The organism is Pedobacter sp. SYP-B3415 (assembly GCF_004138205.1).
GTDB lineage: Bacteria > Bacteroidota > Bacteroidia > Sphingobacteriales > Sphingobacteriaceae > Pedobacter.
In genome coordinates, this window is record NZ_RXNQ01000006.1 from 57672 (window position 1) to 115342 (window position 57671).

Annotated in this window: 50 protein-coding genes (2 of these 50 cut by a window edge); 35 read left to right on the forward strand and 15 right to left on the reverse strand. The window is 48.2% G+C overall.

All coding sequences use genetic code 11. From position 1 onward, the window contains the following. Positions 1-725 carry the 3' portion of a Gfo/Idh/MocA family protein gene (locus EJV45_RS04040; protein ID WP_129714371.1) on the forward strand. Its footprint begins 385 nt before the window's first position, so only the last 725 of its 1110 coding nucleotides appear in the window; its start codon lies beyond the left edge, outside the window; its stop codon occupies positions 723-725. Between the two features lie 3 nt (positions 726-728). Here EJV45_RS04040 and EJV45_RS04045 read toward each other — a convergent pair whose 3' ends face one another. Both EJV45_RS04045 and EJV45_RS04050 read right to left on the reverse strand, forming a co-directional pair. Then, on the reverse strand, positions 729-1139 hold the full coding sequence (locus EJV45_RS04045; RefSeq protein WP_129714372.1) for a DUF1801 domain-containing protein: 411 nt from the start codon (positions 1137-1139) through the stop codon (positions 729-731). A 1-nt stretch (position 1140) separates the two neighbouring features. Further along, positions 1141-1791 (reverse strand): HAD family hydrolase, encoded by a 651-nt coding sequence (locus tag EJV45_RS04050; protein WP_129714373.1) that lies wholly within the window; start codon positions 1789-1791, stop codon positions 1141-1143. A 237-nt stretch (positions 1792-2028) separates the two neighbouring features. Here EJV45_RS04050 and EJV45_RS04055 point away from each other — a divergent pair, with 237 nt between their 5' ends. Next, entirely contained in the window at positions 2029-2256 is a 228-nt protein-coding gene (locus EJV45_RS04055) for a hypothetical protein (protein WP_129714374.1), read from the forward strand. 8 nt (positions 2257-2264) lie between these two features. Here EJV45_RS04055 and EJV45_RS04060 read toward each other — a convergent pair whose 3' ends face one another. Beyond that, positions 2265-2759 carry an SRPBCC domain-containing protein gene (locus EJV45_RS04060; protein WP_129714375.1) on the reverse strand — a complete coding sequence of 165 codons (495 nt, stop codon included), beginning with the start codon at positions 2757-2759 and terminating at the stop codon, positions 2265-2267. Between the two features lie 187 nt (positions 2760-2946). Here EJV45_RS04060 and EJV45_RS04065 point away from each other — a divergent pair, with 187 nt between their 5' ends. The 7 genes from EJV45_RS04065 to EJV45_RS04095 all read left to right on the forward strand — a co-directional run bounded on the left by EJV45_RS04065 (position 2947) and on the right by EJV45_RS04095 (position 9068). Beyond that, a complete protein-coding gene (locus EJV45_RS04065; RefSeq protein WP_129714376.1) occupies positions 2947-3975 on the forward strand; it encodes a LacI family DNA-binding transcriptional regulator in 1029 nt (342 codons plus the stop codon). Positions 3976-4127: 152 nt separating this feature from the next. Continuing rightward, positions 4128-4970: a 5-dehydro-4-deoxy-D-glucuronate isomerase gene (gene kduI / locus EJV45_RS04070; protein WP_129714377.1), complete on the forward strand. Its 843-nt coding sequence runs from the start codon at positions 4128-4130 to the stop codon at positions 4968-4970. A gap of 6 nt (positions 4971-4976) precedes the next feature. Then, the gene (locus EJV45_RS04075) at positions 4977-6101 is read left to right on the forward strand and encodes a DUF4861 family protein (protein ID WP_129714378.1); all 1125 of its coding nucleotides are present in this window, start codon (positions 4977-4979) and stop codon (positions 6099-6101) included. 17 nt (positions 6102-6118) lie between these two features. Then, a complete protein-coding gene (gene kduD, locus EJV45_RS04080) occupies positions 6119-6886 on the forward strand; it encodes a 2-dehydro-3-deoxy-D-gluconate 5-dehydrogenase KduD (protein ID WP_129714379.1) in 768 nt (255 codons plus the stop codon). Between the two features lie 50 nt (positions 6887-6936). Beyond that, the gene (locus EJV45_RS04085) at positions 6937-7809 is read left to right on the forward strand and encodes a pirin family protein (protein ID WP_129714380.1); all 873 of its coding nucleotides are present in this window, start codon (positions 6937-6939) and stop codon (positions 7807-7809) included. A gap of 78 nt (positions 7810-7887) precedes the next feature. Continuing rightward, positions 7888-8757 (forward strand): pirin family protein, encoded by an 870-nt coding sequence (locus tag EJV45_RS04090; RefSeq protein ID WP_129714381.1) that lies wholly within the window; start codon positions 7888-7890, stop codon positions 8755-8757. A gap of 17 nt (positions 8758-8774) precedes the next feature. After that, complete coding sequence (locus EJV45_RS04095) at positions 8775-9068, forward strand: GNAT family N-acetyltransferase (protein WP_129714382.1); 294 nt, start codon at positions 8775-8777, stop codon at positions 9066-9068. A gap of 18 nt (positions 9069-9086) precedes the next feature. Here EJV45_RS04095 and EJV45_RS04100 read toward each other — a convergent pair whose 3' ends face one another. Next, entirely contained in the window at positions 9087-10139 is a 1053-nt protein-coding gene (locus tag EJV45_RS04100) for a ferredoxin--NADP reductase (protein ID WP_129714383.1), read from the reverse strand. Between the two features lie 43 nt (positions 10140-10182). Then, entirely contained in the window at positions 10183-10926 is a 744-nt protein-coding gene (locus EJV45_RS04105; protein WP_129714384.1) for a hypothetical protein, read from the reverse strand. Positions 10927-11038: 112 nt separating this feature from the next. On the opposite strand from EJV45_RS04105, the gene EJV45_RS04110 reads away from it, so the two are divergent. The 5 genes from EJV45_RS04110 (at position 11039) to htpG (ending at position 15824) form a co-directional block, all read left to right on the forward strand. Continuing rightward, positions 11039-11560: a GbsR/MarR family transcriptional regulator gene (locus tag EJV45_RS04110; RefSeq protein ID WP_240755189.1), complete on the forward strand. Its 522-nt coding sequence runs from the start codon at positions 11039-11041 to the stop codon at positions 11558-11560. Positions 11561-11617: 57 nt separating this feature from the next. Further along, positions 11618-12424, forward strand: coding sequence for a DCC1-like thiol-disulfide oxidoreductase family protein (locus tag EJV45_RS04115; RefSeq protein ID WP_129714386.1), 807 nt, complete (start codon positions 11618-11620; stop codon positions 12422-12424). 10 nt (positions 12425-12434) lie between these two features. Further along, positions 12435-13364 (forward strand): TIGR01777 family oxidoreductase, encoded by a 930-nt coding sequence (locus EJV45_RS04120; protein ID WP_129714387.1) that lies wholly within the window; start codon positions 12435-12437, stop codon positions 13362-13364. Then, a complete protein-coding gene (locus EJV45_RS04125) occupies positions 13361-13819 on the forward strand; it encodes an SRPBCC family protein (protein ID WP_129714388.1) in 459 nt (152 codons plus the stop codon). The genes EJV45_RS04120 and EJV45_RS04125 overlap by 4 nt, the downstream gene beginning before the upstream one ends. A 115-nt stretch (positions 13820-13934) precedes the next feature. Then, positions 13935-15824: a molecular chaperone HtpG gene (gene htpG, locus EJV45_RS04130; protein WP_205942321.1), complete on the forward strand. Its 1890-nt coding sequence runs from the start codon at positions 13935-13937 to the stop codon at positions 15822-15824. Positions 15825-15894: 70 nt separating this feature from the next. Here the strand turns inward: htpG and EJV45_RS04135 are convergent, their stop codons facing one another. From EJV45_RS04135 to EJV45_RS04150, 4 genes are read right to left on the reverse strand one after another with little or no spacing between them, the layout of a single operon-like run. After that, positions 15895-16749 (reverse strand): N-acetylglucosamine kinase, encoded by an 855-nt coding sequence (locus EJV45_RS04135; RefSeq protein WP_129714389.1) that lies wholly within the window; start codon positions 16747-16749, stop codon positions 15895-15897. Between the two features lie 21 nt (positions 16750-16770). After that, positions 16771-18081 carry a TolC family protein gene (locus tag EJV45_RS04140; protein ID WP_129714390.1) on the reverse strand — a complete coding sequence of 437 codons (1311 nt, stop codon included), beginning with the start codon at positions 18079-18081 and terminating at the stop codon, positions 16771-16773. 10 nt (positions 18082-18091) lie between these two features. Beyond that, a complete protein-coding gene (locus tag EJV45_RS04145) occupies positions 18092-21238 on the reverse strand; it encodes an efflux RND transporter permease subunit (protein ID WP_129714391.1) in 3147 nt (1048 codons plus the stop codon). Continuing rightward, positions 21235-22353 carry an efflux RND transporter periplasmic adaptor subunit gene (locus EJV45_RS04150; protein ID WP_129714392.1) on the reverse strand — a complete coding sequence of 373 codons (1119 nt, stop codon included), beginning with the start codon at positions 22351-22353 and terminating at the stop codon, positions 21235-21237. The genes EJV45_RS04145 and EJV45_RS04150 overlap by 4 nt, the downstream gene beginning before the upstream one ends. A gap of 320 nt (positions 22354-22673) precedes the next feature. Here EJV45_RS04150 and EJV45_RS04155 point away from each other — a divergent pair, with 320 nt between their 5' ends. Further along, positions 22674-24500, forward strand: a complete 1827-nt coding sequence (locus EJV45_RS04155) for a PDZ domain-containing protein (RefSeq protein ID WP_240755190.1) — start codon at positions 22674-22676, stop codon at positions 24498-24500. A 69-nt stretch (positions 24501-24569) separates the two neighbouring features. Here EJV45_RS04155 and EJV45_RS04160 read toward each other — a convergent pair whose 3' ends face one another. Beyond that, positions 24570-25040, reverse strand: coding sequence for a hypothetical protein (locus tag EJV45_RS04160; RefSeq protein WP_129714393.1), 471 nt, complete (start codon positions 25038-25040; stop codon positions 24570-24572). Positions 25041-25268: 228 nt separating this feature from the next. On the opposite strand from EJV45_RS04160, the gene EJV45_RS04165 reads away from it, so the two are divergent. From EJV45_RS04165 to EJV45_RS04215, 11 genes are all read left to right on the forward strand, one after another. Further along, positions 25269-27041 carry a long-chain fatty acid--CoA ligase gene (locus EJV45_RS04165; protein WP_129714394.1) on the forward strand — a complete coding sequence of 591 codons (1773 nt, stop codon included), beginning with the start codon at positions 25269-25271 and terminating at the stop codon, positions 27039-27041. Next, positions 27007-28728, forward strand: coding sequence for a gamma-glutamyltransferase (gene ggt / locus EJV45_RS04170; protein WP_205942322.1), 1722 nt, complete (start codon positions 27007-27009; stop codon positions 28726-28728). Before EJV45_RS04165 ends, ggt begins: the two co-directional genes overlap by 35 nt. 188 nt (positions 28729-28916) lie before the next feature. Further along, positions 28917-30245 (forward strand): OmpA family protein, encoded by a 1329-nt coding sequence (locus EJV45_RS04175; protein ID WP_129714395.1) that lies wholly within the window; start codon positions 28917-28919, stop codon positions 30243-30245. 361 nt (positions 30246-30606) lie between these two features. Next, positions 30607-31035, forward strand: coding sequence for a MarR family winged helix-turn-helix transcriptional regulator (locus EJV45_RS04180; RefSeq protein WP_129714396.1), 429 nt, complete (start codon positions 30607-30609; stop codon positions 31033-31035). A gap of 42 nt (positions 31036-31077) precedes the next feature. Further along, a complete protein-coding gene (locus EJV45_RS04185) occupies positions 31078-33483 on the forward strand; it encodes a 3-hydroxyacyl-CoA dehydrogenase/enoyl-CoA hydratase family protein (protein WP_205942323.1) in 2406 nt (801 codons plus the stop codon). 72 nt (positions 33484-33555) lie between these two features. Next, the gene (locus EJV45_RS04190) at positions 33556-33921 is read left to right on the forward strand and encodes a four helix bundle protein (protein WP_129714398.1); all 366 of its coding nucleotides are present in this window, start codon (positions 33556-33558) and stop codon (positions 33919-33921) included. 53 nt (positions 33922-33974) lie between these two features. Next, entirely contained in the window at positions 33975-35153 is a 1179-nt protein-coding gene (locus EJV45_RS04195) for an acetyl-CoA C-acyltransferase (protein WP_129714399.1), read from the forward strand. 103 nt (positions 35154-35256) lie between these two features. Further along, positions 35257-35607, forward strand: coding sequence for a four helix bundle protein (locus EJV45_RS04200; RefSeq protein WP_205942324.1), 351 nt, complete (start codon positions 35257-35259; stop codon positions 35605-35607). A 36-nt stretch (positions 35608-35643) separates the two neighbouring features. Continuing rightward, entirely contained in the window at positions 35644-37434 is a 1791-nt protein-coding gene (locus tag EJV45_RS04205) for an acyl-CoA dehydrogenase family protein (RefSeq protein WP_129714400.1), read from the forward strand. Positions 37435-37558: 124 nt separating this feature from the next. Further along, positions 37559-38026, forward strand: a complete 468-nt coding sequence (locus EJV45_RS04210) for an FKBP-type peptidyl-prolyl cis-trans isomerase (protein ID WP_129714401.1) — start codon at positions 37559-37561, stop codon at positions 38024-38026. A 6-nt stretch (positions 38027-38032) separates the two neighbouring features. Further along, positions 38033-38953 carry an FKBP-type peptidyl-prolyl cis-trans isomerase gene (locus tag EJV45_RS04215; protein WP_129714402.1) on the forward strand — a complete coding sequence of 307 codons (921 nt, stop codon included), beginning with the start codon at positions 38033-38035 and terminating at the stop codon, positions 38951-38953. 321 nt (positions 38954-39274) lie between these two features. Here EJV45_RS04215 and EJV45_RS04220 read toward each other — a convergent pair whose 3' ends face one another. Further along, on the reverse strand, positions 39275-40579 hold the full coding sequence (locus EJV45_RS04220) for a deoxyribodipyrimidine photo-lyase (protein WP_129714403.1): 1305 nt from the start codon (positions 40577-40579) through the stop codon (positions 39275-39277). Next, the gene (locus EJV45_RS04225; protein WP_240755191.1) at positions 40579-41553 is read right to left on the reverse strand and encodes a TIGR01777 family oxidoreductase; all 975 of its coding nucleotides are present in this window, start codon (positions 41551-41553) and stop codon (positions 40579-40581) included. Before EJV45_RS04225 ends, EJV45_RS04220 begins: the two co-directional genes overlap by 1 nt. 125 nt (positions 41554-41678) lie before the next feature. Between EJV45_RS04225 and EJV45_RS04230 the strand changes: the two genes are divergently transcribed. The 5 genes from EJV45_RS04230 to EJV45_RS04250 all read left to right on the forward strand — a co-directional run bounded on the left by EJV45_RS04230 (position 41679) and on the right by EJV45_RS04250 (position 48891). Next, positions 41679-42947 (forward strand): DASH family cryptochrome, encoded by a 1269-nt coding sequence (locus tag EJV45_RS04230; protein WP_129714404.1) that lies wholly within the window; start codon positions 41679-41681, stop codon positions 42945-42947. An 88-nt stretch (positions 42948-43035) separates the two neighbouring features. Next, positions 43036-43932: a MerR family transcriptional regulator gene (locus EJV45_RS04235; protein ID WP_129714405.1), complete on the forward strand. Its 897-nt coding sequence runs from the start codon at positions 43036-43038 to the stop codon at positions 43930-43932. A 91-nt stretch (positions 43933-44023) separates the two neighbouring features. Further along, complete coding sequence (locus EJV45_RS04240; RefSeq protein ID WP_129714406.1) at positions 44024-46819, forward strand: 2-oxoglutarate dehydrogenase E1 component; 2796 nt, start codon at positions 44024-44026, stop codon at positions 46817-46819. Between the two features lie 40 nt (positions 46820-46859). After that, on the forward strand, positions 46860-48089 hold the full coding sequence (odhB, locus tag EJV45_RS04245) for a 2-oxoglutarate dehydrogenase complex dihydrolipoyllysine-residue succinyltransferase (RefSeq protein WP_129714407.1): 1230 nt from the start codon (positions 46860-46862) through the stop codon (positions 48087-48089). A gap of 91 nt (positions 48090-48180) precedes the next feature. Then, a complete protein-coding gene (locus tag EJV45_RS04250; RefSeq protein WP_129714408.1) occupies positions 48181-48891 on the forward strand; it encodes a DUF2490 domain-containing protein in 711 nt (236 codons plus the stop codon). 62 nt (positions 48892-48953) lie between these two features. Here the strand turns inward: EJV45_RS04250 and EJV45_RS04255 are convergent, their stop codons facing one another. The 3 genes from EJV45_RS04255 to EJV45_RS04265 all read right to left on the reverse strand — a co-directional run bounded on the left by EJV45_RS04255 (position 48954) and on the right by EJV45_RS04265 (position 53404). Further along, complete coding sequence (locus tag EJV45_RS04255; protein ID WP_129714409.1) at positions 48954-49712, reverse strand: head GIN domain-containing protein; 759 nt, start codon at positions 49710-49712, stop codon at positions 48954-48956. A 147-nt stretch (positions 49713-49859) separates the two neighbouring features. Continuing rightward, positions 49860-51533: a M1 family metallopeptidase gene (locus tag EJV45_RS04260; protein WP_129714410.1), complete on the reverse strand. Its 1674-nt coding sequence runs from the start codon at positions 51531-51533 to the stop codon at positions 49860-49862. 2 nt (positions 51534-51535) lie between these two features. After that, entirely contained in the window at positions 51536-53404 is a 1869-nt protein-coding gene (locus tag EJV45_RS04265) for a CocE/NonD family hydrolase (RefSeq protein WP_129714411.1), read from the reverse strand. A gap of 270 nt (positions 53405-53674) precedes the next feature. On the opposite strand from EJV45_RS04265, the gene lpdA reads away from it, so the two are divergent. The 4 genes from lpdA to EJV45_RS04285 form a co-directional block, all read left to right on the forward strand. After that, the gene (lpdA, locus tag EJV45_RS04270) at positions 53675-55081 is read left to right on the forward strand and encodes a dihydrolipoyl dehydrogenase (protein ID WP_129714412.1); all 1407 of its coding nucleotides are present in this window, start codon (positions 53675-53677) and stop codon (positions 55079-55081) included. Positions 55082-55167: 86 nt separating this feature from the next. Further along, complete coding sequence (locus tag EJV45_RS04275) at positions 55168-56352, forward strand: MFS transporter (RefSeq protein WP_240755192.1); 1185 nt, start codon at positions 55168-55170, stop codon at positions 56350-56352. A gap of 56 nt (positions 56353-56408) precedes the next feature. Continuing rightward, positions 56409-57182 carry a prolipoprotein diacylglyceryl transferase gene (locus tag EJV45_RS04280; RefSeq protein ID WP_129714414.1) on the forward strand — a complete coding sequence of 258 codons (774 nt, stop codon included), beginning with the start codon at positions 56409-56411 and terminating at the stop codon, positions 57180-57182. Further along, positions 57175-57671 carry the start of a radical SAM protein gene (locus EJV45_RS04285; protein ID WP_129714415.1) on the forward strand. Its footprint extends 907 nt past the window's final position, so only the first 497 of its 1404 coding nucleotides appear in the window; its start codon is at positions 57175-57177; its stop codon lies off the right edge, out of view. The genes EJV45_RS04280 and EJV45_RS04285 overlap by 8 nt, the downstream gene beginning before the upstream one ends.

A 57671-nucleotide genomic window follows, 5' to 3' on the forward strand; every position in this document is an offset into this window, starting at 1 on the left:
AACACGTTATTTGCGAAAAGCCGATGGCATTGAACGCGCGCGAAGGTCAGGAAATGGTAGAAGCCTGCAGAAACGCAAAAGTGAAACTGCTGGTTGGCTACCGCATGCATTTCGAAGCAAATACGCTGGAAATTGTAAGAATGAGGCAGGCCGGGGAGCTGGGGCAGATCAGATTTTTTCAGGGCCTAAGCGGATTCCGTATCGGCGATCCCGGACAATGGCGGCTTACAAAAAATCTGGCAGGGGGAGGTGCCCTGATGGATATTGGTGTGTACGCCATAAACGGTTCCAGGTATATGGTTGGCGAGGAGCCTGTCTGGGTTACCGCCCAGGAGACAAAAACAGATCCACAGAAGTTTAAACCGGGTGTAGATGAAACTATTCAGTTTCAACTGGGTTTTCCTGGTGGTGCAGTGGCATCCTGCCTGTCCACTTACAGCATGAATAATCTGGACCGGTTCTTCCTCAATGGCGACAAAGGTTTTGCAGAACTACAGCCTGCCACCGGTTACGGCCCCATCAGGGGGCGTACCAATAAGGGCGAACTGGCATTGCCGCATGTTGTTCATCAGACAAAACAAATGGAAGAAATGGCCGCAATCATTCTCGATAACAAAAAACCGGTCATTCCGGTTGACGGTGAAGAAGGTCTGAAAGACCTGAAGATCATTGATGCCATCTACCAGGCGGTAAAAAGTGGGAAAAAGCTAAGCCTGAACCTCTAGCTTTCATTGTGCTACTTTTTCAATCCACAGCCTGATCAGGTGCTGTAGATCGGGGGCTTTGCCTGCAAGGTCATCGACACTGTAAATCCGTACCATTCTTCGCCCATCGGCATATGCACCTTCAAGCAATCCCGAAACGTCGTTGATCAGGTTGCCCGTGGGGAAGATCAATAAAACGTGACCTTTCTGCCTGAGGTTAAAGACAAGCAGATCGCGTGCATATGTTTTTGCATCGAAAGGCGCCATTTCTCCCGTGAAGAAAAAGGCCGGGGCATTCCACTTGACGTGGATGCCGAGCTGAGGGTGTGCAGCTGCAATCACCCTGATAATTTCCCGGCTTAGGGCGGCAGTGGCTGCCGGCTGCATGGCAAGCAGTTTTTCGACCGCCTCCGGCTGATGACTAACTTTAGGCATTTTATTCAGAATATACCAGATCTTTCAACTCGCTGAACTGTTTGATCCGGTAAGCAGCTTCCGGAACTTTCGCAAATCCATAAGCCGCATGTACGAAGGGAATCTTGTTTGCTGCCGTAGCTTCGTAATCCCAAATGGTATCGCCGACATATACCGGCGCATTCAAATGATTACGTTCAATGATCAGGGCTATATTCGTGCTTTTCGGCTCACCGGTCTTGCCCGGACACTCAAAATCTTCAAAAAAATTACCTAATCCATGGAACTCGAGAAAATTCTCGATATAGCCGGCCAGGCAGTTACTCACAATGAACAAACGAAAACGTTCCTTTAAAGCGGGAAGTGTTTCGCGGACCCCGGGAAATAATTTTCCGCCATGGGCTTTCATAAAAAGTGGTTCGTTTTTTTGATAGATACCAAAGACCTCCGTACGGCGCTCTTCTGGGATAAACGAAAAATACTGGTCAAAAACCTTCTCGATGCGCAGCCCTGACACCGATCTGATCATATCTGCTTCGAGGCTGTGCTGCCCTAACTCAGACTGTCTGAAAGTTTCATTCCAGGCAAGTGTACAGGTTTCTGCTGCATCCCAAAGGGTTCCATCCAGATCAAAAATCAGGCTGTCGGCTGTTAACTCTTGTTGAATCGGCATAAAAAAGGTTTTTGCCAAAGATAACAATGCAGAATTAAGCCGCAAGGCTGCAGATCAACAAGGCATTGACAGCAGCAGGCGGTCAGATTCCGCCCGGCCTGATTTCGCAGCTGCTTTCCGACTGGTCAACCGAACACGGCTGCAGGCTACCCTTGCTGTGTTAAGCATTAACAAACCGGCCGCTTGTTAACAAAATGATAATATCGTGTTACCGGAGCGTTAACTTATTTTTGCCGCATGCCGGTACCTGTGTTTGTTTATCACGAGATCCTGATCAGGATGCAGAATTTTAATCCACAGATAGGCGACTATCTTTCCGCATCTGCACATGGCGACGCCGTCAGCCTGCAAACCACGACAGGTTCGTTAAGCGTGCCTGTTGCATTACTTCAAAGCCAGTTTCGTGATCCTTCAGCCATAGATGATGAGGAGCTGCGTACACTTGCCGGGAATTTCGGCCTGTAGCTGCCGTGCTAGTTGTTGATCATAACACCAAGCCGCGGATCTTTGTTCCGGAGATCAATCCCGCCTTCATACACCGATTTCAGGTTATGGAGATAGAATGCCCAGCCGTTCGAACAGCCGAGTCTGATGTATTGCCGTGAATGATCATCCTGCGGGATGCTGTGGTGACGCAGTTCAATAATTACATATTCATCCTGCGTGCTTAGCCGCACATCGACCACACTCGGCCCTTCAAAGCTGAACTGCAGAAAGTCAGTGCCGTTTGCCGAGATAATTTCTCCTTTCATTGGGTTGTTATCCAAGTACCAATACCACTCGTACCGCATGCCGTCTGCCACACGTTCAAGGGGACCAAGTTGCTCGCCCTGTTCGTTAGTAAATAGTACACGCTCAAGAAACCAGGTTTCAAGGTTAGCCGCGGTGCTCCAGGCCTCATAAATCTTTTGGAGGGTAGATCTAACCGCAATACGTTTTGTAAAGGCGGTCCAGTCGAAATTTTTCATTGCAGGGATTTTAGTGTGGAGCAGACAATGTGCTCCAATGGTGAAGATATGAAGATTTTTCGGCTCATGTAGCCTGTCCGGCATCTGTTTCCACCAACCCTTTCAAAAAAAACAGTTGTCAATTATGAAAACGTTTTCATAAATTGGACAGCCGGCACATGAGAGGAATGTCCCGGTTAGCTGAATTATGTCAAAAACCAGGAAATCTCAGGAAAACACCATACTCGATATTGCAGCTGCACTGAAGCTGTCGCCGGCAACAATTTCACGCGCGCTGAACAATAATCCGAATGTGAGGCCGGCCACCCGTAAAAAAGTGGCCGATATGGCTGGTCAGCTTGGTTACAGGCGCAATAACATGGCCCTTGGCCTGAGGAACAACAAGACACATACAATCGGGCTTATTGTTCCGAGGATTTCGATGTTTTTTCACGCCGAAGCCATTACGACCATGCAAAATGAGCTCTACGAACGGGGTTATAACCTGATCATTTCACAGTCGAATGATTCACCTGAAATGGAACGCCGCCTCGTCGATACAATGTATTCAAGCAGGGTGGATGCGCTCATTGTGTCTTGTACGCTTAACACTGAAGATTTTAGTCATTTTGAAGTTTTTACCAAAAATGGGATACCGCTTATTTTTTATGACCGGGTACCGCCCGCATTCGATGGAGCGTTGATTATTCGCGGCGACGACTTTCAGGGTGGAAACCTCGCCGGCGCGCACCTTGCTGAAACAGGCTGCAGGCGCATCGCATATATTTCGGGGCCGCTTTCTACCAATCTTTATCGCGACCGCTCCCAGGGTTTTTTTAAAGCACTGGAGGTAGCTGGTATCCCCGTAATTGAAAACATGGTTTTTTACCAGGCACTTACTTACGATAATACACGCGAAGCAATGAAAAAGATGTTTGCACAAGACGTTAAACCCGATGGTGTTTTCACCGCCAACGATACAGCGGCAATCGCTGTTCATGAGTTTGCACGCGAAAACGGGATTGCTGTTCCGCAGCAGCTTAAAATTGTCGGTTACTCAAACGATCCCCGTTGTGCCATTATTCGTCCGTCTATTACATCGGTTGAACAGTTTCCGGGTAAAATGGGCAGCCGCGTAATTTCAGAATTGATGCACATACTCGGAGATAGCACCGGCACAGCCCTTAAAAACCCGATTACGATACCTGTTCAGCTCATCAGGCGTATGTCTACATAAATTGTATTTACAACAGCTGATATAACACCCTGTGGTGAACAGCTGTTCAATGGTATAAAGGGCTCAGCTTACCGGGCAGGCAAACGCAACCTATTTACAGGTTTTTGCCCTCCGGGCGATGTCTAATCAAAGTCAGATCAAAACATTAATATATGAAATATACTTTCGAAAGTCGCTGGGCTGTAAGCCCTGCGGAAGCAAAAGCGATGGATACGGCAGCACTGCGCAACAATTTTCTGCTGCCCCGGTTATTTGAGGCCAACCAGGTTTCACTTACACTGAGCCACTTTGACCGTTACATCACAGGCGGCGCGCATCCGGTTGGCGAAACATTGACGTTACCCAATCCGCCCGAACTTAAGGCAGATTTTTTCCTTCAGCGGCGTGAGCTGGGGATTATCAACGTAGGCGGACCTGCAAAGATAACTGCTGATGCAGAAAGCTGGGACCTGGACTTTAAAGAAGCACTTTACATTGGCCAGGGAGCCAGGGAAGTGACATTCACATCTGCAGACGCCGCCAACCCGGCAAAACTGTATCTGAACTCCGCGCCAGCGCACCGCAACTACCCAAATAAAAAAGTGACGCGGCATGAGGCAGAAGTTGTCGAACTGGGCAGTGCTGCCACGGCAAATCACCGGGTTATCAATAAACTCCTTGTTAACAGCGTTGTGGAAACCTGCCAGCTTCAAATGGGTATGACAGAGCTTAAAACGGGCAGTGTATGGAACACCATGCCAGCCCACACACACGATCGCCGTATGGAGGTGTATTTTTATTTTGAAGTTCCTGAAGGTCAGGCTGTCTGCCATTTTATGGGTGAGCCTCAGGAAACACGGCACATCTGGATGCATAATGAACAGGCTGTCATCTCACCAAACTGGTCTGTTCACTCAGGATCAGGCACTTCAAACTACACATTTATCTGGGGTATGGCCGGCGAAAACCTGGACTATGGAGATATGGATCACTGTGCCATTACAGAATTAAGATAAACGCAAATGAAAAAAATCGCAAGTTTTCTGGCGCTTGCCGCGCTTTTATCCGGCGGCGCCTTAGCACAGAAAAGAACGCTGCTCATTCGTAATCCTTCGGCTTTTGACCGGAACGAAGTTGTAGTCTCAGTGCCCTGGTCGCAGGTTGCAGGCGGCAAAAAAACCGATACAGCCAGCATGGTTGTAGTTACAGCAGCCGGCCGGCAGGTGCCACTTCAGTTTGAGCGGCTGGGTTCGGCAGAAGTTAAGAATTTACTGCTGCTGGTAAGCGTAAAGGCGAATGCATCGCTGCCGCTGACAATTACTTCAGGAAAGCGGCAGGCTGAGCCGGTGCGCACATTTGCCAGGTATGTTCCTGAGCGTAAGGACGACTTTGCATGGGAGAACGATCGTATTGCTTTCCGCATGTATGGCAAAGCGCTTGAGGGGACAAATGAAGACGCCCAGGGAATTGACGTTTGGGCCAAACGCACACCAGATCTGATTATCAACAAATGGTACCGTACCGGCGATTATCATGCAGACCATGGCGACGGCCTGGATTATTATTCGGTTGGCATGTCGCTCGGTGCAGGAGACATTGCACCCTTCCCAAATGGAAAAATCAGTTATCCGAAACATTACCGGCACCATGAAGTGCTTGATAACGGACCCATTCGCAGCACTTTCCGCCTTAGTTTCGACAGTTGGGACGTAAACGGAAAACCGGTAACCCTGACAAAAACGATCAGCATTGACGCCGGTTCCCAGCTGAACCGGGTCGAGGCGGATTTTTCGTTTGCCGGAAGCCAGTCTCTTCCTGTTGCGGTGGGTATTGTACAACGCAAAGAGGCAGGTGCTGAGCGCAGCGTGCAGGAAATACCCGGCATTATAGCCTACCGGGAACCAGCGCACGGTGCTGACGGAAATTTGGCTATCGGTATCATCGCGCGGCAGCGTATTGTAAAAACTCTTGATGCTGAAAACCAGATGCTGGTCGTCATGGAAGCGAAGCCCGGCAAACCGGTTGTGTACTACCAGGGGGCAGCCTGGAACAAGGCCGGTAAAATAAAGTCGTTCAGCGACTGGACCACCTATCTGAAAAATTTTAAGACACAGCTTGATCAGCCCTTGCAGGTTACGCTGAAATAGATCCCGATAAAAACAATATGAACAACACACTTTTTGATCTGAACGGCAAAGTTGCGCTGGTTACCGGCTGCAAGCGCGGTATAGGCAAGGCCATGGCCGTTGCACTGGCCGAAGCCGGCGCTGATATTATTGGCATGTCTGCAAGTCTCGAAACCGAAGGCAGCGAGGCCGAACGCGAAGTGCGGGCGCTGGGTCGTAAATTTTATGCCTACCAGTGCGATCTGACAAACCGCGAAACGCTGCTCGCTTTCATCGAACAGGTGACCGCGGCACATCCCGTTATCGATATCCTGGTAAATAATGCCGGGACCATTCTTCGTAAACCCGCCGCAGAACATCCTGATGAATATTGGGACGAGGTGATTGCCGTAAACCAAACCGCACCTTTTATACTGGCACGCGAGCTGGGTAAAAAGATGGTGGAGCGCGGCTCCGGGAAAATCGTTTTCACGGCGTCCTTATTGTCATTTCAGGGTGGAATCAATGTGCCGGGTTATGCTGCAAGTAAAGGTGCTATTGCCCAGTTGACAAAAGCCTTCGCGAACGAGTGGGCTTCAAAGGGCGTAAATGTGAATGCCATTGCACCTGGTTACATTTCGACCGACAATACTTCAGCGCTGAGAGCAGACGAAAACCGAAGCCGTTCTATCCTTGAACGGATACCTGCCGGGCGGTGGGGAACGCCTGAAGATTTTACCGGACCAACCGTATTTCTGTGCTCAAAGGCAGCCGATTACGTTCATGGTACGGTGCTAACAGTTGACGGGGGCTGGATGGGCCGATGATTTTGTTAATACCGGGTGTTTCCTAATTTTGCGTAACAAACAAAGTCAATATGTCAAATATCGGAATGATCATCGAAGAGCGTCCTGCAGATATCGGAAGCTTTATGGTAGGGCGCCTGCTTCCTTTCAGAGGGAAGCGTATGGTTGGTCCATACATTTTTATTGACCATATGGGGCCGGCAGTTCTTTCTGATCATGAAAACCTGGATGTCGGCGTGCATCCGCACATTGGCCTGTCTACGCTCACCTATTTGTTTGAAGGCAGTATCATGCATCGCGACAGCCTGGGAACAGAGATCGAAATTCACCCCGGGGCTGTAAACTGGATGACCGCGGGCCGCGGAATTACGCACAGCGAACGCACCCCCGAACACCTGCGCGGATCAGAGAAGACATTGCATGGGCTGCAGATCTGGGTTGCATTGCCAGCCGGTGAAGAAGATCGCGAACCGTCATTTCAGCACGTCGAAGCAAAAGACATTCCGCACTGGCACATGGGTGATGTTTCTTTCCGCCTGGTTGCCGGAACGGCATTTGGCTACACCTCGCCCGTTCAGGTGTACAGCAGGCAGTTCTTTCTGGAATTGCACAGCGACACCCGGCAGACGCTGAACATTGGCAACGCGCTCTTTGGCGAATCAGGTATGTACATCCTCCAGGGAAGCATCGAAAGTGAAGGCCATGCCTATGGTCCGAAACAGATCCTCGTTGCGAAAAATGCATCGCTATGCAGTTTTACTATGGAAGCCGGTACGACGGTCTATATTTTTGGCGGCGATGCTTTTCCTGAAGAACGCTTCATTTACTGGAATTTTGTTTCTTCCAGCCCCGATAAGATTGAGGCGGCGAAACACAGGTGGGAAAGGCAGCAATTCGACAACGTACCAGGCGAAACGGGTTTTGTTCCCTTGCCGGCATTTTAGTAGGAAGAAGGTCTTTCTTACCATACATCAAGTATCTGCACGCCCTTTTCCGGTAGCTTTGATTCAAAAGAAACAATTATGAAAAGGGCAGTTGAAAGAATTGTACACAAACCGGATCGCCTCGGTATGGTCGGCGATGGTTTCCGCGTTTTTAATTATATACCGGGAAGCAGCATTTCACAGCACCGCATCAGTCCATTCCTGATGCTGGACTTTAACGCCGAGTATGACTTTGGTCCTTCAGACCATATCCGCGGTGTCGATGTGCATCCCCATAAGGGTTTTGAAACCGTAACAATTGCCTATAAAGGCAGTGTGGCGCATCACGACAGCAGCGGCAACAGTGGCGTGATCCATGCCGGCGATGTACAATGGATGACAGCCGGAAAAGGCATCCTCCATAAGGAGTATCATGAAGAAACGTTCTCGCGCAGCGGTGGGCCGTTTGAAATGGTACAGCTCTGGGTCAATCTTCCGAAAAAGGATAAAAACGTTGATCCGCATTATCAGGCCATCACGGCAGAACAAATGGGCCTGCACGTGCTGGCCGACGACGCCGGCGAGGTCAGCGTTATAGCCGGTAACTTTGCGGAAACAATGGGACCTGCAAAAACCTATACACCCATAAACCTCTTCAATTTACGGCTTAAAGCAGGGAAGTCAGTCCACTTCGACTTGCCCGAAAACCATCATGCCGCGTTGCTTGTTATCAATGGCGCCATAACTATACATGCTGACACAGTGAATGAACACGATTTTGTGCTTTTCGGGCACGAGGGAGAGGAGATCTCACTTACGGCCAGTCAGGATAGTCTTGTCCTGGTGATGAGCGGAGAACCGATTTCCGAACCAATTGCCAGCTACGGACCTTTCGTGATGAACACACAGGCTGAGATCCGCGACGCAATCATGGATTTCAATCTTGGTAAATTTGGCGTGCTTGATTAATGTTATAAAAAGGTCTTATGAAACCAGAACTAAAAAAGAGCTTGGTGCGTAATAACGAGGCGGCAGGCCGCTTTGAGCTAGCTGTAGGTGAACAGCTTGCCGTGCTGGAGTACCGGGAAGAAGCCGGCATTATGAATCTGGTGCATACAGAGGTCCCTGAACCGCTGCGCGGACAGGGCATTGCGAATTTTTTGATTGAAAACGTGTTGAGTCAGCTTGAAGATGCTGGTTTCCGCGTCCGGCCACGCTGCCGGGCCGTCAGTGCGTTCATAACAAGGCACCCCGGGTGGAAAAGGATTGTGGCCGAGTAATTCGGATGGACGGCTGCTTCAGGGGTATTCTATTCGCGTTCCCGGCTGCGTAGGATGGGCTGTGCACACCAATACCCTGCCAGCCGCAAGTTCCTGGTCGGTCAAGACCTCATTATAATCCATCCTGACTCCGCCTGCGGTACAGGTCGCTGCGCAGGTACTGCACATTCCGGCCTGGCAGCTATAGGGAAGTGAAATCTGTTGGGCGAGCGCCACTTCGAGTATGCGTTTATGCCAGGGCACTTCGATCTGGTATTCTTTTCCTGCTTTTTTTATCCAGACCGTATACGTGTTTTTATCTTTTATTTCCTTTTCACTGGTATCGTCGTCATCAGCTTCATCCTCGGCAATGAAAAAAGTTTCGCGCTTTATCCGTTGTTTTTCGATACCCATGCCCAGCAGGGTAATGCGACACAGATCCATGTACAGCATGGGGCCGCAGGTGTAAAATAACGTATCCCACTCAGGTTCACTGTAATTTTCGACCACCTGCCTGATCATTGTATTGTTCAGGCGTGCCATAAGCAGATTTTTAGAATGACTGAACAGCCAGATGATCTTCAGCCGGTCGGAATGCTGTGTTTGCAGCTGCTGCAGCTCTTCATAAAAAAGTGTTTCGGCTGCCGAGCGATTGCTGTACACAAGTATCGCTTTGCTTGCTGTCTCGGCTGCGAGCAGCGTCTTCAGGATCGAGAACAGCGGGGTAATGCCTACCCCGGCCGCAAACAAAAATACCAGGCGCTTGCTGCCGGCATCAGGAATATAGGTAAACTGACCATTTGGTAGCAGGGCCTTCAGTACATCACCGGCCTGGGTCTTGTGGTGCAGAAACCGTGATATTTCTCCGTTTTCCACCCGTTTTACCGCTATGCTGAGGGGTTCGTCTAAAACGGGTGAGCTGCAGAGCGAATAGGAACGGCGTAGCTCGCGATTTTTTGATTCAAAGCTAAGCGGCAGAAATTGCCCGGCCAGGTAGGGCGGCCGTTGCCCCTCCACAGGATCAAGTACATATTCGAGAACATCTGATCCGCGGTCAACTATATGACTGATTCTGAAGTGCAAAAAATCCATACTTAGAAAGCGCTAAAATGCTGCCAGATTGGGTTTCGGATGGTTATCTAGCATAAACAAGCTGAAAGTAGTCTTCGAGACTTTTGTCATGGTCATCACGAAATGAACGCAGCATCGCCGGACTGAACCTGGCTGAATCCCTGATTCGGATAATCCTTCCCGGCATCTCGATTTTGGCTGCTAATGTGCTTGGCCTGGGAACACCGGTTGCTTTCTCCGGCGTTTTGCCCTCAAGTAAAGTGATTGTGCCATCAGGTGTAACCATAAAGAAATGATCGCTGCCTGAGAGGAGGCCATGAAACACACGTATGAAGTCCGTTCGTGATGCGCGAACAGTACCACCGATAAGAGGCAGTTCCAAAGACTGATCAGTCACATTTTTTCTGACCGATTCCCATTGAGATAAAAAGAAGCGGGAATATTGCTCGAACACGGGCATGCTGTATCTGGCGGGATCCATGTAGAGCATTGTAGCCCGGCTGGCGGAACTGTTGAATATTGCATTCTGATACCCCGGACGGTATTTTGCGAACCTCGTTTCAGATCCTGAAAAGAGATCGTCACTGTAAGGCATCCCATTCGGGTCTGTAGTCTGCGCGTTTACCGCCACAGGCGGCAGCTCACCGATCTGCAGCTGAGTGAAAGTGTAAGCCGAGGCCGCACCAGGCTCGTTTACAAGGGTTAATTCACATGGCTGATCACCGCAAGTCCCTTTCCACAACGTTTTTTTGCCGCTGCAGCCAATAAGAAAACTCAACAGGAGAATGCATAAACAGGATATTCTCATAGCTCTTTTTTTCAAAATAAATAAATTTATTCGCCTTGCAACAAACCAACCCGTAAATAAAATCATCAATAATTAGATTTAACTTTCAAAAAGTTTTGAAAGTTAAAAACGTTTGCTACTTTTGTTTATGGAACTGGCAGAAGCAAAACAGAAATTTATAGATACCTGGGGGCGGTTGGGTTCTGAGTGGGGTATAAACCGCACCATGGCGCAGGTGCATGCACTGCTGCTGGTATCACCCGATCCGCTCAGTGCAGAGGAAGTCATGAGCCAGCTGAGTATCTCAAGAGGCAATGCCAATATGACGCTGCGCGACCTGATCAGCTGGGGACTGGTAGAGAAGCAACACCGCCCAGGTGAACGCAAGGAATATTTTTTTGCAGACAAGGATGCATGGAACATTGCAAGACAGGTTGCCAAGGAAAGAAAAAAACGTGAGTTGGAGCCCATGTTACGTGTATTGAATGAGCTCGCAGAGGTAGAGGGTGATAGCAAAGACCCGCACTTCAAGACGTTTCAAAGTTCGGTTAAAGATATCCGGGCACTTGCTCAGAATGCAAATAAAACCATTGATACGATGGTCAGGGCCGAAGAGAACTGGTTTTGGAGCACATTTTTTAAGCTGTTTAAATAACAGTTTTTTTTACACTTATAACTTTCAATATTTCCTGAAAATATAATAATTAAAAAAATGAAGACGCTTAATAATCACCTCATTCTGTTTGACGCTGAATGCCCAATGTGCAGAGCGTACACCCGCGCTTTTACCTACAGCGGATTACTTGACAAGGATGGCCGGGCAGCCTACCAGGACCTTTTGCCAGGCGATTGCCCGCTGGTTGACCGGCAGCGTGCCGTCAACGAAATAGCTTTGGTTAATAAAGAAACCGGCGAGGTGACCTATGGTATTAGCAGTTTATTTAAAGTTGCCGGCACAGCGCTGCCCTTCCTGCAGCCACTGTTTGCCTTCAGGCCGTTTCTCTGGCTCGCTGAACGCGCATATGCCTTCGTGTCGTATAATCGTAGGGTGATCGTTCCTGCGGCTGCAAGGGGTGGGATCCAACCTGACTTTATACCAACCTACCGCCTCGCTTATCTGGCGCTCGCATTGATATTAACGGTTGTTCTGCTGAATGCCTACACGCCACTTATGAGTCCGCTGCTGCCTGCCGCCGGTGCTTGGAGAGAGCTGTTCATCTGTTCTTCGCAATTTCTGTTTCAGGCCCTGGTCGTACTGATCTTCGCGCCGGGCCGGGCATGGGATTATCTGGGAAATATGGCAACCGTCTCACTGGCTGGTGCTCTCTTGCTCTGGCTGGTCAGGGCAGCAGGCCAAATGGCGGGCTTTTCTGCAACAACCTACACCCTGGTCTTTATTCTTATTGCAGGCCTCATGTTCCTTGAACACCTGCGCAGGTGTAAATTGCTTGGACTGGGCCTGCTGTTGAGCGTTACCTGGGCGGCGTTTCGTCTTGCTGTACTTTATTTTATTCTTTAAAACCACCGATATGAAAACTTACCGCAAAATTGTACTGGCAGGAGGCAACGGTTACCTGGGCCAGGTGCTGGCATCTTACTACCGCGATAAAGCCGGCGAGGTCGTCGTTTTGTCGCGTAAGCCATCAACATCAGACGGAAATGTGCATACCGTTTTATGGGATGGCCGCCACGAGGGAGACTGGATGGCTTCGCTGGAGGGTGCCGACTTTTTGATTAATCTATGCGGAAAAAATGTAAACTGCCGTTACACCGCGAAAAACAGGGCAGCGATTATCGCTTCGCGCGAGGTGCCGACCAAACTCCTGGGCCGAGCGCTTGCCGGTCTTAAGGAACCGCCCAGGCTTTGGATCAATGTTACTTCTGCCACAATCTACAGGCATGCTGAAGACCGGCCGCAGGATGAAGATACGGGTGAGATTGGCTATGGCTTCTCGGTGGATGTCTGCAAACAATGGGAAGCCGCCTTCTTTGATTGCGATTGTGCGGGGGTGCGTAGGGTTGCCCTGCGTTTAGGTATTGTACTGGGGCGCAGGGATGGGGTATTTCCAAGACTGCTTAACCTTGTCAGACTTGGTATGGGCGGTAAACAGGGTACAGGAACCCAGTACATTTCGTGGATTCACGAGCAGGATGCCGCTCAGATTACCGAGTGGCTTATAAACCGGCCCGATATAGCGGGCATATTGAACGCAACAGCACCTATGCCGGTCATGAACCGGGACTTTATGAACGAACTTCGGCGAAGTGCGGGTGTGAAGATCGGCTTGCCTGCGCCGGCATGGTTGCTTGCTATAGGTGCACGCCTGATCGGCACCGAAACCGAGCTTATTCTGAAAAGCCGCTGGGTGCTGCCTGCCCGTCTGCAAGAAGGTGGTTATCGTTTTCAATACCCAGCAGTAGCTGCAGCCATTCATGACATTCTCAGTATTCGCAGATGATCAGGATCACGTTTAGAAATATGATCGACGCCGAGGTACAGGTCTGTTTCGATATGGCGAGAAACATTGATTTGCATCTTGAGTCGATGCATGATAGCCACGAAACTGCTATTAGAGGTAAAACATCGGGATTGATAGCACTTGGCGAAACGGTGACCTGGCGTGCCCGTCACCTTGGGTTATGGTTTGAGATGACCAGCAAGATTACCGCCATGCAGGCTCCCGGCTATTTCAGGGACGAAATGCAGGACGGACCTTTTGCCAGGTTCAGTCACGCGCATCTTTTTCAGGCTGCCGGCAAGAAAACACTGATGACCGACATTATCGAAATAACTGCGCCGCTCGGCTTCGCCGGAAGGCTGGCCGAACGCTTGTTTCTTGCGCCTTACCTGACCAGGCTGCTGAAAACCAGAAATACCTGTATCTCAGCTGCCGCTGAATCGGCTCGTCACTGAAATTTCTTCATCGCGAAAGTTGCAGGATGCTGCATTCCCTGTCAATTTGGCAAAATGTGGCGCTTGGAATAATCGTTGATAAAGAGCGCTTGAATCATAACCACATTTAAGTACCATGAGTATACAGGAAAAAGGCAATATTTCAATTCACACGGAAAACATCTTTCCGATCATTAAAAAGTTCCTTTATTCAGACAACGAGATCTTTCTGCGCGAACTTGTTTCAAACGCTGTAGATGCAGTTCAAAAGATCAAACGTCTCGCATCCCTTGGCCAGTATCAGGGCGAGGTCGGAAGCCCGCTCGTTGAGGTTAAACTGGACGAAGAGAAAAAGACGATCACCATTAGCGATAATGGACTCGGGATGACCGCTGAAGAGATTAAAAAATACATCAACCAGGTGGCGTTCTCAGGTGCAAGCGAGTTCGTTGAAAAATTTAAGGATGCAAAAGACGCGAATGAGATCATCGGTAAGTTCGGTCTGGGTTTCTATTCTGCATTTATGGTTGCCGACCTTGTTGAAATACAGACCTTGTCTTACCAGGAAGGTGCGGAGCCGGCACGCTGGGTTTGCGATGGCAGCACGGAGTTCGAAATTACACCGGGCGAACGCAGCACCCGTGGTACCGATATCATTCTGCATGTAAACAGCGACTCAGAAGAATTTTTGAGCAAATATAAACTGGAAGAAATCCTTGATAAATACGGCAAATTTCTTCCCGTTCCGATTAAATTTGGCACTAAAACCACGACGGAGCCCGATGGTGAAGACGAAGAAGGCAAGCCAAAGACAAAATCAGTAGAGGTTGATAACATCATCAACACGACCAATCCGATCTGGACAAAAGCGCCTTCAGAGTTGAAAGACGAGGACTACCTCGACTTTTACAAACAGTTGTATCCGTTTTCAGAAGAGCCGCTTTTTTGGATCCACCTTAATGTAGACTATCCGTTCAACCTGACAGGTGTACTTTACTTCCCGAAACTTAAAAACGATTTTGAGGTTCAACGCAATAAGATCAAGTTGTTTTCCCGCCAGGTGTTTATTACTGATGAGGTAAAAGACATTGTGCCCGAGTTTTTGATGCTGCTGCACGGTGTCATTGATTCGCCTGATATTCCGCTGAACGTATCAAGAAGTTTCCTTCAGGCAGACAGCAACGTTAAAAAGATCAACAGTTACATTACAAAAAAAGTAGCTGACAAACTTCAGGAGCTGTTCAATAAGGACCGCAAGTCTTTTGAAGAAAAATGGACAGATATTGGCCTTTTTGTGAAGTACGGTATCATCAGCGAAGAAAAGTTCAATGATAAGGCAAAAGATTTTGTGCTTGTAACCAACACGAACAAAGAAAATTTTACCCTGAACGAATACCGCGAGAAAGTAAAAGATTTACAGACAGATAAGAATGACTCTGTTGTTTACCTGTATACAACAGACGCGGCAAAACAGGATGGCTTTATCCAGTCTGCAGCGAAAAAAGGTTACGATGTTCTCGTGATGGATTCGCCGATAGATAATCATTTTATCAACCATCTCGAGCAGAAGCTTGAAAAGACCGTGTTGAAACGTGTAGATTCAAGTGTCGTTGACCAGCTGATCGAGAAAGATGAGAAGAACGAGCATGTGTTGACTGAAGAGCAAACTGAAAAGGCGAAACAGGTATTTGAGAAAGCCATTTCCAAGCCGGGTTACCAGGTTGAAGTAGTGGCATTGCATCCTGAAGAAATGCCCGTAACGGTAACCATGGATGAGTTTATGCGCCGCATGAAAGACATGGCCAAGATGGGTGGGGGAATGGGCTTCTACGGCCAGATGCCAGACAATTACAAGGTTGCCATTAATGGCAATCACAAATTAATTGGCCGGATACTCGCTGCGGGTTCTGAAGAGGAGCAGGCCAAGCTTGCCAAACAGGCTGTCGATCTCGCACTGCTTTCGCAGGGTATGCTCAGTGGTGCTGACCTGACAGCTTTTGTGAGCAGAAGTGTTGAACTTATCTAGTTAACTTAAGTTCTGAAAATAAAAAAAAGCTCCGCAGCCATGCTGCGGAGCTTTTTTTTATGCATTGCAACTAAACCTGGATAGATTCGCGCTTCAGAATATAGGCAAACAATTCGTTGATTGGTTTTTGGAGGATCTTGCCTACGGTAATGCCGTTCGCATTACATGTTTCAGTAAGCATTTCGCGGTAATAATAAGAAATCGATCCTACAAAATGTACCGGCATGCGGTCATAGCCGTCATAATCACGAATATTCGTGTCGATAAATTCCTGGAAGCCATCACGCAGTGTTTTACGGATAAACGGATGGTCGTAATGTTTTATCATGAACCTGCTGAATCCAGCGAGGTAAGTATTTGGGAAGGGCTTCTGATAAACACTGGTAATCACTTCTTCTTTTTTTATGGCAAAGGTTTCTTCAAAAGCTTTGAGAAGCGGCCCGGGCATGCGCTTATAGAAATAGCCCTGCAGCATCTTTTTGCCGAAATAGGTTCCTGAACCCTCGTCGCCAAGAATGTAGCCTAATCCGTGCCTGCCATCAGATAACCTCGTTCCGTCAAAATAGGTGATGTTTGAGCCCGTTCCAAGAATGCAGGTCAGGCCTTCGCTGTCGCCGCAGGTAGCGTACACAGAGCCCATCAGGTCATGCTCAACTGAAACAAATGCTTTCGTGAAATAGGCAGATAAGCCGTTTGAAACGACCTCGTGTTTGTCTGGCGATGAACAGCCGGCTCCAAAAAAATAAATTTCTTTTACAAGATCGGCATATGGCTCGAATTCCTTGTTGCGGGAAACGATCCTGAAGATGTCCTGCTCGGTTAAAAAATATGGATTAATGCCCTGGGTGCTGAAGTGAAGTGTCTTTTCCGGCGTATAGGCCATCCAGTCTGTTTTGGACGAGCCGCTGTCTGCTACAAGAATCATGTGGTTAAATATAAGGCAATTCTATTGAATGTCAATGCTGCCGCTGATCTCACGAAGGGTGATCTCGGCAATTTTAGCCTGATACTCGATTTCGACAAACCTGGAGACAGCATCGAGTGCATTTTTCTGTGCTTCGCGCAATTCGAGCGGAGGAATGCTTCCCAGCCGGTATTTTTCGAGTGTGATATCGAGATTCTGGCGCGCCAGATCGACGTTTCTACGCTCAAGTTTTACGAGTTCAATGAAATTCTGGTAGTTCTGATATGCGGATAACAGCAAAGATTTCACATCCTGGCGGGTTTTCTCAAGACTGATCTGAGCATTGTTGATATCGAGTTTTGCATTACGCTCATTCTGGCGCTGCAGAAATCCGTTAAATATATTTAAGCCCGCAGTCAGGCCATAAGTAAAGCCGTTGGCCTGAAAGCGCTGGTTAAAACCGGTCGGGCTGGTGCTTCTTGAACGTTCGTAACCGCCGTTCACAGCAATGGTCGGATAACGTTGGCCGCGCACTTCTTTCAGCGTGAGTTCGGCAATGCGCCTGTTGATGAAAGCATTCCTGATATCAGGATTCTGCTGTTCTGTAAGTGATTCAAGCGTAGTATAAACCAGGGTCTGGTCAATCTCTATTTTCTCGTCAACTTCGAACTGCGCCTGAAGATCGCGGGCCAATAGCTGGTTTAGCCGCACCTTTGTATTGGCCAGGGCTGTTTTCTGCTGGAGGTATGCTGAGGTGTCAGCGTTATAATCGACCGAGGCGGTAAGCACATCAAGTTTGGAGCCGCGCCCCAGCTGCAGTTTGTTGTCTGCAATACGCTGCCGCATGCGCGATACATCGAGCGTGCTGTCTGCCGCGCTCAGCAGCTGTTCCTGGCGCACAATATCATAATAGGTCGAAATAACGTCAGCAATGTTCGTGATGACGGTGGCCCGGATATTTACCTGGCCCTGTTTCTCCAGCTCCTTCAGCCGGCCATATGCTGCAAACATACTGAAGCCGTCAAATACGGTCCAGCCAAGGTTGACTCCATAGGCCAGGTTGGTACTTCGTGCCCCGGTAATCACGCGGTCAGGGCCATTGGCCGGCGTCTGCCTTGTGTTCTGGCGCCCCCCGCCCGTACTGAGATCGCCGGTAAGCACCGGAAGCATACCGGCGTTCGCCGGATTCACGTTGTTGCTTGCTATGGCTGCTGTATTGCGGGTTAGTTTGATGTCGTAGTTGTTCTCCAGCGAGATTCGTATTGCTTCCTGCAGGGTGAGCAGTTCCTGTGCCGCAAGGGCCGCCGGAAGACAGAATACTAAGCTGACCAGAAGATATAGATGTTTTTTCATGTGTTTCTCCCTAAACCTGGCCTTGTTCTTCCAGTTGCTTTTCCTGATTGGCACGGGCTTCTTCGGCCAGTGCAGCCTGCAGTTCATTTTTGCGGGCGTCATTATGTTTCAAAGGCTTAGACCAGTATGAGTAGATAGCAGGGATTACGAACAGGGTCAGTACGAGTGAGAACAAAGTTCCACCTACAATCACGGTGCCCATGCTCATCCGGCTTTTTGCAGCAGCACCGAGCGCCATGGCAATGGGAAGTGCGCCGATAGCAATGGCCAGACTTGTCATCAGGATCGGGCGCAGGCGCGAAACGGCCGCCTCGCGGATGGCTTCATGCACAGGTTTTCCTTCTTCTTTCAGCTGATTGGCAAATTCCACAATCAGGATACCGTTCTTTGTAACCAGGCCGATCAGCATGATCGTTCCGATCTGGCTAAAGATGTTCCAGCTTTGCCCGCATAACCACAGCGAAAGGAAGGCTCCCGCAACCGCCATCGGTACCGTCATGATGATGATTACAGGATCTTTAAAGCTTTCGAACTGGGCCGATAGAATCAGATAAACCAGCAGCAGGGCGAGACCGAAGGCAAAAACGGTGTTTGAAGAACTTTCTCTAAAGTCGCGCGATTCGCCGCCCAGATCAGTAGAAAAACTGTCATCGAGCACTTTTTCTGAAATCTGGTCCATCGCATCAATTCCTTCACCAATGCTTACGCCGGGCGCAAGACCGGCAGATACCGTTGCTGAGATAAAGCGGTTGTTCCGGTATAACTGCGGTGGACTACTTTGTTCTTTTGCTGATACAAGATTGTCCAGCTGGATCAGCTGATCCTTATCATTACGCACGTATACAGAGCTCAGGTCGAGTGGATCTTTCCGGTCGGCCAGATCAAACTGCCCGATCACCTGGTATTGTTTTCCGTTCATAAAAAAGTAGGAAAAACGTTGCCCGCTGAGACCAAGCTGCAAGGTCTGCGCAATATCAACTACAGAAACGCCAAGATTCCGGGCTTTGTCCCTGTCTATAGTCAGGTCAATTTCCGGTTTATTGAATTTCAGGTTGACATCTGAAACCGTGAAAATCTGATTTTTTGATACCTCTTCCATAAACTGAGGTACCTTTTCCCGAAGCTTTTCAAAATTCTGCGCCTGGATAATATAACTGATGGGCAGACTTCCGCCGCGGCGACCCACCGAAATGGTTGGTTGCTGGCTAACAATTACTTTACCTTCTGAAAACTTCCGCGTCATGCTGGTCAGCTTGTCTGCAATCTGCTTTTGACTGCGCTCGCGTTTAGACGGCTCTACAAGGCCCATACGTACAAAACCACTGTTCACCGAACCCGAGCCGCCAAAACTGGGCGATGATATCGTAATATTCACGTTTTTCTCCGGAACCGAATCCTCAACCAGTTTGCCGACTTTCATGATAAAGCGGTCTGTGAATGCAAAGGAAGAGCCTTCGGGAGTGGTCACGTTCATGTTTATCGCGCTCCGGTCATCATATGGGGCGGTTTCTTTGGGTAAGAGTTTCCAGAAGAGGAAAATGAGTCCGACGCAAACAAGGATGATCGGAACTGACATCCAGCGCCGGGCAAGAAAGGAATTGAGGTTGGAACGGTACGCTTCGTTCAGCCGAACAAAATACGGTTCGGTAAAATTATAGAACCTGGAAGGCTTATGACCCCCTTTTTTCATCAGGTAGGCGTTCAGCATCGGCGTAAGTGTAAGCGACACGAATGCAGAGATCAAGACTGCAGCGCCGATAACGACACCAAATTCGCGGAACAGCCGCCCAACGAATCCCTGCAGAAAGATAACCGGCAGGAACACCGCCGCCAGCGTAATCGAAATGGAAATCACGGCGAAGAAAATCTCGTTTGAACCTTTGATTGCCGCTTCGAAAGGTGTCATTCCTTCCTCTACCTTTTTGAAAATATTCTCGGTAACCACGATCCCGTCATCGACCACGAGACCTGTTGCCAGTACAATTGCAAGAAGTGAAAGTACATTAATGGAATAACCCATAATGTACATGATGAAAAACGTGAAAATGAGCGATACCGGGATATCAATAAGCGGCCTGAAAGCGATTGCCCAGTCACGGAAAAACAGGTAAATGATCAGGATAACCAGTACGAGCGAAAGCAGGATGGTTTCTGCCACCTCGGTCACTGATTTTTTGATGAATAATGTGTTATCCTGCGAAACCTTCAGCACGATGTCTTTAGGCATATCTGCCTTGAGTTTGTCGAAACGGTTATAGAATTCCTGCGATATTTCAAGGTAATTAGCGCCTGGCTGGGGAATGATGGCAACGGCAACCATCGGTTTGCCCGATTCACGCAGGATCGTTTCTTCATTTTCGGGCCCAAGTACCGCGTAGGCCACATCGCTTAACTTAACTACATTATTTGTTTCACTCTGAATGATCAGGTTGTTGAATTCTTCGGGCGTAGTTAGTTTGCCCATGGTTTTGACCGTCAGCTCGGTCGCCTCACCCGTAATTTTTCCTGACGGAAGTTCCACGTTTTCGCGGTCAAGCGCCGCAACCAGGTCTTGGGAAGTCAGGCCGTAAGCCGCCAGTTTGTTCGGGTCGATCCGGATACGCATGGCATACTTCCGCTGTCCCTGGATCTGCACACTGCTGACCCCTGGTATGGTTTGAATTCGGTCTGCAATTACGTTTTCAGCAAAATCACTCAGCTCAAGCGTGTTTCGCTTTTCGCTCTGGATAGTCATGGAAAGAATTTGATCAGAGTTGGCATCTGCCTTACTCACAACCGGAAGACCATCAATATCACGCGGAAGATAACGGCCGGCCTGCGAAACCTTATCCCGCACGTCATTCGCCGCTTCTTCGATATTCTTTCCAAGTTCAAACTCGATTGAAATATTGCTTGCTCCCTGGTTGCTTGACGATGAAATGTTCCGGATCCCGTCAATGCTGTTGATAGACTTTTCAAGCGGCTCGGTAATCTGAGACTCAATAATGTCAGAGTTCGCACCAGGGTAAGATGTTCGTACAGAGACAACGGTTGGGTCAATAGACGGGTATTCCCGGATGCCAAGGAACGTATAGCCGATAACCCCGAAAAGGATCAGCATCAGGTTCATAACAATGGCCAGAACGGGCCGTTTGATACTGGTGGTCGAAATACTCATTTTCCTGGGCTCTGTTCTTCTTTTTCCTTAGCAACGTTAACCTTTACGGGAGCGCCATCTTTTATAGACATCATACCTGTGGTCAGTACGGTATCTCCGGGCTGAATGCCCGTTGTGACAAGAATATTTGCTGCCGTCCGGGTTCCCGTTTCAACAGGCGTTTCTACAGCCTTGCCGCCTTTTTTGAGAAACACAACTTTTCCTTTCATAACCGGAACGATGGCTTCGGTAGGCACCAGGATTGCATTCGGAATGCGTTCAAGCGTAATCTGAATGCGCGCAAAAGAACCGGGAAGTAATTCATTGCCCGGATTGGCAGCACGCGCCCGGATCTGCAGGGTACGTGTTTGGGTATTGATTCCGGGCTCGATTGCAAAAACGGTCCCTGTATAGTTTTTTTCTGAAGCGTCTGTATGAAAAGAGATCGTTGAGCCGGTACGGATTCGGCCAGTATATTTCTCAGGCACCGAGAAAGTGATTTTGACCGGATCTGTGTTAACAAGGTTTGCGATCACCGTGCCCGGCGTGAGGTACCCGCCCTGCGAAACATTGCGTAAACCGACGCGCCCGTTAAACGGCGCATAGATGCTGGTACGCGCAAGCTGAGTGCGGATCAGTTGTGTTTGTGCCTGCAGTGATCGGAGATCGGCCAGGCTGGTGTCATATTCTTCCTGGCTGATTGCACCCTTGGCAAGCAATTGTTTGGCGCGGTTCTCATTGGTGGCAGAAAGTTTCTGTTTTGTCAGGGCTTCCTGCAGCTGGGCAAGTATATCCCGGTTGTTTATCTGTACCAGCATAGTGCCTTTCTTCACCACGCTGCCCTCCTGGAAGTTTATCTTGGTAATCAGACCCGGAACCTCGCTTTGCAACTGAACGGATTCATTTGCATCAATGGTTCCTGTAACCTCAAGCTGATTATTGAAGTCCTGTCTGCGGGCAACGATGCCGTCAACCCTCATTCCGCCGCCTGCACCTCCCGGTCCCCCCTTGGCACCCGCTGCGCCCCTGCCGCCTGGTCCGCCCTCTGCCTGTTTCCTGTTTTGTCCGATCCTGTAATAAACCAGGTAGGCAAGACCCATGGCCAGTAAAGCATAAAAAATATATCTTTTTTTCATCGTGTATTTCGTTCCTGCAGGACCTGCGTGTATCTATTGGGGAACACTTCGCTGGTTTCAAAGTTTACTCCGGGCGGATTTCCCTGTCCAAAGACAAAAATATTCAATAAAATCAGCCGATTGGGGATGTATTAAGTATGTTACAGCCTGTTTAAGCGGCTATTCTGCCTCTTGAATTGCAATGAAAACGGCCAATTCCGGGTCAGATGCCCCTTTTCAAAGGCGGGGTGTTCCGAACCGTATTCACCTTGTTACAGCAGGGCCGATATTTCTTTTGTAATCAATACCAATCCGCTATTTTTGCGCAAATCACTATTCTTATGGTTCACCCAAAAAAACTTATCGGGGCAGTTCTGCTCCTTTTTGCTGCTATGACTACAACTGCCCAGGTAAAAATTGCATTTGAAGTTAGTTTCCGCGAGCCTCAGGCGCATTATGCGGAAGTCGAAATGTCTTTGTCAGGGCTTTCAAAAAACTTTGTCGACGTAAAAATGCCGGTATGGACGCCGGGCTCATACCTGGTTCGCGAGTTTGAAAAGAGCGTTGAAGGCTTTGCAGCAACAGCATCAGGCAAAAAACTGCGCGTGGAGAAGGTTCGCAAGAATGCCTGGCGAATATTTAACGGGTCAGCAAAAAATGTCAGGATCAGCTACCGGGTCTACGCATTCGAACTGTCGGTACGGACGCCATATATCGACGCGGATCATGCATTTTTGTCTCCAACCGGCATATTTATGCATCCCGACGGCATGATTTCAAGTCCGAGCACAGTAAAGATTGTTCCGTTTAAAACCTGGTCGGCCGTTTCAACCGGTCTTCAGCCTGTTTCCGGACAAAAGTTCACTTATAGCGCGCCGAATTTTGATCTCCTTTACGACAGCCCGATCGAGGTTGGTAACCAGGATGTATTTGAGTTCATGGCAGCCGGTGTAAAGCACGAAGTAGCGATGGTTGGTCAGGGTAACTATGATAAAGCCCGTTTGCAGGCCGATATGCCAAAAATTGTTGAACAGGCAACCGCGCTTTACGGTGAGAATCCTAATAAATATTATGTCTTTATTGTACATAATGTTGAGCGCGGCGGCGGTGGTTTAGAACACCTGAATTCGACTACGCTTGAAGTTACCAGGGATAGTTATGGTACGGCAAAGGGCTACGAAGGATTTCTTGATCTTGTTGCGCATGAATACCATCACTTATGGAACGTAAAACGCCTTCGTCCTGTAGCACTGGGCCCCTTTGATTACGATAACGAAAATTACACGACCAACCTGTGGGTTGCTGAAGGTTTTACATCTTATTACGAGAATAAATTTATGCTGCGGGCAGGTTTCCTTACGCCTGAGCAATTCGTCACGAAACTTGCGGGGGCTGTAGGCACAGTTGTGAACACACCCGGAGCACGTGTGCAGTCTGCAGCAGCGTCCAGTTATGATGCCTGGATTATCGGCTACCGTCCGAACGAAAATTCAAGAAACAATTCAATTTCTTATTACAGCAAGGGTGAGGTAATTGGTCTGCTTATGGATCTTGAGATCATCCGCGCGAGCAAGGGCGCCAAAAGCCTCGATGATGTCATGAAAACCATGTACTGGCAGGTGAAAAAGAATGGCAAAGGCTACACCGATGCTGAATTCAAGGCTTGCGTAGAGCAGACGGCGGGTGTAAGTTTTACCGACTTCTGGACTAAATATGTAAACGGGACCGATGAAGTGGAATACACCAAATACCTGGGTTATGCCGGTATCGAAGCTGTAGACGACAACAAAGGTAAAATTACTGCAACCACCGGTGCCAGCGCCGAAATTGGCAGAGCTTTCACCATTACAGGTGTGAATCGTAATTCAGCAGCCTGGGATGATGGCCTGAACGTAAATGATATCGTGTTAAGTGTAGATGGTCGCGACGTATCAGATATTTTGTCAACCGTGCGCCTTCAGAGCCCGCGTGTTAATCTGGATATCCTGGCTCCTATAGCTGATAAAAAAGTAGGTGATAAAGTTAACCTGCGCATTCTGCGTGCGGGGCTTGAACGCCAGATTACGCTTACGCTGAAAGCAAATCCGGCTGTTCGCGTAAAGGCAACAATAAAAGAGAATGCGAGCGAGGCACAGAAAGCCGTGCTAAGGAAATGGATGGGTATATAGTTAGCCACTAAAAAAGAAAGACCTGTACAGATTTCTGTACAGGTCTTTTTTGTTTCAGTATAGGTGTGTTTAGAATGCGTATCTTAACGAGATCCCAAAACGCGCTGCAGTAAAGTCCGTACCCTGGGTAAGCGTAAACATCGGGCGCCAGTCAAAAGCAAAATCGATGGGAGCACTTGGGATTTTGAAATCAAGACCTGCAACCGGACGGATCTGAACAGCAGTTACGCCGTCGCCAAACAGGAAGTTCGGACCAAGGCCCAGGTACCATTGCAGTCCTGAGGCGCCTGCGATCGGAGCATTGTACTGATACTCAGCACCAAGACCTACTACATTATTGAAGAAAACCAGGTTGGCGTCTACCGCGTCGTGACGGGTGAAAAAGTGTTTAAGATTGAAGCCAACGCCGGTTGCGCCATCACCTGCGTCAATCCGCATACCCAAAGCCGTACGGTACGAGCTTCCTCTTTGTGCGAATGAACTGGTGGTAACAAGCATGAAGGCCAGGCATCCCATGAGCGTAAAAAATACTTTTTTCATAATCAGATAGTTTTTTAAGATGTAATTTCTGTTTTCCATGTTTAACAACTTTTGTGCCGCAGCAGCTTTTGTTGAACATTTTCAGGTTTTTGCTGTTAGAGGGCGGTTTCGACACCAGTGAGAACACAGTTGTACCTGCTAAAAATTTTTATGCATGCATAGAATTTATTAGATTTGGGAAACAGCCTTCCCTGCATGGCTGTTTAGCACTAACCAATATCATTAATTATGGCAACAGCGGTAACCAGGGTTTTCGACCTCCTGCAACACAGCCTGGAGAAATTTCCAAAGAATAATTTTCTTAGCGACAAGATCGGCGGCAAATGGAGAACTTTCAGCACCAGCCAGTTTTGTGAAGCCGTAAATAACCTGAGTAAAGGACTTGTAGCGCAGGGGGTAGGTAAGGGCTCGAAAGTGGCGGTGATGTCTCCCAACCGGATTGAATGGAATATCACTGATTTTGCGATTAACCAGCTGGGCGCCTTTCAGGTACCGCTGTACCCCACGCTGGCTGAACATGATATTAGTTTCATTCTGAAGGATGCAGGGGTATCTGTCGTATTTGTTGCCAACTCAGAACTGTACGAAAAAATTATCAAAGCCGGAGTAGAAGGGTTGAAGATTTACACATTTGATGCCGTTCCCGGTGCCGCCGGCTGGGAAGAACTTGCCAGGAACGGCCGTTCAGCTCAGATTGACCTGGATGCCTACAGGGCTGCCGTCAGACCTGAAGATGTGCTTACGTTGATCTATACCTCCGGCACTACCGGCACACCTAAAGGTGTCATGCTGACGCATGCTAACCTGGTTCAGAACTTCCTGAATTCGGCGATCATTCTTCCCGAAGGGATAGAGACTGCGCTCAGTTTTCTGCCGCTGTCACATATTTTTGAAAGGATGGTTATTTACCTGTATCTGTATTCCGGCGTTTCGATATCATATGCGGAGAGCATGGAAACTATTGTAGCAGATATTCAGCACATTAAACCGCATGTCTTTACCACGGTACCCCGCCTGCTTGAAAAAGTATACGATAAGATTATGGAAAAGGGGAAGGCCCTTACAGGTGCGAAGCGGGGCATATTCTTCTGGTCCCTTAACCTTGCCAATGTTTTTGATATGGATAAGGGCTGGTGGTACCGGACTAAACTTTCGGTTGCCCGGAAGCTGGTATTTAAAAAATGGCAGGAGGCGCTGGGTGGAAACATCCGGGTGATCATTTCCGGCGGAGCCGCCCTGAACCCGAAGCTTGCCCGGATATTCTGGGCTGCCGGCTTGCCTGTATTTGAAGGGTATGGACTTACTGAAACCTCGCCGGTTATCGCTGTGAACCGTTTCGGCGAAACGAAGTTTGGAACGGTTGGTCCGGCGCTGAATGGTGTCGAAATCAGGATCGCTCCGGATGGGGAGATACTGACCCGTGGGCATCACATCATGAAAGGATATTACAATAAACCTGAACTTACTGCAGAAGCTATAGACAGCGAAGGCTGGTTCCATACCGGTGATATCGGTGAGCTTATGGATGGTAAATTCCTCAAAATAACCGACCGCAAGAAAGAAATGTTCAAAACTGCGGGAGGAAAATACGTCGCCCCGCAGATCCTTGAAAATAAGTTTAAGGAGTCCCCGCTTATTGAACAGGTGATGGTTCTCGGGGAAAATCGTAAATTTCCGTCGGCGCTCGTTGTTCCGGCTTTCGAAGCACTGAAAAACTGGTGCGCCAAAAAAGGAATCACATACGTAAGCAGCGACGACATTGTGCAGAACGATCAGGTAAAATCCCGTTATATGGAACTGATCACAGCTTATAACCAGGAGTTCGGACGCTGGGAACAGGTGAAACAGATTATCCTCCTGCCAAAAGAATGGAGCATAGATGGGGGTGAACTGACACCAAAACTCAGTCTGAAGCGTAAAGTGATTCTTGAAAAAAACAAGGAAAAGATAGAGAAACTTTACGAAGATGCTGAACGCAACAAGGCTGCCGCAAATCATTAACAATATACTGCTGTATTTATTTTTTACGCTTGTACTGACTTCCTGCGCAGGCGGGCAGCTAGGCCGTTCTACGCACCAGGAGTACAGGCAGGGTATGGTGGTCAGTGCCAGCCGCTACGCCAGTGAAGCAGGTCTGCAGATTCTGAAAAAGGGTGGCAATGCGGTCGATGCTGCGGTAGCGGTGCAGTTTGCACTGGCGGTTGTTTACCCGAATGCAGGTAATCTTGGCGGCGGCGGATTCATGGTGTACCGTAGTGCGGCCGGCGAAACAGCGGCTTTGGATTTCAGGGAGAAGGCTGCGGCTGCTGCAACACGCGACATGTATCTGGATAGTCTGCAGAATCCGGTTGTAGAAAAAAGCCTTTTCGGGCATCTCGCGGCTGGCGTGCCCGGCTCGGTGGCCGGAATGGAGGCTGCCCACAAACGTTATGGGAAGTTAAGCTGGAAGACGCTGCTTGCGCCCGCAATTGCGCTGGCTGCCGGCGGTTATAAACTTTCGGCACGGGGTGCAGAAGAGCTAAACGGGCAGGCGGCCGGTTTCAGACAATATAACCTGCTTGGAACAGCCCTGGTCAAAGCAGCAGGCACATGGAAAGAAGGAGATTTGCTGGTGCAGCAGGAACTGGCAGCGACCCTGGCCCATATTGCTGAACGCGGCGCCGCAGGATTTTACGACGGACCTGTAGCCCGGCTGATCGTTGAGGAAATGCAGCGCGGCGGAGGTATCATGACTGCGGCAGACCTTCGTGCCTACCGGGCTGTGTGGCGGACGCCGGTAACGGGTATTTACCGCGGACTAAAAATTATTACGATGCCTCCCCCATCAAGCGGTGGCATTGCGCTGATGCAACTGCTTCAGATGGTCGAGCCCTATCCGCTGCGGCGCTGGGGCTTTAACAAAGATTCGACTATACAGCTTATGGTTGAAGCCGAACGCCGAGTCTATGCCGACCGGGCAGCGCATCTCGGCGATCCTGACTTTCATCCGGTCCCGCAACACCAACTTCTCAATGAAAATTACAACACGCAGCGAATGGCGGGATTTACCTGGGAACGTTCCGGTAACAGCGCTCAGATTGCTGCGGGGCTTGCGGCTGCGCCCGAGCATGAAGAGACAACCCATTTCTCTGTTGTAGACAGAAATGGCAATGCCGTCAGCATCACAACGACGCTAAACGGTTCTTATGGCTCGAACGTCGTGGTGAAAGGCGCTGGTTTTTTGTTGAACAACGAAATGGATGACTTTTCTGTAAAACCCGGCTCGCCAAACATGTATGGGCTGGTAGGGGGAAAAGCGAATGCCATTGCGCCCGGCAAACGCATGCTCAGCTCGATGACACCTACGGTAGTTGAAAAAGATGGAAAGCTGTTTATGGTGGTGGGAACGCCCGGCGGATCGACCATCATCACCTCGGTTTTTCAAACGATCGTTAATGTTGTTGATTTCGATATGGGCATGCAGGCTGCAGTTAATGCCCGTAAATTCCATCACCAATGGCTTCCTGATGAGGTATATCTGGAAAAGGAAGCAATCGACAGCCTGACACATAGAAAGCTTACAAACAAGGGGTACCGACTTGTGGAGCGCGGAAATATTGGTCGTGTCGATGCCATTCTGAGAAACAAGTGGGGTTACTACGAGGCTGGGGCAGACCCCCGGGGTGATGACAGTGCAGCCGCGTGGTAGTGCCGCAGGCTGTTACTTGTATACAAAAAAATACACATCGTTGTTACCCTGCCTGCACAGCTGAAAAACATGACAATCGCTAACACGCGGCGGCGCCTTAAGTTTTGTAAAATTTTCATGCATTGGTACGGCAATTGTTTTGGGGAGCTGTATAAGAAACTCAACGCTTACTAACTCAAGTAACAATTATGAAAAACAGTTTATTCAAGTGCCTACCTGTTGCTGTTGCTGCACTATTTGCAGCCTCTGCCGTTCAGGCGCAGCAGACAACATCGGCAAAGTCATCCCCCACTCAGTTCAGAACATGGTCTGTTGGTGCAAACGTAGGTGTCTTGTCGCCAATCTCGCCTCTCGGCGGAAAAAATGATTTCTCTAACTGGAAATCAGATCTTGGTTACGGAATCTATATCAAAAAACAATTCACCAACTATTTCTCCCTGCGTTTGGATGGTGTTGGCGGCAGATTGAAAGGCGACAATTCAGAACCATATGATAGCGGTGTAAGTAACACCAGTGGCGTACGCGAGTTTGATACGAAACTTACCTATTCAGGATCCCTGAATGCTGTAGTAAACATGTTTAACATCGATCTGTTCAGACAGGAAGACGCGCTGCAGCTTTTTGGTTCGGTAGGTGCAGGTCTGGCAGGATATAAGCCATCTATCAACACAGGTTCAGGTATGAGGGAGTATGCTCCGGGAAAAACCATCAGCGAACTGATAATTCCGGTTGGCCTGGGTGCAAAATTCAAGGTTTCTGACGGGGTTAACATTGATCTCGGCTGGACGATCAACTTCGTAGACGGCGATAACCTGGATGGTACCTACATGGGCACAAGCAATGATAAATACAATTACGCCTATGCAGGTCTGGAGTTTGCGCTCGGACAGGGTAAACAATTGGCCTTCCATAATCCGGTTGCCGTAACTTACGATGAGGCTGTGCAGGCAAAACAAACTGCTGCCGCCCTCAAATCTGAACTGGATGCGCAGAAATCTGACAATGCTCGTCTGCGGGCAGAGCTGGCTGATGCCTTTAAGGATACCGATGGAGATGGTGTAGCTGATAAGCTGGATAAATGCCCAGGCACCCCAGCAAATACGGTTGTTGACGGATCAGGCTGTCCGCTTAAAGTACCTGCTCCGGTAGAAAAAGTTGTGATCACTGAGGCTGACCGCAAAGTCGTAGCAGACGCGATCAAAAATCTTGAGTTTGATTTCAATAAAGCTACCATCCGTGCCAGATCTTATCCGACACTGAACCGTGTAGCAGCGCTGCTAATCGAGAAAAATTTCAGTCTGAAACTTGCCGGTCATACCGACAGCAAGGGAAGCGATTCATATAACCTGAAACTTTCAAAAGACCGCGCAGAATCGATCAAAGCTTACCTGGTATCGCAGGGTGCAAATGCTTCAAGGATCGAAGCTACCGGCTATGGTGAGTCTCAGCCAATTGCGACCAACGCTACCGAAGCGGGTCGTCAGAAAAACAGAAGGGTAGAGTTTACCTTGTTTTAAACAATCACACGAATAGAAGAGCCCTGTCGTTTTTACGGCGGGGCTTTTTTTGTTGAACGCCGGTGCTGTTCGTAGGCTGTATACAGCGACGGTCAGATTGCCCGGTTTTATCCGGTTAATTACGCGTATCCTTAAGACACTGACACCCGGTTCAGGAACTGCCATATCTCGCGGCAATCGTCTCTTTATCTTCAGACCTGTGCAGCAACAGGCGCTGTATGCTTCGAAATAATTCACTGCATTACCGTCTGACAGGTCGTCTCGTTGCTGTTTTTTATTCTTTCAAAATTCTGCAACAGGCACTTGCATTATAGATAACCGTTCGTTAACTTTGTTATGCAAGCATAATAATTTCGAAAAAATGAAGCAGCATCAGACCATCGATTACCATATCAAGTTTGCCTGGCAGAACATGTTTAATAAGTACAACCAGATGGCAGCCGGATTTGGTATAACACAGGCTATCGGTTACATGCTGATCAATATTGATGAGCAGGGTAGCGCGGTATCGCAACTGGCAGGACTGCTCGGTGTGAAGGCAACAAGCCTTTCGCGCATGCTGAACAACATGGAAGATCTGAAATTGATTTACCGCGAAACGGCCTTGGGCGACAAGCGTTCGGTGAAGGTTTTTTTAACAGATTTCGGGCGCGAGAAAAGACAGGAAGCTAAAAATGTAGTGCGGCAGTTTAACGAATATCTTGACGGTCATTTTTCAAAAAAAGAAAAAGAACAATTTATCGCCTTGCTTGTAAAACTAAATGAAGTTACGCTGGCCTATCCGGTTTGATCCGGTAAGCCTTTTATACACTCATCATAAAACCAAGTATTGATGAAAAGAACGATTAATAAGGTAGCCGTACTCGGCTCAGGCATTATGGGTTCTCGCATTGCCTGTCATTTTGCGAATATCGGCACCGAAGTCCTTTTGCTTGATATAGCGCCGAAAGAACTCTCTGAAGAAGAGAAGGCCAGGGGATTGGCAATCGATAACCCCAAAGTAAAAAACAGGATTGTTGAAACGGCACTGCAGACAGCCGTGAAAACCAATCCATCGCCTGTCTATTCGAAAAAAGTTCTTAGCCGCATCAAAACCGGAAATTTTGATGACGATATGGCACTTATCGAAAAATGCGATTGGGTAATTGAGGTCGTGGTAGAAAACCTCGATATCAAAAAAAAGGTGTTCGAACAGGTTGAACGTTTTCGCAAACCCGGAACTTTGATTACCTCAAATACATCAGGCATTCCCATTCACCTGATGACTGAGGGGCGAAGCGAAGACTTTAAGGCTCATTTCTGCGGAACCCATTTTTTTAACCCGCCGCGTTACCTGCGCCTGCTCGAGATTATTCCGACTCAATTCACGCGTCCGGACGTCGTTGACTTCCTGATGCACTATGGCGACAAATTCCTCGGGAAAACGACTGTGCGGTGTAAAGATACGCCTGCTTTTATTGCAAACAGGGTGGGCGTGTATTCGATCATGGCTCTGCTGCATCTGGTAGAGAAGCTTGATCTGACCGTTGAGGAAGTGGATAAGTTCACCGGTCCGGCGCTCGGCAGGCCTAAATCTGCTACATTCCGTACATCTGATGTAGTTGGTGTGGATACCATGATCAAGGTAGCCAAAGGTCTCTATGACAATTGTCCGGAAGATAAAGCCCGCGAATTGTTCAAACTTCCTGACTTTGTTCAGAAAATGGAAGCGAATAACTGGCTTGGCGATAAGACCGGCCAGGGATTCTATAAAAAAGTAAAAGGGGAAAGCGGCAAAAGTGAAATCCTGGCGCTCGACCTGAAGACGCTGGACTATAAACCTTCGCAGAAGGTTAAATCAGCTACGCTCGAACAGACCAAACCGGTTGAAAACCTGCGCGAGCGGATGAAAATTTTTGCAGGTGCGAAGGATAAGGCCGGAGAGCTGTTTCGCCATTCTTCGTTCGGTTTGTTTGAATATGTATCTGACCGCATTCCTGAAATATCAGATGAGCTCTACCGCATAGACGATGCCATGCGCGCCGGCTTCGGCTGGGAACTCGGACCTTTTGAACTCTGGGATGCCGTCGGTTTAAAAGCCGCTGTTGAAGGGATGAAACAGTACGGCCATACGCCAGCCGCCTGGGTACAGGAGATGATTGCTCAAGGGCATGAATCCTTTTACAGGATCGAAGGTGGAAGGAAACAGTTCTATGATGTGGGCAGCCGGAGTTATCAACCGGTGCCGGGAACGGACGAATTTGTTATTCTTGACAACCTGCGGGACAGCAAAACGGTTTGGAAAAACTCAGGCGTGTCAGTGATCGACCTTGGTGATGGAATTCTCAATGTTGAGTTTCATACCAAGATGAATACCATTGGTGGTGATGTGATACAGGGAATCAACAAAGCAATTGACCTGGCAGAAAAGGATTTTCGCGGCGTTGTGATCGGAAACGATGGTGCAAACTTTTCAGCGGGAGCGAATGTAGGTATGATCTTCATGATGGCGGTAGAACAGGAATGGGACGAGTTGAATCTGGCCATCCGGATGTTCCAGAATACGTCCATGCGTCTTCGTTACTCTGCTATCCCGGTTGTGGTTGCGCCCCATAACCTCACCCTTGGTGGGGGCTGCGAGTTCAGTATGCATGCAGATCATGTGCAGTTGTCTGCAGAAACCTATATGGGTCTTGTGGAATTTGGCGTAGGCGTTATACCGGGAGGAGGTGGTACCAAGGAATTTGCGCTCAGGGCTTCTGACGAATTGAAAGATGACCAGATTGCGCAGAATACATTGAAGGAACGTTTTCTTACAATCGGAATGGCTAAGGTTTCCACTTCAGGTGAAGAGGCTTTTGAGCTTGGCTATCTTCAAAAAGGCAAGTATAGCATTACCATGAACCGGAGCCGGCTGCTGGCAGATGCGAAGGCTAAGGCTATTGAGCTGGCCGAAGCTGGTTATACCAAACCTGTTCAGCGTACAGACATCCGTGTTCTGGGTAAGCAGGGGCTGGGCATTGTTTACGCCGGGGCAAACAGTATGTTCGCAGGTAATTACATATCTGAACATGATAAAAAAATATCTGAAAAGCTGGGTTATGTGATGTGCGGCGGCGACCTTTCTTCGCCAACCGAAGTGAGCGAGCAGTATCTGCTCGACCTGGAGCGCGAAGCATTTCTGTCGCTGGCTGGCGAACGCAAATCACTCGAACGGATCCAATCGATTATCACGAAGGGAAAGCCGCTTAGAAATTAATTCGAGATTTGAGATATGAGATTTGAGTCTTGAGACTAAAATCCAAATTGAATAAACATAAAATCATCCCCAATGAATAATTTAAAAGATTTAAAAATATGGTCGAAGGCAATTTACCTCACAGTCGATATTTACAAGCTGACCGCAGACTATCCGTTAGCAGAACGTTTTGGGCTGTCTGGTCAGAGTCGAAGGGCAGCTGTATCGATTTCATCAAACATTGCTGAGGGCGCAAGCAGAAATTCAAACAGAGAATTTGTGAACTTTTTAGGAACAGCAAACGGATCTTCATATGAACTGCAAACACAACTTGCTATTGCTTGCCGTTTGGGATTCTTGTCTGCCGAAACCGTAAAGCCGGTTCTCGAAAACATTGATGAGTTACAAAAAATGACCTTTGGTCTGCAGAGGACACTGAATAAACGGGTAAAGAAATGAATCTCAAATCTCACATCTCAAATCTCACATCTCAATTTTAACTTTTAACAATCATGCAAGAAGCGTATATCATAGCTGGTTTAAGAACGGCGGTCGGGAAGGCCCCGAGGGGCGTATTTCGTTTTATGCGGGCTGATGACCTGGCGGCTACCGTGATCCGCGAACTGGTTGGCTCGGTAGAGGGCCTGGATAAGGAACAAATTGACGACGTTATTGTCGGTAATGCTACACCTGAGGCAGAGCAGGGTCTGAACATCGGGCGTATGATCTCGCTCATGGGCCTCGATACGGAAAAAGTTCCGGGGGTAACAGTGAACCGGTATTGTGCTTCCGGACTCGAAACGATTGCGACCGCGGTGGCAAAGATCCGCTCCGGAATGGCAGACTGTATCATTGCAGGCGGAGTGGAGGTCATGTCGGGTATGCCCTTCGGGGGATGGAAACTTGTGCCTAATCCTGAAGTCGCAAAAACACACCCCGACTGGTATTGGGGCATGGGACTGACTGCTGAGGCCGTTGCCCGGGAGTACAAGGTAAGCCGTGAAGATCAGGATGCCTTTGCATTTAATTCCCACCAAAAAGCTGTTGAAGCAACAAAAAACGGAAGGCTTAAAGCAGGTGTGCTGCCCATTACCGTGAACGAAAATTATCTCGACGAAAATATGAAGCGCAAAAGCCGCTCGTACGTTGTCGACACAGATGAGGGGCCCCGCGCTGACACAACGCTCGAAAAGCTTGCCAGGCTTAAACCCGTCTTCGATGCCAGGGGTGTAATAACCGCCGGTAATTCTTCGCAGACCTCAGATGGAGCCGCATTTGTTATTGTTGTTTCTGAGCGAAAGTTAAAGGAGCTTGGTGTTTCGCCCATTGCGCGGCTGGTCAGTTATGGCGTTGCCGGCGTTCCGCCAAGAATCATGGGTATTGGTCCTATTGAGGCCATCCCGAAGGCGCTTAAAATGGCGGGGATGAGCCTGGAGCAGATCGACCTGATCGAGTTGAATGAAGCGTTTGCCTCGCAATCAATAGCAATTGTCCGCGAGCTGGGTATCAATCCTGATATTCTTAATGTAAATGGCGGCGGTATTGCGTTGGGGCATCCGCTGGGCTGCACCGGAGCAAAACTGACCGTGCAGATCATGAACGAACTCCGCGCCCGCAACCAGAAATACGGTATGGTCACAATGTGTGTCGGCACGGGACAGGGAGCTGCTGGCATTTTTGAATTGCTATAATTATTTACTTATAAAGAAAATTAATCGTATATTTAATTACTGACGAACAAGGAAAAAAGATCAAGGAAAAAAGACCAGGATGCGGCTGCAAAATTTCAGAAAGATGCGAATCTGGCAGGACGGAATTACTCTTGCTAATGATGTTTATTTGCTAATGGGTATACTACCGGAATCTGAACGTTTCGGATTAAGAAGCCAAATATCCCGATGTGTCATCTCGGTTCCTTCCAATATTGCTGAAGGATCTTCCAGGGGATCACAAAAGGAATTTGCACATTATCTTTCAATAGCGCTAGGTTCACTATTTGAGTTAGAGACCCAGCTAATGATTTGCGCGAATGCGGGCTTAGTCGATTTGGCTCAAATAGAGCACGTGACGAAGCAAACAATTCAATTACAACGTGCAATCACGGCTTTCAGGAGGCAGGTTGCAGGTAAATCGGCTGGTCTTTAATCTTTTATCTTTCATCCTTTGTCTCATGCGAAGCAAATGGAAACAACAAACAAAAACATTAAAGGAGGTGAATTCCTGATCAGGGAAACTTCCTGGGAAGATGTGTTCATTCCCGAAGAGTTTGATGAGGAACAGCAGATGATTGCGCAGACCTGCCGTGATTTTCTTGAGGCAGAGGTATATCCGAATCTCGACAGGATCGATAAACAGGAAGACCCGGAACTGATGCCGGCATTGCTGACCAAGGCCGGCGAGCTGGGTATACTCGGAGTATCGGTTCCCGAAGAATTCGGTGGCTTCGGCAAAAACTTCAATACTTCCATGCTGGTAGCCGACGTGGTCGGTGCCGGGCATTCATTTGCCGTTGCACTCTCCGCACATACGGGTATCGGCACGCTGCCTATTCTCTATTATGGCAGCGAGGAACAAAAAGCAAAATACATTCCCAAACTGGCAAGCGGGGAGTGGAAAGCAGCCTATTGCCTGACCGAGCCAAACTCTGGTTCTGATGCCAATTCCGGAAAGACCCGCGCTGTATTGTCTGAGGATGGCGGGAGTTATATCATCAACGGACAGAAAATGTGGATCACAAACGGTGGTTTTGCCGACGTGTTCATTGTATTCGCAAAAATCGACAATGATGAAAACCTCACGGCATTTATTGTTGAGAAGAATTTTGGCGGTATTACCATGAACCCGGAAGAACATAAAATGGGTATCAAAGGGTCTTCGACAAGACAGGTGTTTTTTAACGACTGTGTCGTGCCGGCTGAAAACATGTTGAGCGACAGGCAGAACGGCTTTAAGATCGCCGTGAATATTTTAAATATCGGCCGGATCAAACTTGCGGCAGCAGCAATTGGGGCTTCTAAAGAAGTGATCAGCAAAGCGGTTAACTACGCGAATGAACGTACGCAGTTTGGCCGCCAGATTGCAAAATACGGTGCTATTCGTTATAAGCTGGCCGAGATGGCAGCTAAGGTGTATGCGGTTGATGCAGCTAACTATCGTGCGGGGCAAAATATTGACGATGCATATGAATCGCTGGTTGCCGGCGGTATGGAACCTGGGAAAGCCAAACTCAAGTCGACCGAACAATTTGCGGTAGAGTGTGCCATTCTTAAAGTATGGGGATCGGAAGTGCTCGATTATGTAGTTGACGAAGGGGTGCAGATTTATGGAGGCATGGGTTTTTCGGCCGATGCACCAATGGACCGTGCCTACCGCGATGCAAGGATCAACAGGATTTTTGAAGGTACCAACGAAATTAACCGCCTGTTAACCGTAGACATGATGCTTAAGCGCGCCATGAAAGGTGAGCTTGACTTAATGGGGCCCGCGACAGCTGTGGCCAATGAGCTGATGGCGATTCCGGATTTTGGCGAAGAAGATACTTCATTGTTTACTGCGGAAAAGAAGGTCATCAGCAACCTGAAAAAAGCAACGCTGATGGTTGCGGGCGCCGCCGTGCAGAAACTGATGATGAGCTTGTCAAAGGAGCAGGAGATACTGATGAACATTGCCGACATGGCAAGTTACGCTTATGTAGCCGAATCAGCTTTGCTGCGCACAGAAAAGCTGGTCAACACCCGGGGGGAGGCAGCCACCGAAGCGCAGTTGGATCTACTCCGCATCTATCTTGTCGAAGCCGTAGATGCCGTGTCTAAAGCTGGCAAAGAGGCGCTATGGGCTTTCGCTGAGGGAGATGAACAACGTATGATGCTTGTTGGCTTACGCAGGTATACAAAGATGGAACCTTTCAATGTGAAAGAAGCGAGACAGCGCGTAGCTGTGCGGCTGATCGAAGCCAATAAGTTTATTTTCTAGCACTCAGCATGCAGAAGCGCCCGGAACGATCCGGGCGCTTTTGTTTTGGTTTGATGCCAATGGCGGTTTGTTAAAATTGGTTAAAAATTGGCCGGTCGGTATTAAAAGACTATTTTTGTGAATTATGTTAAAAACCAGGGTGCTGGCCTTCTTCATGGCCGGGATTTTATTCATGTCGTGTGCGAAGAAAGAAACTTTTGATGCTGATGCTCAAGCGCGTGCCGACGAACAGATAATCAAGGATTTTATAGCTAAAAACAACATCCCGGCTGTGCGTGATCCATCGGGTGTTTATTATCAGGTGATCACACCTGGGTCGGGAAATGTTAATTTCGGATCAAACCCGCTGTTATCCGCAAATTATACCGGCAGGATGCTTGACGGGACAGTATTTGAAAAAAGTTCTGACCCGATCAGTTTCCGTTATACCGGCGTAATCCTTGGCTGGCAGGTCGGACTGGCGAAGATACAGCCCGGTGGGCGTGTCAGGCTCATCATCCCTTCAGGCTATGCATACGGAAGTTCCGGTTACGGAAGCATTCCTCCAAATGCGATACTTGACTTCGATGTAGATTTAATAAAAGCTCAATAGAAATTCATGAAAATAAAATACTTACTAGGTGTTCTTTTGCTGTTCTCGGTCGTATTTACTGCCTGCAAGAAAGAATACGAATCGATCGAAAGCGTAGACGAGAGAATCATCCAGGAATACCTGCAGAAAAACGGCTTAAACGCTACGAAAGATCCAAGCGGTTTCTATTATGTTGTGACAAAGCAGGGCTCGGGCGAGCTGCTTAAAAATACCGATTCTGTATTTTACCGGGGAGAGATCAAATCATTAAAAACCGGTGTAACGTATTATTCGTCGTCTGCCCTGCACAACCTGGGAACTTATGTGGGCTATTCAGCCACCTTTGTGGGGGTCCAGATCGAGGCCATTCAAAAGGTCATGTTGTCTGTTAACCGGGGATCTGAAGTACGGATCCTGCTGCCCTCGCACATGGCTTTCGGCAAAAATGGAGACACGCAGATCAATGTTCCTGAAAATGAAGTGATCGATTTCAAGTTGACAATCTATCCCGAAGCTACACAAGCCGAGCGGGATGATAACCTCATTAAAAAATTCCTCCTCGATAAAGGCCTGACCGCTCAGAAAGATGCAAGCGGCGTTTATTATATCGTAAAGCCGGGTGAGGCTGGGGATGCAGCCAAGCCGGTTCTGCCGTACTCCGTCATTAAGGCGAAGTATAAACTAAGATTTTTAGATGGCACACAGATTCAGGAATCTACAGATCCAATCGAATTTGAATTTCCTCGCAACGTGATCCCCGGCTGGTATAAAACGATACCAGGCAAGATTGGGCAAGGCGGTAAGATCAGGTTACTGATTCCTTCTGCCCTGGCCTATGGTCTTGACCCTGGACAAGATCTTACACCAAATGCTGTTCTTGATTTTGATGTCGAGGTAACTGAGGTCAATGCTCAGCCGGCTGGAGCCGTATCAGCCGTTTTTAAGTAAGTTTTTTAACCCTGAAAAATTTTCAAATGGTTGTTGCTTACAGGCAGCAACCGTTTTTCTTTTAGACGCCGGCTAGCCCTGACTGTTGATGTTAATCAACCCAAAATCAAGTACCATACGCGTTGCCTGATCGGATTCAGAGTCATGTGGCGGTAGAAAGGGCACTAACAAAAAAATATCACAGGTCTTGAAAACGTATTGCTGGACTTTTACAAACACGTTGACGGAGCACACCCCTTGGTGAGTTTTATTGTTAAAGGATCTTAACGTCAGGGGCCGGTCATGCACAGGCGGCGTACCCAATGCGCCGTACTTCGAATACTAGCTGCCAAGCGCTTTTTTAAAAGCCTTCAGCACCCGGTCCCGGGCAAAAGTATGCTCCACAATCGGGGGGGCATACTTTTCTGTTCCATATTCCGGTACCCATCGTTTTACATACTCAAGCTTCGGATCAAACCGTTTAAGCTGTAATTCCGGGTTAAATACCCTGAAATACGGGGCAGCGTCGTTGCCGGATCCGAATGCCCATTGCCAGCCGCCTATGTTACTTGCCAGTTCATAATCGAGCAATTTCTCGGCAAAGTATGCTTCGCCCCAGCGCCAGTCGATCAGCAAGTGCTTCGTCAGGAAACTGGCAGTGACCATCCGTACCCGGTTGTGCATAAACCCTGTCTTGTTCATTTGCCGCATGCCTGCATCGACGAGCGGATAGCCTGTTTCTCCTTTGCACCAGGCTTCAAACTCCTTTCGGTTATTGCGCCACTCGACCTTATCGTATGCCGGTTTGAAATTATACGTGGCTGTTTTCGGATAGTGCCACAGAATCATCATGTAAAATTCCCTCCAGGCCAGTTCTGAAATCCAGACATCGGCCCCCGCCCCGAGGGCATTTCGAACGGCTTCCCGGATGCTGACCGTTCCAAAACGCAGATGAATGCCGATACGGCTTGTGCCCTCAACTGCGGGAAAGTCGCGCGTTTTTGCATAGTCAGCCAATTTGTCTGTATATGCCGTCCGTGATGGAAAGCCCGGATCGCTGGTTTTGAACCCAATGTCTGCCAATGCAGGGAGCTGGGGAAGTTTTCCCTTGTACAAGTTCTTTAAGTAACTTTCTGAAGGATAGGCTTTCACAAAAAAGTCATCCAGCTTCTGTTTCCACTTGCGCCAATAGGGTGTGAAAACCGTATAAGGCTTTCCGTCCGGTTTCACTATCTCATCGGTTTCGAAGATCACCTGATCTTTAAACAGGTTGAAACCAATTTTTTCGCTGCTAAGAAATTCAGCCAGGCTATCATCGCGTTCACGCGCATAAGGTTCATAATCGCGGTTGGCAAAAACCTGTTGAATATTGTAGTCTTTCACCAAAGTCGTCCATATTTCTTCTGGTTTGCCATGGCAAACCAGCATGCCGGAGCCTCGTTTTTTTAATTCAGAATCAACCCGGGTTATTTCGTGATAGATAAAGGTAACGCGTGGATCATCTTCTTTCAATTCGTCGAGAATGTTGCTGTCAAAGATAAACAGGGCCAGCACAGGGTATTCGCCTTTCAGCGCATGGTAAAGCGCAGCCTGGTCTTTTAGCCGGAGGTCGCGTCTGAGCCAGCAAATATTGATAGGATCTTTCATTATGAATCTGCTGCCGTCTGGCCGTATATCGATGCCAGAGCATCTTTCAGGTGTGTAAATTTGAAGAGAAAGCCCGCATCTAGCAGTTTCTGAACCGATGTGTTCGTACTAACAAGTGGAAGGATACTCTTTTCTCCCAGAACAAGTTTCAGCATTGCTTCGGGGACGCGGAATGGCCAGACAGGGCGATGCAATTGTCTTGCAACTGTGCGTGTAAAAGCTTCGTTTGTTACCGGGAAAGGTGCAGCAAGGTTATAGATGCCGGCTGCAGCAGGCTGTTCAAGTAAAAAACGATATGCAGAGGCTGCGTCATGAATATGCAGCCAGGGAATCCATTGTTTTCCTGATCCAAGAGGGGCACCGGCAAACAATCTGACCGGAAGCGCCAGCGTAGGCAGCGCACCGCCGTCTTTTGCAAGCACAACACCGGTGCGCAAGACAGATACCCTGACGCCCAGAAGTCTGAACTGGTCTGCCGCAAGCTCCCATTCAATACAGCAGCGTGCCATAAAATCCTTTCCCGCTTTTGACTGTTCTGTTAGCAGCTCGTCGCCGCCGTTTCCGTAATAACCTACCCCCGATGCAGAGATAAAATGCCGCAACGCAGTTCCGTGCTCGCGGGCTGTCTCATACAGTAGTTTGGCCGACTTTACCCGGCTGTCTATCACCCTGCGCTTCTGTTCATTTGTCCACCTGCCATTCGAGATTGGTTCGCCCGCAAGGTGGATGACCGTCGTTACATTCCGGAAGGCCTCGGTATCAATCTTTCCCTCTTCGGGATCCCAGGAAAAGCTCTTGAATGCAGCGGAGGCTAACGGCTTGCGCGACAAAACGGATAACTCATAACCGCTAGTCAAAAGCTGCTTGACAAGCTCGCGGCCAATTAGGCCGGAAGCTCCGGTAATCAATACACGTTCAGACATGTGTAGATAACGAACAAGCGGCGCGATGGTTTGCCCCGAGGCTGTTTTCACAAACCGTAAGACTGTTTTCTGGATGTTCGTTTAAGATTGTTGCTCTTGTGTAAATATTAAGTTTCCTTCTCTGCTTCAGAAAATAAATGCTATATTTTTGCACTATCCATCGTACAACACACCGGATGAACGGAAAAAAAATACTTGTTTGGTTTAGAAATGATCTTCGCCTGCATGACAACGAGATAGTCCTCGAGGCACTCGCGAAGTCTGAGGAGATTCTGCCTGTATATGTATTTGATCCGCGGCATTATGAGACGGTAAATGGTTTCCAGAAAACCGGCCAGATCCGCGCCCGTTTTATCATCGAAAGTGTGGCGGCGCTGAAGGCTTCGCTGGAAGCAATTGGCGGCAATCTTCTTGTGCGAAGCGGTTATCCTGAGGAGCTGATACCTGGGCTTGTGAGGGAGTACGAGATCAATGAAGTATATCATCACCGGGAGGTTGCAGCAGAAGAGACGCGGATTTCAGCGCGCGTTGAAGATGCATTATGGAAGCTGAAGATCAACCTCAAACATTTTATAGGTCATACGCTATACAACAAAGAGGATTTGCCTTTTCCTATTAAGGATATTCCTGATGCTTTCAACCAGTTTAAAAAGAAGACTGAGCGTGATGCGGTTATTAAGCCATGTTTTGAGGCGCCGGAGCGCGTTTCTGTGGTGCAGGCATCAGATTGGGGAACAATTCCTGAGCTTCAGACCCTCGGTTATCAGGATTTTGTTCGCGATGAGCGGGATGCGTTCAATATGACCGGCGGCGAAGCGGCCGGACTAACTTATCTTCGAAAATTTATAGATTCATCTGCTGCGGTTCAGGGCAAAAACAAGGTGCTCCCCTCACGCATGTCTGCATGGCTGGCGCTCGGTTGCGTATCGCCGAGGAAAATCTACTGGTCAATCAAACAAGCCGAACAACGGTTCGGTGCACGGAACCATTTCAACCAGGTTATCATCGGTCTGCTGTGGCGCGATTACTTCCGCTTCATGTTCAAGAAACATGGAAATACGTATTTCAAGAAAGGTGGCTTTAAGAACGAAGCTCCGCCCGAAGCGCGGAATCAAAGCAGTCTCTTTAAGAAATGGAAACAGGCACAAACGGGACATGGCGTAATCGATGCGATCATGAATGAGCTGAACTTTACCGGCTTCATTTCGCACTCAGCCAGGCAACTCGTTGCGGTTTATCTGGTTTACGAACTGAAAGTAGACTGGACACTTGGCGCATCATACTTTGAAGAGAAGCTGATCGATTATTGCCCGGCAAGCAACTGGGGAAACTGGGCAGGAATGAGCGGTGTTGGCAGTGACCAGAAAAATAAGGGAAGTTTTGATCTTGAGAAAGAAGTGAAAAACATTGACCCTGAAGGACTTTACGCATCTACCTGGTCCTGAGTGAAAAAAGGCAAAATAGCCGAAACAAACTAAACAGAAAAAGGTTTTAATACTAATTTGTTTAAGTTTGCTTTAAAATCAGGGTTAATTGAGAAAATTCTCCATAAGTGACATCGAAAATTTAACCGGGATCAAAGCCCATACAATACGTATCTGGGAGTTGAGGTATAATCTCGTGCCTGCAAAACGAACCGCTACAAACATTCGTTATTATAACGAAGACGATCTGAAGCAATTGTTGAACATTGCTACATTAAATGAAAGCGGTTATAAGATCAGCAAGATCGCTAAACTGGGGCAGGAAAAAATAAATTCGCTGGTTGCACAGCTTCAGGCCAACAGGACCAATGATGCTGTGCAGGTTCAGATGCTGTCGAATGCGGTATTGCAATATGACGAGGCTGCGTTTAATAAGATACTGGATGGTTGTGTATCCGAACATGGGTTAACCAATACCATGGATCAGGTGCTTTTTCCTTTTATGAAAAAAATAGGGATGCTCTGGCAAACCAAAACAATAAATCCATCTCACGAACATTTTGCATCGAACCTGATCCGTGAACGTATTATTGTCGAAATTGAAAAACTGGGCAGCCGGCAGGATGAAAATCCAAGACGTTTTCTGCTGTTCCTTCCGGAGGAAGAAAGCCATGAGACCGGTCTCATCTTTGCGCGTTATCTGCTGAAATCATGCGGGCATGAAACCCTGTATCTGGGGCCCAATGTTGATTACGATGACTTAAAGGCGGTAGTAGCCCACTATAAACCCGATTTTGTGCTGTCGGTGCTTACTTCGCTTCGGCTGGACAAAGACCTGAATAAAATGCTCGAAAAACTGATGCATTATCTGGACGTTCCGCTTATCGTTGCAGGGAGCCTGATTTCAGAATTTGATATTGTAACCAACGACCGTCTGATCCCGCTGAAAAACGTCTGCGAACTTGTTGATTTTGCCAGCCAGCTGGCTAATCCGGCACGGTCTTAGGGCAGCCTTTTTTGTTAAATTAATTGGACTATTCATAGGCATTTACGGGCTAAAGTCCTAATTTTGCCAAGCTATATAAACAACAATTGTAATGGATCATTTTTCCTATCTGAACGGTGCAAATGCCGAATATATTGAGTCATTATATCAGTCCTATCAAAAAGATCCTGCTTCAGTTGAATTTGGCTGGCAGAAATTTTTTGAAGGTTTCGATTTCGGCCGGGGCGCGGAGTCGTCTACCGTAAGTGCAGATACACCTGAGCATTTCCTGAAAGAAGTTAACGTGCTGAACCTGATTGACGGGTACCGTACACGAGGGCATCTTTTTACACATACAAACCCGGTCCGCGAGCGCAGAAAACACCTGCCTACGCTTGACCTCTCGAACTTTGGTCTTTCTGATGCCGATCTGGACACTGTATTTAATGCAGGTGTGGAAATTGGTATCGGTCCGGCGAAGCTGAAAGATATTATCAGTTTGCTCGAACAAACTTACAAACGTTCTATCGGAGCGGAATTTAAATTTCTCCGGACACCGGAAGTATTGAACTGGCTCCAGGGAAAGATGGAATCGGTACGCAACACGCCCAACTTTTCAATAGAAGACAAGAAAAGAATTCTTACCAAGCTGAACCAGGCCGTAAGTTTTGAAAACTTCCTGGGGACAAAGTTTCTCGGACAAAAACGTTTTTCGCTGGAGGGGGCCGAAGCGCTGATTCCTGCACTTGATTCGGTCATTGAAAAGGGCGCTGATCTTGGTATCGAAGAATTTGTAATTGGTATGGCGCACCGCGGAAGGCTGAATGTGCTGGCCAACATTATGCAAAAAACGTATAAAGACATATTTGCAGAGTTTGAAGGCAAAGGTTACAGTGCCGATTCTCCGTTCGGCGGCGACGTAAAATATCACCTCGGATACTCGACCGACGTAAATACGAACGACGGGAAAAGCGTTCACCTGAGCCTTTGTCCGAACCCTTCACACCTCGAAACTGTGAATAGCGTGGTTGAGGGGATGACCCGTTCGAAGATCGATTTTAAATATGGCGGCGATAATGCCCGCATTGCGCCAATTCTGATTCATGGCGATGCATCGATTGCCGGACAGGGGATCGTTTACGAAGTTATACAGATGGCGGGCCTGGAAGGATACAAAACAGGCGGAACCATTCACCTGATCATCAACAACCAGATCGGCTTTACAACAAACTACAAAGATGCCCGTACCAGTACATATTGTACAGATATTGCTAAGGTTACCCTTTCGCCGGTATTCCATGTAAACGGCGACGATGTCGAGGCACTTGTCTATGCGATCAATCTGGCCATGGAATATCGCCAGAAGTACCGCAATGACGTATTTATCGACATCTTGTGTTACCGCCGTTTTGGGCACAATGAGTCTGACGAGCCTAAATTCACCCAGCCGCTTCTTTATAAAACCATTGAGAAGCACCCAAATCCAAGGGAGATCTATGTACAGCAGCTCACTAAGGAAGGCAAACTAGAGGCGGGCCTGGCGAAAGACATGGAAAAGGAATTCCGGGCCATGCTGCAGGAACGGCTGAACGAAGCAAAAGAGATACAAACAACAAATACCGAAGTGAAATTTGGCGGTGCATGGGCAGATATGCGCATGTCTACACCAAATGACTTTTTGGAATCGCCGGATACTTCTGTTAAACAAACAACTTTACTCGAAGTCGGTAAACGGATTACGACGCTTCCGGCAGAGAAGAAATTCTTCAGGAAGATTGAGAAACTGTTTGAAGAGCGCCGGAAAATGGTTGAAGAAACACACGTGTTCGACTGGGCGCTTGGTGAGCAACTGGCGTATGGAACACTACTTGCAGAAGGCAAACGTGTCAGGCTTAGCGGACAGGACGTTGAGCGTGGTACTTTTTCACACCGGCATGCTGTGCTGACGCTTGAGGATTCAGAAGAAGAATACATCCCGCTGGCCAATTTATCAGATCAGCAGGCAGCTTTTGATATTTACAACTCGCACCTGTCTGAATACGGCGTTCTCGGATTCGAGTATGGTTATGCAATGGCCAATCCGAATGCACTCACAATCTGGGAAGCCCAGTTTGGCGACTTCTTTAACGGTGCGCAAATTGTGATTGACCAATACATCGCAAGCGCAGAGACCAAATGGCAGCGTGAAAACGGCCTGGTCATGCTGCTTCCGCATGGTTATGAAGGGCAAGGCCCCGAGCACTCATCTGCACGTATTGAGCGTTTCATGGAATTATGTGCTGATTACAATATGCAGGTAGTGAATTGTACAACGCCGGCTAACTTCTTCCACGTACTTCGCAGGCAATTTAAACGCGACTTCAGGAAGCCTCTGGTTGTCTTCTCGCCGAAAAGCCTGCTTCGTAATCCGAACTGTGTATCAAAGCTTGAAGAGTTTACAAGCGGCGGCTTCAAAGAGGTTATAGCAGACCCGAACGTCAAGGCTGAAAACGTAAAACGTGTTATTTTCTGCAGCGGCAAGATCTACTATGAACTTGCTGAAAAACAAAAGGCAGATAACATCAACAATGTTGCGGTAGTGCGTTTAGAGCAATTGTACCCAACACCTGTCGAAAAGATGGAAGCTGTGATGGCCAAATATAAAAATGCAGATGATCTTGTCTGGGTTCAGGAAGAGCCCGAGAATATGGGTGCATGGCCGTACCTGCTAAGAAGACTCCGTAAAACCTCGTTAAATAAAATTGACGTAATTTCGCGGAAGGAAAGCAGCAGTACAGCTACCGGTTATGCAAAACAGCACGCAAACCAGCAGGCCTATATTCTGGCAAAGGCATTTGAGATGCCGGTTACCGACAAGGAAAAGAAAATTGCTAAAAAGTCGGTGAACAAAGTTGCCAGTGTAGATTAACCATACCATCGTCATTACATTTAGAATAATCGCATAAAATATGAGTATAGAAATAAAAGTTCCGCCCGTAGGTGAATCGATCACCGAAGTCGTTTTATCCCGCTGGATAAAAAATGATGGTGAAGCCGTTGAGATGGATGAAGTGATTGCAGAGCTGGAATCTGACAAAGCCACATTTGAACTCACTGCTGAACAGGCAGGAACTTTGAAAACCATTGCCGCCGAAGGCGATACGCTTGAAATCGGCGCTGTGGTATGTACGATTGAGGCAGGCGGCGCAACCGCTCCTAAAAAGGAAGAGGCGGCTTCAGAACCTGCTGCAGCTGCTGACTCTAAGACCGAAGCCCCTGCAAAAGAATCAAAAGAAAGTTACGCCTCCGGCACACCGTCGCCTGCTGCAGGAAAGATCCTGGCAGAAAAGGGCGTCGATCCTGCAAGCGTTCAGGGTACTGGTGTAGATGGACGCATTACCAAAGAGGATGCACAAAAAGCAGAAGCTGCAAAAAAATCTGAACCAGTTAAAGCCGCAAGTCCTGCTGCAAACACCACGGCTGCTGCACCGGCCGGCGCGCGCTCCGAGAGACGTGAAAAGATGTCTCCTTTGCGTAAGACCGTTGCTAAACGCCTGGTGTCAGTGAAAAACGAAACCGCGATGCTGACCACGTTCAATGAGGTTAATATGAAACCTATCATGGACCTGCGCGGTAAATACAAAGATCAGTTTAAGGAAAAACACGGTGTTGGTCTCGGTTTCATGAGCTTTTTTACAAAAGCAGTAACCGAAGCGCTTAAGGATTTCCCTGCTGTAAACGCACGCATTGAAGGTGAGGAAGTTGTTTACAATAATTTTGCAGACATCTCCATTGCTGTTTCGGCACCAAAGGGTCTCGTGGTTCCTGTTGTACGTAATGCTGAAAGTAAGAGCCTTGCTGAAATAGAAAAGGCAGTCCTGGAACTCGCACTAAAAGCACGCGAAAACAAACTGAGCATTGAAGAGATGACAGGAGGAACATTTACCATTACCAATGGTGGTGTGTTTGGTTCAATGATGTCTACACCGATTATCAACGCACCTCAGTCTGCTATTTTAGGAATGCATAACATCGTTGAGCGTCCGGTAGCCGAGAAAGGCGAGGTTGTGATCAGGCCGATGATGTATGTAGCCCTTTCTTATGATCACCGCATCATTGACGGGCGGGAATCTGTCGGTTTCCTGGTGCGCGTAAAACAGCTGCTTGAAGACCCTGCACGTTTGTTGCTGGGCGTTTAAAAAATATATTCACTACCCAAAGGTTGTTTACAGCATCCCGGCGTTTTCAACGTTTTGATGCCTGAAAACAACCTTTTTTCATTTTATGCTTATGCGTTTCGACAAACTTATCATTGCCCTCTTGTTTCTTCTGCCCTGTGTTGCATTTGGCCAGACAATAAAACAGAATACAGGCTGGGGCCTCTTTATGAACAATACCCGGATCAATGAAAAGTGGGGTGCCTACCTCGATGTCCAGGTTCGGAGCCATGACGACTGGGACGGTGTACGCAGCATTCTTGTTCGCCCGGGGGTTCAATATTTTTTTAATAAAAACCACAACCTTATTGTAGGTTATCTTTATACGCCGACCTTTCTTAACATGGATGGCTTTACAGACAACGTCCAGACTGAGCACCGCATCTGGGAGCAATACATCTTCACACATAATCTCAAAACAGCAGGCCTTACGCACCGTGCGCGGCTTGAGCAGCGGTTTATTGAGGGTTTGAACGGAGGGGAAGACATCTTTTCTCAGCGCTTCAGGTATTTTTTTCGCGCTGTGATACCTTTCAGGAAACCTGAAAGCGCCTTTAGTGAAGGTTTTTTCGGAGCGATTCAGGATGAGGTGTTTTTGAATATACAGAACAAGGACCTGCTCAATGGCCGGACCTTCGATCAGAACCGGGCCTACGGCGCCCTTGGTTACCGATTTAATAAGGCACTTGATGTTGAGCTGGGATACATGAATCAGGCAATAAAAGGCCGAAGCAGCAATACTGTAAATAACATCGTTCAGTTGGCCGTTTATACGAGATTTTAGAAGCAAAAAAAAAACGCCCGGGCCGATGGCCTGGACGTTGTTGCTTTATGTGTGTGAAAGCGCTATAGTTTTCTTACGCTGCCTGAGCCTGCTACACGCTGCTGCACGGCAGGATTACCTGCATACCTGATATTTCCTGAACCGCTGATGGCAGCATCAAGGCTTTTTGATACCGTCATTGCAATATTTCCTGATCCGCTGATTGCTGCCTGAAGATTCGAAACGCGCAGGTTCCGTGCGTTAAAATTTCCTGATCCACTGATTGCTACCTCTGCACTGCCAGCACTGCCGCCGATATCAATGCTGCCCGATCCGCTGATCGCACCCTCAAGTTTGCCGGTTGTATTGGCTGTGGCTGAAATCTTACCCGAACCGCTTAAAACAGCTGAAAGGGAAGAGCCGGAGATGGTCCCCTCAACGCTCATGTTTCCGGAACCAGCCATAATGAGCTGTCTTAACTTTCTGGCCGTGATGTATGCAGTCACGCTTGCATTGCGGTGCCGTTTTTCCCAGTCCCCCCATTTTTTAGACCTTGGTTTGATAACCAGCACACCATCTTCTTTCTCTGTGATCAGCTCAGCAATGGCCTCACGATCTCCTTCAAACCGGATTGATTCGCTGTTTCCAAGTCTGATCACTACGTCTATACTTCCGCCGGACGCTATGCCGTCAAAGTCTTTGACTTGTTCCTGTTTCAGGTGGATCGAATTGTTGCCCGCCGAAGTAACAGCAGCCTTCGTTGAGTAAGAGAGCACAATGATCAGGGCAAAGAGCGCAGAAAGGGCGGACCGTGCCGGATTGGGGGAAATCATCTTTTTCATTTTCCTGGTTTTTTCTAAGGTTTAAGAGCGTTTTATTATAAGACGCAGGGTTTCACGATTCGTTGCATCCGAGGGAAAATTTAACATTTTGTTTCTGTGCCACAGATCTTCCAGAAAACAAAAATCCCCGGCCTGGCCGGGGATTTCCTACTTAATCATTTGTAATGAGATATAAAAGTTGGGGTCAACCATGAATTTGTCTTCTGTTACAGGCGCGGCCAGCTTGATTGCTTTCCAGCTTGTGCCAGGTTTGATCCATTTGAACGTTTTGCCGTCTGCAGACACCTTAAGCGGCATATTAAAGTTTTTTAACACATTGGCCCACCGGCAGCTCAATTGATTGTTCACGATCTTATACTCGAGCAATGGCGGTTTGGTCTGACGAAGATACTGGTCAAATACTGCCGACAAATCAAGCCCCGCATGTTTACTGATGTAATTCTCGATCTCTGCGGTTGTTACCGTGCGGTGGTAAAAGGTCTTGCCCAGTCCCCGGAGGATCTGTCTGAACTTTTCGTCGTTATCGATTAACTGGCGGATGGTGTGGATCATATTAGCGCCCTTTGCATACATGTCGCCTGATCCTTCCTTGTTTACATGGTACGGGCCGATGATCGGAATGTCATTCTGAATGTTTTGTCTGATTCCCTGAACATAGGCTGAACCCGTAGCTTTGTTTTCCATGCTTTCCAGAAAAAGTGCTTCAGAATAATTGGTAAAACCCTCATGCACCCACATGTCGGCAATGTCTTTTGATGTGATGTTATTTCCAAACCATTCGTGGCCACTTTCATGCACGGTTATAAAATCGAACTTGAGTCCATGGCCGGTTCCGCTCAGGTCGCGTCCCAGGTAACCGTTTCTAAAAAGATTGCCATAAGCCACGGCACTCTGGTGTTCCATACCGAGATGCGGGGCCTGCACCAGTTTATAGCTGTCCTCATAAAAAGGGTAGGGCCCAAACCAGTGTTCAAAAGATTTAAGCATGGGTTTAACATCCCGGTCCCAATGCGGTTTAGCTTTAACGCTGTCTTCTGCAAGCGACCAGAAATCAAGGTCAAGCTTACCTTTTTCTCCCTCGTAACTGTCTGACCAGTGCGCGTACTTGCCTATATAAAACGTTACGTTATAATTGTTGATCGGATTATTAACAAACCAATTGTATTGCACATAACCGTCTTTCAGGTCGGTAATGCTGCGCAGCCGGCCATTGCTGATTTCCTGCAGGCCTTTCGGCACGGCAATGCTGATGAGCATGCTGTCGACCTCATCGCTCTGGTGATCTTTATTTGGCCACCAGACACTTGCACCGAGACCCTGACAGGCTACAGACGCCCAGGGATTCCCTGATTTGTCTTTTTTATAGATAAAACCCCCATCCCAGGGAGCGTTCTTTGCAACCTTTGGTGTGCCCGAATAGAAGACGGTAAAGCTGGCCTTGCTGCCTTTTTTGATCATTGACGGGAAGTCGACGAAGACAGCTGCAGCTTCGCGCGTAAATGGCAGATCCCGGTTTTGAAAGACGACCCTCTCCACGTTTAGCTCGGGGAAAAGATCGAACTGGAGGCGTTTAAAATCCTGCGTAGCAGTAAAGGCAAACAGGTTGCTGCCGCCAACGCTTTTTTTGTCCAGATCCATGCGTACATCAAGGTGGTAATAATTGATGTCATAACAGGTGCGGAGTGCGGTGAGTTTGCCACGAAGGCTGTCTGCGCGGGTGTGTACTTCTTTCGGCTGCATCAATTGACCATTGGCGCCGAGAGCGCAAAGTACCGGTATGAGCAGCAACAGTTTCCTGGCGGATAAAAAATGAACTTTCATAATTAGTTGTTGAGCACGGTTATTTGTATCGAAGAGGCGTTGTTAACATCGTGGAAAATACGGTGGGTGGCTTTCTGAAAATCGGCCGGCTCCGCTTCATAGATGTTCATAAATTTTTGCGGATTGCGGTCAGCAAGCGGGAACCAGGAGTTTTGCACCTGGATCATGATGCGGTGTCCTTTCTTGAAGGTGTGTGCTACGTCAGGCAACGCATATTTTACATGGGTAACCATTCCGGGTGTAAAGGGCTCAGGTTTTTCAAAGCTGTTGCGGTACTTGCCGCGCATAATTTCTCCGCGCACCAGCATCTGGTAGCCGCCCATAATGATATTGCGCGGATTTGGCTTAGGATCAGGCTCATCTTCCGGGTACACGTCAATCAGCTTCACGACGTAATCGGCATCGGTTCCGGAGGTAGAAACAGCCAGATCGGCCAGCAGCGGACCAGCCAACGTAATGTCTTCAGTAAGTACTTCGCTCTGATAAACCGCTACATCCGGGCGTCGGGCAGCGAAGCGCTGATCATCAATCATGTATTCGCGCGTTCTGCGTTGTTGCACGCCATCCTGGTAGGGAACAGGGTAGTTGGGATCGCTTACGTATTCCTTCCAGCTGTCTGTTCGCTGTGGTTTTTCAAATCCAAGCTTCCCTCCTGGCTGTAAAAAGAGCGTTTTCTGTTCGCTTTCTTTTGGTGGCCATGCGCTGAACTTATTCCAGGTATTGCTCCCCGTAACGAAAATTGTCGCTTCTGCCGGGTTAAACTTGCCTTCGCCCTTCAGATGATATTTGAAAAAAGGAAGCTCCATTTCCTGCTGGTACCAGGTACTGGTTTTTTGCCCGAAATGAATGTCGCCAAAATAGTCTCCCGGCGAGCGTACCCAGCCGCCGTGGTACCAGGGCCCCGCAACGAGGATATTGTTTGCGGCCGGATTCTGTTTTTCTATTGCCTTATAGGTTGCAAAGGTACCATAGGCGTCTTCGGCATCAAAGAACCCGCCGACGACCATTACAGCCGGTTTGACATTCTTCAGGTGTGGTGTAATCAGGCGGGCTTTCCAGAATGTGTCCAGATCGGGATGTTTGAAGAGATTGTTCCAGAAGCGGATACTATCGCCGAAATAACGTTCCTTGAGATTTTTAACGCTGCCGGCTTCGAGATAAAACCGGTAGTTATCCGGCACAGGAAAGTTAAATGGTTTCGGGCCGTGATCAGGTGTGATGGGTTTAGGACGCGGAACGCCGAAGGTAGACATGAAACCAAAGGCATCCATCAGAAAAAGTGCGCCGTTATGATGAAAGTCGTCGCCGATAAACCAGTCTGTAACAGGCGCCTGCGGGGAAACGGCTTTCAGCGCAGGGTGGGCATCAGGCAGCGCGGTGGTTGAATAAAAGCCTGGATAGGATATGCCATAAATTCCCGCTTTACCATTGTTGCCTTTTATGTTTTTTAACAACCAATCGATCGTATCATACGTGTCTGAACTCTCATCGATGTGTTTTTTGGAGGTCTTTTTCGGAACATGCGGCCTGATATCATCAAAGGTGCCCTCGCTCATCCAGCGGCCGCGAACATCCTGGTAAACGAAGATGAATCCCTCACGGACAAATAACGGATCCGGACCTAGCGCAGTTTTCATGGCTTTGCCATATGGCGCTACCGTGTATGGTGTCCGGTTGATAAGAAAGGGGTATTTTTTTGACTGGTCTTTCGGCAGATAGATGGATGTAAACAATTTTGCCCCATCGCGCATGGGGATCTGTCTCTCTATCTTTGTGTAGTTTTGTGCAATGTAGGCCGAGTCGGTCTCCTGTGCATCGGCCGTGAGGCTAACTAAAAAGAGCGCTGCAAAAAGTAATAATCTGAAATTCATTAGAGCTGTTGGCGTTAGTGGCTAAGGTTTGGAATAAATGTCTGTAATTGCTGACCGCAGAACGGAAAGTAGCGAATTCATGACCAGTCAGGTTGATGCGCTAAGATATGCAATGTTCATTTGCGATGCTGTAAAACAAGGTAAAAGATTTGTTAGCCGGATTGACGTGGTGTTAGAACCAGCCGCGTTAGAGATGGCAATCAGGACGCTAAGTTCCTGCTGCTTTGTTGCTTTTTTCTTACCTTTGCACGAATAAAAACTCGAAATTATATGCAATACGACGTCGTTGTGATCGGTTCCGGTCCAGGTGGATATGTTGGTGCAATCCGTTGTGCCCAGTTAGGACTCAAAACTGCGGTCATTGAAAAGTATAAGACTTTTGGTGGAACCTGTCTGAATGTGGGGTGTATCCCGTCTAAGGCGCTGCTGGACTCATCAGAGCATTTTCATAACGCCGCGCATACATTTGGCACCCATGGCATCAACCTGAAGGAATTGTCTGTAGATATGAAGCAGATGATTGCCCGTAAAGATGATGTTGTTCAGCAAAACACAGCCGGAATACAATACCTCTTCAAGAAAAATAAAATTGACAGTTACCAGGGCGTTGGTTCATTTAAAGATAAAAATACCCTGATCATAAAAAATGATGAAGGTAAAGAAGAAACAATCACTACAAAAAATGTGATCATTGCGACTGGTTCCAAGCCTACCGCGCTGCCATTTTTACCAATAGACAAGAAACGCATCATTACTTCGACTGAAGCATTGAATCTGCAGGAAGTTCCAAAACATCTGATTGTAATCGGAGGTGGCGTTATTGGCCTTGAACTTGGTTCGGTATACGCCAGGCTGGGCGCAAAGGTCTCTGTTGTGGAATACCTTAAGTCGATCATTCCAACTATGGATGGTGGTCTTGGCAAAGAATTGCAGCGTGTACTGAAAAAATCTTTGGGCATGGAGTTTTACCTTGGTCATAAAGTAACGGGTGCAACGGCAAGCGGCGATGCTGTAACTGTTTCAATGGAAAATACAAAAGGGGAGCCGGTTACGCTTGAGGGCGATTACTGTATCGTTGCTGTTGGCCGGACGGCGTATACTGATGGCCTGGGTCTTGAAAACATCGGTATCAGGACGGAAGAGCGCGGAAATAAAATTTCTGTAAATGCGCACCTTGAAACCAGTGTGGAAGGCGTTTATGCGATCGGCGATGTGATCAAAGGAGCGATGCTTGCTCATAAAGCTGAAGATGAAGGTATCTATGTAGCCGAAAGGATTGCCGGTCAGAAACCACACATCAATTATAACCTGATTCCGGGTGTTGTTTATACCTGGCCGGAGGTTGCATCTGTTGGCGAAACCGAAGAGCAATTGAAAGAGCGTGGGGTTCAGTTCAAGGCAGGTTCTTTTCCGTTTAAGGCCAGCGGCCGCGCGAAGGCAAGTATGGACACGGACGGTTTTGTGAAGGTTCTCGCTGATGCAAAAACAGACGAAATACTGGGTGTTCACATGATCGGACCAAGAGCCGCGGATATGATTGCAGAAGCTGTTGTGGCTATGGAGTTCCGGGCTTCTGCAGAAGACATTGCACGGATCTGTCATGCACACCCTACCTATACGGAAGCGTTAAAAGAGGCAGCACTGGCAGCCACAGATAACAGGCCTATCCATATTTAAAAATTGATGATGGCCCGTAACACGGGCCATTTTTTTTATGTTATGAAGGCCGCTTTGCTACAGAGCGGTTAATTATTGTTAAGATTTTGGGAGACCAGATAACAAGAGATGGTAAAGCGTATACCGGGCGATTGAGTCACCCGAACCGGGTGCGCCTGGCCGTGTCGTTATTCTATTTTGGTCAGGGTATTGCCTTCGCTTCCTGGGCCAGCCGTATACCTGATATAAAAAATGTGCTTAATCTGTCTGACGCGCAGCTTGGCAGCATCCTGTTGGCACTACCACTGGGGCAATTGGTGACCATGCCTTTCTCTGGTCGGCTTGTTACGCGTTTTGGCAGCGAAAAGGTTTTGACAGCAGCTGTTCCGCTGTATGGGTTCGGGCTGACCAATCTGGGTCTTGCAGCTTCAGACTGGCAGCTTTTTTTGTTTCTGTTTCTTTTTGGTGTGGTCGGCAATATGTGTAACATATCGTTGAACACGCAGGGGGTGGCAGCTGAGAAACTTTTTCCAAAACCGATCATGACGTCATTTCATGGCGTATGGAGTGTGGCGGGTTTTACCGGAGCGCTGCTCGGCCTGCTGATGATCAACCTGCATATTCAGCCCTATATCCATTTTTGGATTATAGCGCTACTGCTATGGCTGAACGTGTTTCTTAATTTCAAATACCTGGCTGGAGGGATTGACCCGGCAGCTCAGACAAGGAAAAAGTTCCTTAGTAAACCTGAAAGCATGCTGATCCAGCTGGGCGTAATCGGTTTCTGCAGCATGGCCACAGAAGGCGCTATGTTTGACTGGAGCGGCGTTTATTTCAGGGAGATCGTACACGCGCCCTCTTCGCTGGTTGTGCTCGGTTATGCTTCGTTCATGATCATGATGGCCACCGGACGGTTTGTTGGCGACCGGCTGATCAATTATTTCGGCAGACGAAGACTGATGCAGATCAGCGGGTTGACGATCTCAACAGGAATGTTTTTGTCTGTGTTCTTACCCTACCTGGTGCCGGCTACAATCGGGTTCATGCTTGTAGGCCTGGGTGTGTCGAGTATCGTTCCGACCGTGTACAGTGTTGCCGGTAAAAATGCAAAGGTTGCTCCCGGAATGGCTATCGCTATGGTATCGAGTGTCAGCTATCTCGGTTTTCTAATGGGGCCGCCGCTGATCGGTTATATCTCTGCGCTTTCTAATCTCCAATATTCATACGCAGTCATCGGTTGTTTTGGTTTACTGATGTGTTTTATGGTCGGACGGATCAGGGCCATCAGCTAAGCCCGGCTTCACCGGATATTTCCTTACATTAGCAGCAGCCTAAAAAATCCGGTCAATTGAGCTTTCCATTTACATTCGAACTGGGTGGTCACACCATTTACCTGCATGCTATCACCGAATGGCTCGCTATATTTGCTGGGTTCCGGTACTACCTGCTGCTCCGCAGGAAGCAGGGCGACCAGATTACCAGCGAAACGCGGATATGGATCATTATCGGAGCTATGTTTGGTGCACTGGCCGGCAGCCGGCTGGTTGGGGGTTTGGAAAATTATCCCGAAATGGCTGCTTCAACACAAAAGGCATTCTATTTTTTCAGCAACAAAACCATCGTCGGTGGTTTGCTCGGTGGCTTGTTTGGTGTCGAGTTCACGAAGGCTATTGCAGGGGAGCATAAAAGATCAGGTGATCTGTTCGTATTCCCGATTATTCTCGCATTGATCATTGGCCGGACGGGCTGTTTCAGCATGGGCCTCGCAGAACAAACATACGGGCTCAGAACAGGGCTGCCATGGGGAATCGACCTGGGTGACGGCATACCCAGACACCCGGTCTGCCTGTATGAGATTTTCTTTTTGGTGCTGCTTTGGTTATCTTTAAGCTGGCTTAAGGCAAAGCAGCCACCGCAATCAGGCGGTCTGTTCAGAATTTTTATGATCAGTTACCTGATTTTTCGCTTTATGCTCGATTTTATAAAACCACATTTTACCTGGAGCGCCGGCTTGTCGACGATACAGTTTGCATGCCTTGCCGGCCTTGTCTGGTACATTTACGATAGCCTGAGCACGATGAAACGCGCTCAACAGATTAAACAAACCCAACCTGATGCCTGAAAGACCTTACACCTATTATGATTTTACCCTCAGTCTGTGCCCACACTGTCTAAAGCGCATTGATGCCAAAATCGTTTTCCAGGATAATAAAGTATACATGCACAAGACGTGCCGTGAGCACGGATTTATGCGTGTTTTAATTGCGTCTGATGTGGAATACTATAAAAATATCCGCAACTATAATAAACCTTCAGAGGTCCCGCTGAAGTTTAATACGACCACGCATTATGGCTGTCCGTACGATTGCGGTCTGTGTGCCGACCACGAGCAACACAGTTGTCTGACCGTTGTTGAGATAACCGACCGCTGCAACCTGAGCTGCCCGACCTGTTACGCCATGAGCTCCCCGCACTACGGAAGGCACCGTACGCTACAGGAGGTAGAGCGCATGTTTGATCTTATCGTGGAAAACGAAGGTAAGCCCGACGTGGTGCAGATTAGCGGAGGTGAGCCAACCGTTCATCCCGACTTCTTTGCCATACTTGACAT

Excerpts from the sequence above, each read along its gene's own strand:
- EJV45_RS04045 (WP_129714372.1), bottom strand. The coding sequence starts at position 1,139 with ATGCCTAAAGTTAGTCATCAGCCGGAGGCGGTCGAAAAACTGCTTGCC.
- EJV45_RS04050 (WP_129714373.1), bottom strand. The coding sequence starts at position 1,791 with ATGCCGATTCAACAAGAGTTAACAGCCGACAGCCTGATTTTTGATCTG.
- EJV45_RS04055 (WP_129714374.1), top strand. The coding sequence starts at position 2,029 with ATGCCGGTACCTGTGTTTGTTTATCACGAGATCCTGATCAGGATGCAG.
- EJV45_RS04060 (WP_129714375.1), bottom strand. The coding sequence starts at position 2,759 with ATGAAAAATTTCGACTGGACCGCCTTTACAAAACGTATTGCGGTTAGA.
- EJV45_RS04065 (WP_129714376.1), top strand. The coding sequence starts at position 2,947 with ATGTCAAAAACCAGGAAATCTCAGGAAAACACCATACTCGATATTGCA.
- kduI (WP_129714377.1), top strand. The coding sequence starts at position 4,128 with ATGAAATATACTTTCGAAAGTCGCTGGGCTGTAAGCCCTGCGGAAGCA.
- EJV45_RS04075 (WP_129714378.1), top strand. The coding sequence starts at position 4,977 with ATGAAAAAAATCGCAAGTTTTCTGGCGCTTGCCGCGCTTTTATCCGGC.
- kduD (WP_129714379.1), top strand. The coding sequence starts at position 6,119 with ATGAACAACACACTTTTTGATCTGAACGGCAAAGTTGCGCTGGTTACC.
- EJV45_RS04085 (WP_129714380.1), top strand. The coding sequence starts at position 6,937 with ATGTCAAATATCGGAATGATCATCGAAGAGCGTCCTGCAGATATCGGA.
- EJV45_RS04090 (WP_129714381.1), top strand. The coding sequence starts at position 7,888 with ATGAAAAGGGCAGTTGAAAGAATTGTACACAAACCGGATCGCCTCGGT.
- EJV45_RS04095 (WP_129714382.1), top strand. The coding sequence starts at position 8,775 with ATGAAACCAGAACTAAAAAAGAGCTTGGTGCGTAATAACGAGGCGGCA.
- EJV45_RS04100 (WP_129714383.1), bottom strand. The coding sequence starts at position 10,139 with ATGGATTTTTTGCACTTCAGAATCAGTCATATAGTTGACCGCGGATCA.
- EJV45_RS04105 (WP_129714384.1), bottom strand. The coding sequence starts at position 10,926 with ATGAGAATATCCTGTTTATGCATTCTCCTGTTGAGTTTTCTTATTGGC.
- EJV45_RS04115 (WP_129714386.1), top strand. The coding sequence starts at position 11,618 with ATGAAGACGCTTAATAATCACCTCATTCTGTTTGACGCTGAATGCCCA.
- EJV45_RS04120 (WP_129714387.1), top strand. The coding sequence starts at position 12,435 with ATGAAAACTTACCGCAAAATTGTACTGGCAGGAGGCAACGGTTACCTG.
- EJV45_RS04125 (WP_129714388.1), top strand. The coding sequence starts at position 13,361 with ATGATCAGGATCACGTTTAGAAATATGATCGACGCCGAGGTACAGGTC.
- htpG (WP_205942321.1), top strand. The coding sequence starts at position 13,935 with ATGAGTATACAGGAAAAAGGCAATATTTCAATTCACACGGAAAACATC.
- EJV45_RS04135 (WP_129714389.1), bottom strand. The coding sequence starts at position 16,749 with ATGATTCTTGTAGCAGACAGCGGCTCGTCCAAAACAGACTGGATGGCC.
- EJV45_RS04140 (WP_129714390.1), bottom strand. The coding sequence starts at position 18,081 with ATGAAAAAACATCTATATCTTCTGGTCAGCTTAGTATTCTGTCTTCCG.
- EJV45_RS04145 (WP_129714391.1), bottom strand. The coding sequence starts at position 21,238 with ATGAGTATTTCGACCACCAGTATCAAACGGCCCGTTCTGGCCATTGTT.
- EJV45_RS04150 (WP_129714392.1), bottom strand. The coding sequence starts at position 22,353 with ATGAAAAAAAGATATATTTTTTATGCTTTACTGGCCATGGGTCTTGCC.
- EJV45_RS04155 (WP_240755190.1), top strand. The coding sequence starts at position 22,674 with ATGGTTCACCCAAAAAAACTTATCGGGGCAGTTCTGCTCCTTTTTGCT.
- EJV45_RS04160 (WP_129714393.1), bottom strand. The coding sequence starts at position 25,040 with ATGAAAAAAGTATTTTTTACGCTCATGGGATGCCTGGCCTTCATGCTT.
- EJV45_RS04165 (WP_129714394.1), top strand. The coding sequence starts at position 25,269 with ATGGCAACAGCGGTAACCAGGGTTTTCGACCTCCTGCAACACAGCCTG.
- ggt (WP_205942322.1), top strand. The coding sequence starts at position 27,007 with ATGCTGAACGCAACAAGGCTGCCGCAAATCATTAACAATATACTGCTG.
- EJV45_RS04175 (WP_129714395.1), top strand. The coding sequence starts at position 28,917 with ATGAAAAACAGTTTATTCAAGTGCCTACCTGTTGCTGTTGCTGCACTA.
- EJV45_RS04180 (WP_129714396.1), top strand. The coding sequence starts at position 30,607 with ATGAAGCAGCATCAGACCATCGATTACCATATCAAGTTTGCCTGGCAG.
- EJV45_RS04185 (WP_205942323.1), top strand. The coding sequence starts at position 31,078 with ATGAAAAGAACGATTAATAAGGTAGCCGTACTCGGCTCAGGCATTATG.
- EJV45_RS04190 (WP_129714398.1), top strand. The coding sequence starts at position 33,556 with ATGAATAATTTAAAAGATTTAAAAATATGGTCGAAGGCAATTTACCTC.
- EJV45_RS04195 (WP_129714399.1), top strand. The coding sequence starts at position 33,975 with ATGCAAGAAGCGTATATCATAGCTGGTTTAAGAACGGCGGTCGGGAAG.
- EJV45_RS04200 (WP_205942324.1), top strand. The coding sequence starts at position 35,257 with ATGCGAATCTGGCAGGACGGAATTACTCTTGCTAATGATGTTTATTTG.
- EJV45_RS04205 (WP_129714400.1), top strand. The coding sequence starts at position 35,644 with ATGGAAACAACAAACAAAAACATTAAAGGAGGTGAATTCCTGATCAGG.
- EJV45_RS04210 (WP_129714401.1), top strand. The coding sequence starts at position 37,559 with ATGTTAAAAACCAGGGTGCTGGCCTTCTTCATGGCCGGGATTTTATTC.
- EJV45_RS04215 (WP_129714402.1), top strand. The coding sequence starts at position 38,033 with ATGAAAATAAAATACTTACTAGGTGTTCTTTTGCTGTTCTCGGTCGTA.
- EJV45_RS04220 (WP_129714403.1), bottom strand. The coding sequence starts at position 40,579 with ATGAAAGATCCTATCAATATTTGCTGGCTCAGACGCGACCTCCGGCTA.
- EJV45_RS04230 (WP_129714404.1), top strand. The coding sequence starts at position 41,679 with ATGAACGGAAAAAAAATACTTGTTTGGTTTAGAAATGATCTTCGCCTG.
- EJV45_RS04240 (WP_129714406.1), top strand. The coding sequence starts at position 44,024 with ATGGATCATTTTTCCTATCTGAACGGTGCAAATGCCGAATATATTGAG.
- odhB (WP_129714407.1), top strand. The coding sequence starts at position 46,860 with ATGAGTATAGAAATAAAAGTTCCGCCCGTAGGTGAATCGATCACCGAA.
- EJV45_RS04250 (WP_129714408.1), top strand. The coding sequence starts at position 48,181 with ATGCGTTTCGACAAACTTATCATTGCCCTCTTGTTTCTTCTGCCCTGT.
- EJV45_RS04255 (WP_129714409.1), bottom strand. The coding sequence starts at position 49,712 with ATGAAAAAGATGATTTCCCCCAATCCGGCACGGTCCGCCCTTTCTGCG.
- EJV45_RS04260 (WP_129714410.1), bottom strand. The coding sequence starts at position 51,533 with ATGAAAGTTCATTTTTTATCCGCCAGGAAACTGTTGCTGCTCATACCG.
- EJV45_RS04265 (WP_129714411.1), bottom strand. The coding sequence starts at position 53,404 with ATGAATTTCAGATTATTACTTTTTGCAGCGCTCTTTTTAGTTAGCCTC.
- lpdA (WP_129714412.1), top strand. The coding sequence starts at position 53,675 with ATGCAATACGACGTCGTTGTGATCGGTTCCGGTCCAGGTGGATATGTT.